50 protein-coding genes (2 of these 50 cut by a window edge) are annotated in these 56,838 nt (G+C 67.2%); 28 read left to right on the plus strand and 22 right to left on the minus strand.

From position 1 onward, the window contains the following. The 3 genes from MUB46_RS12880 to MUB46_RS12890 form a co-directional block, all read right to left on the minus strand. Nucleotides 1-434, minus strand: partial view of an ABC transporter ATP-binding protein gene (locus tag MUB46_RS12880; RefSeq protein WP_261616324.1) — the 5' portion only. The gene continues 289 nt to the left of window position 1, outside the view; only the first 434 of its 723 coding nucleotides appear in the window; it begins with the start codon at nucleotides 432-434; its stop codon lies off the left edge, out of view. Next, nucleotides 427-1,194 carry an ABC transporter ATP-binding protein gene (locus tag MUB46_RS12885; protein WP_261616325.1) on the minus strand — a complete coding sequence of 256 codons (768 nt, stop codon included), beginning with the start codon at nucleotides 1,192-1,194 and terminating at the stop codon, nucleotides 427-429. Before MUB46_RS12885 ends, MUB46_RS12880 begins: the two co-directional genes overlap by 8 nt. Nucleotides 1,195-1,368: 174 nt before the next feature. Continuing rightward, a complete protein-coding gene (locus MUB46_RS12890) occupies nucleotides 1,369-2,577 on the minus strand; it encodes a substrate-binding domain-containing protein (RefSeq protein ID WP_261616326.1) in 1,209 nt (402 codons plus the stop codon). A gap of 302 nt (nucleotides 2,578-2,879) precedes the next feature. Here MUB46_RS12890 and MUB46_RS12895 point away from each other — a divergent pair, with 302 nt between their 5' ends. Next, on the plus strand, nucleotides 2,880-3,512 hold the full coding sequence (locus MUB46_RS12895) for a LysE family translocator (protein ID WP_261616327.1): 633 nt from the start codon (nucleotides 2,880-2,882) through the stop codon (nucleotides 3,510-3,512). 29 nt (nucleotides 3,513-3,541) lie between these two features. On the opposite strand, the gene MUB46_RS12900 is transcribed toward MUB46_RS12895, so the two are convergent. From MUB46_RS12900 to MUB46_RS12925, 6 genes are all read right to left on the minus strand, one after another. After that, nucleotides 3,542-4,360 (minus strand): ATP-binding cassette domain-containing protein, encoded by an 819-nt coding sequence (locus MUB46_RS12900; RefSeq protein WP_261616328.1) that lies wholly within the window; start codon nucleotides 4,358-4,360, stop codon nucleotides 3,542-3,544. Continuing rightward, nucleotides 4,357-5,256 (minus strand): ABC transporter ATP-binding protein, encoded by a 900-nt coding sequence (locus MUB46_RS12905; RefSeq protein WP_261616329.1) that lies wholly within the window; start codon nucleotides 5,254-5,256, stop codon nucleotides 4,357-4,359. The genes MUB46_RS12900 and MUB46_RS12905 overlap by 4 nt, the downstream gene beginning before the upstream one ends. Further along, a complete protein-coding gene (locus tag MUB46_RS12910) occupies nucleotides 5,253-6,104 on the minus strand; it encodes an ABC transporter permease (RefSeq protein ID WP_261616330.1) in 852 nt (283 codons plus the stop codon). The genes MUB46_RS12905 and MUB46_RS12910 overlap by 4 nt, the downstream gene beginning before the upstream one ends. Next, nucleotides 6,097-7,071, minus strand: coding sequence for an ABC transporter permease (locus MUB46_RS12915; protein ID WP_425256259.1), 975 nt, complete (start codon nucleotides 7,069-7,071; stop codon nucleotides 6,097-6,099). Before MUB46_RS12915 ends, MUB46_RS12910 begins: the two co-directional genes overlap by 8 nt. 80 nt (nucleotides 7,072-7,151) lie before the next feature. After that, on the minus strand, nucleotides 7,152-8,687 hold the full coding sequence (locus MUB46_RS12920; protein ID WP_261616332.1) for an ABC transporter substrate-binding protein: 1,536 nt from the start codon (nucleotides 8,685-8,687) through the stop codon (nucleotides 7,152-7,154). Nucleotides 8,688-8,832: 145 nt separating this feature from the next. Then, complete coding sequence (locus MUB46_RS12925; protein ID WP_261616333.1) at nucleotides 8,833-10,404, minus strand: phytoene desaturase family protein; 1,572 nt, start codon at nucleotides 10,402-10,404, stop codon at nucleotides 8,833-8,835. Nucleotides 10,405-10,618: 214 nt separating this feature from the next. Between MUB46_RS12925 and MUB46_RS12930 the strand changes: the two genes are divergently transcribed. From MUB46_RS12930 to amaB, 6 genes are read left to right on the plus strand one after another with little or no spacing between them, the layout of a single operon-like run. Then, nucleotides 10,619-11,407, plus strand: a complete 789-nt coding sequence (locus tag MUB46_RS12930; RefSeq protein ID WP_261616334.1) for a cyclase family protein — start codon at nucleotides 10,619-10,621, stop codon at nucleotides 11,405-11,407. A 24-nt stretch (nucleotides 11,408-11,431) separates the two neighbouring features. Then, on the plus strand, nucleotides 11,432-13,012 hold the full coding sequence (locus tag MUB46_RS12935) for a phytoene desaturase family protein (protein WP_261616335.1): 1,581 nt from the start codon (nucleotides 11,432-11,434) through the stop codon (nucleotides 13,010-13,012). 8 nt (nucleotides 13,013-13,020) lie between these two features. After that, nucleotides 13,021-13,530, plus strand: a complete 510-nt coding sequence (locus tag MUB46_RS12940; protein WP_261616336.1) for a MarR family winged helix-turn-helix transcriptional regulator — start codon at nucleotides 13,021-13,023, stop codon at nucleotides 13,528-13,530. A 45-nt stretch (nucleotides 13,531-13,575) separates the two neighbouring features. Beyond that, complete coding sequence (locus MUB46_RS12945) at nucleotides 13,576-15,741, plus strand: thiamine pyrophosphate-dependent enzyme (protein ID WP_261616337.1); 2,166 nt, start codon at nucleotides 13,576-13,578, stop codon at nucleotides 15,739-15,741. A 3-nt stretch (nucleotides 15,742-15,744) separates the two neighbouring features. After that, nucleotides 15,745-17,304 carry an indolepyruvate oxidoreductase subunit beta family protein gene (locus tag MUB46_RS12950; protein WP_261616338.1) on the plus strand — a complete coding sequence of 520 codons (1,560 nt, stop codon included), beginning with the start codon at nucleotides 15,745-15,747 and terminating at the stop codon, nucleotides 17,302-17,304. A gap of 41 nt (nucleotides 17,305-17,345) precedes the next feature. Next, entirely contained in the window at nucleotides 17,346-18,878 is a 1,533-nt protein-coding gene (gene amaB / locus MUB46_RS12955; protein ID WP_261616339.1) for an L-piperidine-6-carboxylate dehydrogenase, read from the plus strand. A 24-nt stretch (nucleotides 18,879-18,902) separates the two neighbouring features. On the opposite strand, the gene MUB46_RS12960 is transcribed toward amaB, so the two are convergent. Together MUB46_RS12960 and MUB46_RS12965 are read right to left on the minus strand one after the other, a co-directional pair. After that, nucleotides 18,903-20,288, minus strand: a complete 1,386-nt coding sequence (locus tag MUB46_RS12960; protein ID WP_315902737.1) for a protoglobin domain-containing protein — start codon at nucleotides 20,286-20,288, stop codon at nucleotides 18,903-18,905. Between the two features lie 724 nt (nucleotides 20,289-21,012). Further along, nucleotides 21,013-26,328 carry an apolipoprotein A-IV repeat region-like domain-containing protein gene (locus MUB46_RS12965; RefSeq protein WP_261616341.1) on the minus strand — a complete coding sequence of 1,772 codons (5,316 nt, stop codon included), beginning with the start codon at nucleotides 26,326-26,328 and terminating at the stop codon, nucleotides 21,013-21,015. Between the two features lie 279 nt (nucleotides 26,329-26,607). Between MUB46_RS12965 and MUB46_RS12970 the strand changes: the two genes are divergently transcribed. The 11 genes from MUB46_RS12970 (at nucleotide 26,608) to MUB46_RS13020 (ending at nucleotide 35,326) form a co-directional block, all read left to right on the plus strand. Further along, on the plus strand, nucleotides 26,608-26,883 hold the full coding sequence (locus MUB46_RS12970; protein WP_261616342.1) for a hypothetical protein: 276 nt from the start codon (nucleotides 26,608-26,610) through the stop codon (nucleotides 26,881-26,883). Nucleotides 26,884-26,992: 109 nt separating this feature from the next. Then, nucleotides 26,993-27,376: an Hpt domain-containing protein gene (locus MUB46_RS12975; RefSeq protein ID WP_261616343.1), complete on the plus strand. Its 384-nt coding sequence runs from the start codon at nucleotides 26,993-26,995 to the stop codon at nucleotides 27,374-27,376. A 159-nt stretch (nucleotides 27,377-27,535) separates the two neighbouring features. Further along, nucleotides 27,536-27,856, plus strand: a complete 321-nt coding sequence (locus MUB46_RS12980; protein WP_261616344.1) for a 2Fe-2S iron-sulfur cluster-binding protein — start codon at nucleotides 27,536-27,538, stop codon at nucleotides 27,854-27,856. A 140-nt stretch (nucleotides 27,857-27,996) separates the two neighbouring features. After that, nucleotides 27,997-28,347 (plus strand): 2Fe-2S iron-sulfur cluster-binding protein, encoded by a 351-nt coding sequence (locus MUB46_RS12985; protein ID WP_261616345.1) that lies wholly within the window; start codon nucleotides 27,997-27,999, stop codon nucleotides 28,345-28,347. 220 nt (nucleotides 28,348-28,567) lie between these two features. Continuing rightward, nucleotides 28,568-29,986 carry a siroheme synthase CysG gene (gene cysG / locus MUB46_RS12990; protein ID WP_261616346.1) on the plus strand — a complete coding sequence of 473 codons (1,419 nt, stop codon included), beginning with the start codon at nucleotides 28,568-28,570 and terminating at the stop codon, nucleotides 29,984-29,986. Between the two features lie 22 nt (nucleotides 29,987-30,008). After that, nucleotides 30,009-30,335, plus strand: a complete 327-nt coding sequence (locus tag MUB46_RS12995) for a DUF2849 domain-containing protein (protein WP_261616347.1) — start codon at nucleotides 30,009-30,011, stop codon at nucleotides 30,333-30,335. A gap of 91 nt (nucleotides 30,336-30,426) precedes the next feature. After that, the gene (locus MUB46_RS13000; RefSeq protein ID WP_261616348.1) at nucleotides 30,427-32,148 is read left to right on the plus strand and encodes a nitrite/sulfite reductase; all 1,722 of its coding nucleotides are present in this window, start codon (nucleotides 30,427-30,429) and stop codon (nucleotides 32,146-32,148) included. Next, on the plus strand, nucleotides 32,132-32,974 hold the full coding sequence (locus MUB46_RS13005; RefSeq protein ID WP_261616349.1) for a phosphoadenylyl-sulfate reductase: 843 nt from the start codon (nucleotides 32,132-32,134) through the stop codon (nucleotides 32,972-32,974). Before MUB46_RS13000 ends, MUB46_RS13005 begins: the two co-directional genes overlap by 17 nt. 32 nt (nucleotides 32,975-33,006) lie before the next feature. After that, the gene (locus MUB46_RS13010; protein ID WP_261616350.1) at nucleotides 33,007-33,480 is read left to right on the plus strand and encodes a DUF934 domain-containing protein; all 474 of its coding nucleotides are present in this window, start codon (nucleotides 33,007-33,009) and stop codon (nucleotides 33,478-33,480) included. 182 nt (nucleotides 33,481-33,662) lie between these two features. After that, nucleotides 33,663-34,694, plus strand: a complete 1,032-nt coding sequence (locus tag MUB46_RS13015; RefSeq protein WP_261616351.1) for an NAD(P)/FAD-dependent oxidoreductase — start codon at nucleotides 33,663-33,665, stop codon at nucleotides 34,692-34,694. A 320-nt stretch (nucleotides 34,695-35,014) separates the two neighbouring features. Next, entirely contained in the window at nucleotides 35,015-35,326 is a 312-nt protein-coding gene (locus MUB46_RS13020; RefSeq protein WP_261616352.1) for a DUF4031 domain-containing protein, read from the plus strand. A 7-nt stretch (nucleotides 35,327-35,333) separates the two neighbouring features. Here MUB46_RS13020 and MUB46_RS13025 read toward each other — a convergent pair whose 3' ends face one another. Next, nucleotides 35,334-35,894, minus strand: coding sequence for a hypothetical protein (locus MUB46_RS13025; protein ID WP_261616353.1), 561 nt, complete (start codon nucleotides 35,892-35,894; stop codon nucleotides 35,334-35,336). A 254-nt stretch (nucleotides 35,895-36,148) separates the two neighbouring features. On the opposite strand from MUB46_RS13025, the gene MUB46_RS13030 reads away from it, so the two are divergent. Further along, nucleotides 36,149-36,922 carry a hypothetical protein gene (locus MUB46_RS13030; RefSeq protein WP_261616354.1) on the plus strand — a complete coding sequence of 258 codons (774 nt, stop codon included), beginning with the start codon at nucleotides 36,149-36,151 and terminating at the stop codon, nucleotides 36,920-36,922. A gap of 43 nt (nucleotides 36,923-36,965) precedes the next feature. Here the strand turns inward: MUB46_RS13030 and MUB46_RS13035 are convergent, their stop codons facing one another. Beyond that, nucleotides 36,966-38,339, minus strand: a complete 1,374-nt coding sequence (locus MUB46_RS13035) for a glutamine synthetase family protein (RefSeq protein ID WP_261616355.1) — start codon at nucleotides 38,337-38,339, stop codon at nucleotides 36,966-36,968. 107 nt (nucleotides 38,340-38,446) lie between these two features. Between MUB46_RS13035 and MUB46_RS13040 the strand changes: the two genes are divergently transcribed. Both MUB46_RS13040 and MUB46_RS13045 read left to right on the plus strand, forming a co-directional pair. Beyond that, a complete protein-coding gene (locus MUB46_RS13040) occupies nucleotides 38,447-39,067 on the plus strand; it encodes a class I SAM-dependent methyltransferase (protein WP_261616356.1) in 621 nt (206 codons plus the stop codon). A gap of 315 nt (nucleotides 39,068-39,382) precedes the next feature. Beyond that, a complete protein-coding gene (locus MUB46_RS13045; protein WP_261616357.1) occupies nucleotides 39,383-39,859 on the plus strand; it encodes an Lrp/AsnC family transcriptional regulator in 477 nt (158 codons plus the stop codon). Between the two features lie 340 nt (nucleotides 39,860-40,199). On the opposite strand, the gene MUB46_RS13050 is transcribed toward MUB46_RS13045, so the two are convergent. Then, nucleotides 40,200-41,069, minus strand: coding sequence for an NAD(P)-dependent oxidoreductase (locus tag MUB46_RS13050; protein ID WP_261616358.1), 870 nt, complete (start codon nucleotides 41,067-41,069; stop codon nucleotides 40,200-40,202). Nucleotides 41,070-41,230: 161 nt separating this feature from the next. Here MUB46_RS13050 and ade point away from each other — a divergent pair, with 161 nt between their 5' ends. Beyond that, nucleotides 41,231-43,024, plus strand: a complete 1,794-nt coding sequence (gene ade / locus MUB46_RS13055; protein WP_425256260.1) for an adenine deaminase — start codon at nucleotides 41,231-41,233, stop codon at nucleotides 43,022-43,024. A 104-nt stretch (nucleotides 43,025-43,128) separates the two neighbouring features. Here ade and MUB46_RS13060 read toward each other — a convergent pair whose 3' ends face one another. From MUB46_RS13060 to MUB46_RS13070, 3 genes are all read right to left on the minus strand, one after another. Beyond that, nucleotides 43,129-43,821, minus strand: a complete 693-nt coding sequence (locus MUB46_RS13060; RefSeq protein WP_261616359.1) for an ABC transporter permease — start codon at nucleotides 43,819-43,821, stop codon at nucleotides 43,129-43,131. Next, complete coding sequence (locus tag MUB46_RS13065; RefSeq protein ID WP_261616360.1) at nucleotides 43,818-44,531, minus strand: ABC transporter permease; 714 nt, start codon at nucleotides 44,529-44,531, stop codon at nucleotides 43,818-43,820. Before MUB46_RS13065 ends, MUB46_RS13060 begins: the two co-directional genes overlap by 4 nt. 97 nt (nucleotides 44,532-44,628) lie before the next feature. After that, entirely contained in the window at nucleotides 44,629-45,402 is a 774-nt protein-coding gene (locus tag MUB46_RS13070; protein WP_261616361.1) for an ABC transporter substrate-binding protein, read from the minus strand. Between the two features lie 232 nt (nucleotides 45,403-45,634). Here MUB46_RS13070 and MUB46_RS13075 point away from each other — a divergent pair, with 232 nt between their 5' ends. From MUB46_RS13075 to MUB46_RS13095, 5 genes are all read left to right on the plus strand, one after another. After that, entirely contained in the window at nucleotides 45,635-46,618 is a 984-nt protein-coding gene (locus MUB46_RS13075; protein ID WP_261616362.1) for an MBL fold metallo-hydrolase, read from the plus strand. A gap of 273 nt (nucleotides 46,619-46,891) precedes the next feature. Next, nucleotides 46,892-47,356, plus strand: a complete 465-nt coding sequence (locus MUB46_RS13080; protein WP_261616363.1) for an Lrp/AsnC family transcriptional regulator — start codon at nucleotides 46,892-46,894, stop codon at nucleotides 47,354-47,356. Nucleotides 47,357-47,360: 4 nt separating this feature from the next. Then, a complete protein-coding gene (locus MUB46_RS13085; RefSeq protein WP_261616364.1) occupies nucleotides 47,361-47,978 on the plus strand; it encodes a LysE family translocator in 618 nt (205 codons plus the stop codon). After that, nucleotides 47,975-49,558 carry an FAD/NAD(P)-binding protein gene (locus MUB46_RS13090; RefSeq protein ID WP_261616365.1) on the plus strand — a complete coding sequence of 528 codons (1,584 nt, stop codon included), beginning with the start codon at nucleotides 47,975-47,977 and terminating at the stop codon, nucleotides 49,556-49,558. Before MUB46_RS13085 ends, MUB46_RS13090 begins: the two co-directional genes overlap by 4 nt. A gap of 133 nt (nucleotides 49,559-49,691) precedes the next feature. Continuing rightward, nucleotides 49,692-50,567 carry a DUF6159 family protein gene (locus MUB46_RS13095; protein WP_261616366.1) on the plus strand — a complete coding sequence of 292 codons (876 nt, stop codon included), beginning with the start codon at nucleotides 49,692-49,694 and terminating at the stop codon, nucleotides 50,565-50,567. A gap of 12 nt (nucleotides 50,568-50,579) precedes the next feature. Here MUB46_RS13095 and MUB46_RS13100 read toward each other — a convergent pair whose 3' ends face one another. The 4 genes from MUB46_RS13100 to MUB46_RS13115 form a co-directional block, all read right to left on the minus strand. Next, nucleotides 50,580-51,899, minus strand: coding sequence for a molybdopterin molybdotransferase MoeA (locus MUB46_RS13100; protein WP_261616367.1), 1,320 nt, complete (start codon nucleotides 51,897-51,899; stop codon nucleotides 50,580-50,582). Then, nucleotides 51,877-52,437 carry a molybdopterin-guanine dinucleotide biosynthesis protein B gene (mobB, locus tag MUB46_RS13105; protein WP_261616368.1) on the minus strand — a complete coding sequence of 187 codons (561 nt, stop codon included), beginning with the start codon at nucleotides 52,435-52,437 and terminating at the stop codon, nucleotides 51,877-51,879. Before mobB ends, MUB46_RS13100 begins: the two co-directional genes overlap by 23 nt. Beyond that, on the minus strand, nucleotides 52,434-53,144 hold the full coding sequence (gene mobA, locus MUB46_RS13110; RefSeq protein ID WP_261616369.1) for a molybdenum cofactor guanylyltransferase MobA: 711 nt from the start codon (nucleotides 53,142-53,144) through the stop codon (nucleotides 52,434-52,436). The genes mobB and mobA overlap by 4 nt, the downstream gene beginning before the upstream one ends. Before the next feature lie 163 nt (nucleotides 53,145-53,307). Continuing rightward, the gene (locus MUB46_RS13115) at nucleotides 53,308-54,192 is read right to left on the minus strand and encodes a formate dehydrogenase accessory sulfurtransferase FdhD (protein ID WP_261616370.1); all 885 of its coding nucleotides are present in this window, start codon (nucleotides 54,190-54,192) and stop codon (nucleotides 53,308-53,310) included. Between the two features lie 185 nt (nucleotides 54,193-54,377). Between MUB46_RS13115 and apbC the strand changes: the two genes are divergently transcribed. Further along, nucleotides 54,378-55,613, plus strand: coding sequence for an iron-sulfur cluster carrier protein ApbC (gene apbC, locus MUB46_RS13120; RefSeq protein WP_261616371.1), 1,236 nt, complete (start codon nucleotides 54,378-54,380; stop codon nucleotides 55,611-55,613). Nucleotides 55,614-55,715: 102 nt separating this feature from the next. Here apbC and MUB46_RS13125 read toward each other — a convergent pair whose 3' ends face one another. Further along, on the minus strand, nucleotides 55,716-56,838 hold the 3' portion of the coding sequence (locus tag MUB46_RS13125; protein ID WP_261616372.1) for a hypothetical protein. 68 nt of this gene lie beyond the right edge of the window; only the last 1,123 of its 1,191 coding nucleotides appear in the window; the start codon falls outside the window, past its right edge — the gene reads right to left on this strand; its stop codon occupies nucleotides 55,716-55,718.

The following is a 56,838-nucleotide window of genomic DNA, read 5'->3' on the forward strand; positions in this document are numbered from 1 at the left end:
ACCGACAACATCTGCTTCTGCCCGCCGGAGAGGTTGCCGGCCTGCTTGTCCCAGAAGGTCTTGAGCGGCGGAAACAGTGCGAAGATCCAGTCGAGGCGGGCGGACTCCATTGCCCCGCCGGTCGCCGCCAGGATCATGTTCTCGCGCACCGTCAGATCGGTGAAAATGCCCATGTTCTCGGGCACGTAGGCGATGCCGAGGCGGGCGATCGCCGGGGTGTCGAGCCTGGTGATATCGGTTCCGTCGAAGCGGATCGTGCCGGCGGAGGCGCCCCACAGGCCCATGATCGTGCGCAGCGTCGTCGTCTTGCCGGCGCCGTTGCGGCCGAGCATGACCGCGACCCCGCCTTCGGGGACGGTCAGGTCGACGCCCTGCAGGATGTGATACTGGGCGATGTGGGTGTGGACGCCTTCGAGCGTCAGCAGGTCACGCATCGGCCGGCTCCATGCCCAGATAGGCTTCCTGCACGATCGGCGAGGCGATCACCGCCTGCGGATCGCCGTCGGCGACGAGCGCGCCGTTGTGCAGGACGACGATGCGGTCGGCCAGCGACCGGATGACGTCCATCTTGTGCTCGACCAGCAATATGGTGCGGTCGTGATCGGCCTTGAGGCCCTGGATCAGGTCGAGGATCGCGGGAACCTCATCGACACTCATGCCGGCGGTCGGTTCGTCGAACATCAGAACCTGCGGCTTCAAGGCGATCAGCAGGGCGACCTCGAGCTTGCGCTGGTCGCCGTGGGGGAGGGCGGCGACGGTGCGGTCGGCGCTGTCCAGCAGCTTTACCTCGGCCAGGACATGTTCCGCGCGTTCGATCAGCTCGACATGGCTGCCGGCGCGGGAGAAGAGATCGTAGCGACGCCCCGAGACGGCCTGAACGACCAGCCGGACGTTCTCGCGGACGGTCAGGTTCGGAAACAGGTTGGTGAGCTGGAAGGCACGGCCGATGCCGCGCTCGGTGCGCTCGGGCACGGACAAGCGGGTGATGTCCTCGCCGTTCAGCGTCACCCGGCCGGCGCTCGCCCTCAACTGGCCCGAGATCAGGTTGAAATAGGTGGTCTTTCCCGCCCCGTTCGGCCCGACGATCGCGGTCAGGGTGCCGCGCTGGAAGGCGCAGGACACCGAGTCCACCGCGACATGGCCGCCGAAGCGGATCGTCAGGTCCGTCGTTTCGAGTACCGGATGTTCGGTCATGGCCGTTCGTCTGTCGGCATAGTGCCGATCGCTTCCCGATCCCCGCTTTCGCGGGGATGAGCGGGCTAAGGACAGGTTCGCTACTCGCCGCTCGTTCCCGCTAAAGCGGGGATCGGCCTGCCGGACAAATGCGCCGGGCGGTGGGTATTTGGCAGCCGCCCGGCCGGTTTCAGGTCACTGGTTGCGGACCGGTATGTCCATGTCCTCGATCGTCAGCTCCTTGACGAGCTCGGGGATACCCCACTCGACGTCCGGGTCGACCTTGATCTTGAAGTGATACATGGACTGGAGTGCCTGATGGTCCTCCGGGCGGAACATCATCTTGCCCTTCGGAGTCGCGAACTCCATGCCTTCCATGGTCGCGATCAGGTCTTCAGTGTCGGTCGAGCCGGCCTTCTTGATGGCCTCGACGACCGCGATGCCCGCCGCCATGCCACCGGCGGTGAAGAAGTCCGGGGGCTCGTTGAAACGGGCCTGATGCTCCTTGACCAGCCAGTCGTTGATCTGGTTCTTCGGGATCTCGTAGTAGTAGTAGGTCGCGCCTTCCATGCCGGGCAGCGCCTTGAACGCCTTCATGGCCGCCAGGATGTTGCCGCCCGTCGCGATCTCCACTCCGAAGCGGGAGGGATCCATCGCCTGGATCTTGCCGATGGGGTTGTTGCCGCCGGCCCAGATCACGAACAGGAACTTGCGCCCGTCCTGGTCCTTCATGGCATCGAAGATGCGCTGGGCGCTCGCCGTGAAGTCCTGGGTATCGGTCGGCACGTATTCCTCGAAGACGAGTTCGGCGCCCGTGCTCTTGAGCGCTTCCTTGAAGGCGGCGACGCCGTCGCGCCCGAAGGCGTAGTCCTGGGCGAGCGTCGCGATCTTCACGCCGGGCTTGCCGAGTGCCACCGCGTTGGAGATCGCGTCCTGCGAGGAGTTGCGGCCGGTGCGGAAGATGTAGCGGTTCCAGTTCTCGCCGGTGATGGAATCGGCGACCGCCGGCTCGACCAGCAGGATCTTTTCGTATTCCTCGGCGACCGGGGCCATGGCGAGCGCGACGCCGGAGGAAACCGGGCCGACCGCAAGCACCGCGTCGTCGTCGCCGAAGGCCTCGGCGAGTGCGGCCTTGCCGATGTCCGGCTTCAGCTGCGTGTCCTTCTCGATGACGACGATCTTTTTGCCGTCGATCTCCATGGTGCCGTTCGTCGCGTATTCGAGGCCCATCATCAGGCCGGTATGCGACTGCTTCGCATAGGCCTCGAGCGGACCGGTCTTGCCGTAGACGTGGGCGATGACGATGTCGTCGGCGGCTTGAGCGGTGAAGAGTCCGCCGCCGATCGTCAGCCCGCCGATTGTCAGGGTTAGTGCCGCAAGCGCGGCGGATCTGAAGGTCCCCATAGTGTCCTCCCGGTTGAAGCGGCCGTCCGGGGCACGGGCGGGCCGCCATGGTTCGCGTCCGGATCGCCTATCGAGTAAGGGCCGGATCGAAGGTTTTGCACGCTTTCTTGACAGTATTATGAGACATGAATCAGTCGTCATGTCAACGCGCCGCAGTTCCTTTTCCGTGCGGCCGATCGGTTGGGCGAAAATCCGATAAAAGGGCGTCCTTTTGACGCCCGGGCAGCGGCTGTTGGGCCTTGAAGGCCCGGCGTACGATCGTCGGAGGGCCTACAGGTCGGAGGGCCTACAGGACGATCGTGATGCCTTCGCTTGAGTTGCTCTTGCCCTTCTTCGTCGCATCGGCGGTTTTTGCCTGCGTGCCCGGTCCGGGCATGTTCTATGCCGCTGCTCAAACGGTCGCTGGAGGTCGTCGCGCGGGCTGGCTTTCGGCGCTTGGGTTCCATATCGGCGGCTACGTTCACATCCTGGCGGCGGCCTTCGGGCTGGCAATCGTGCTGAAGACTGTTCCGGCGCTTTATCTGGCGGTGAAGCTTGCGGGAGCGGCGTACCTGATCTGGATCGGCATCCGGTATTTCAGAGGTGCCGGACAGCATTCGGCCCGACCGGTCGCAGAGGCGCTCCCGGCGGCGCGAAAGGCGTTTCGGGACAGTATCCTGGTGGAAGTCCTGAATCCGAAGACCGCGCTGTTCTATCTGGCCTTTCTGCCGCAGTTCACGGATGGTTCGGCGTCGCTTCCCCTCTGGGCGCAGATCGTCGCCCTGGGGGCGGTGGTCAACGTCCTGTTTTCGCTGACCGACGCGGTTTGCATCGTGCTGTCGGATACCGTGACCAGGTGTCTGACCGAAGTCGGACACGCACGGCGTTGGGCGGAGCGCGTCGGCGGCGGCGTTCTTATCGCTTTCGGGATCAACCTGGCGATTTCGCGCCAGTGAGCGGGAAATGCATGGGACACGCCGTCCCGTCAGGCGCCGAGCCAGTCGCCGTCGACCTCGGGCAGCGGGATCGCGGCTTTCAGTTCCGCCGTGTAGGGATGCTCGGGGTGCTCGAACAGCGGGCCGGTCGGACGGTTTTCAAGCACCTCGCCATGGCGCAGCACCACCACGCGGTCGCAGAGACGGCGGACGACCGAAAGGTCGTGGCTGATGAAGACGATGGTCAGCTTCATCTCGGCCTTGAGCTGGGCCAGCAGGGTCAGGATCTGGGCCTGGCTGGACACGTCGAGGCCCGAGACGATCTCATCGGCCAGGACGAAGCGCGGCTTGGTCGCGATTGCGCGGGCGATGCCGACGCGCTGGCGCTGGCCGCCCGAAAGTTCATGCGGGTAGCGTGTGGCGAAGGCCGTCGGCAGGCCGACGTGATCGAGCGCTTCCTCGGCCAATCTCCGCGCCTCGCGACGGCCCTTGGCGAGGCCGTGCAGCATCAGCGGCCGGCCGATGATGGTGCCGATCGTCAGGCGCGGATTGAGCGCCGACAGAGGATCCTGGAAGATCACCTGCAGGTCGCGCCGGTAGGGGCGCAGCGCCGCGTCGTCGAGATGGGTGATGTCTGTCCCGGCGAAACGGATCGAACCGGCGACGGGTTCGAGCAGGCGCACCAGTGCGCGCCCGAGCGTCGACTTGCCGGAGCCGGATTCGCCGACGAGGCCGACCACCGTGCCTTCCTCTATCGTCAGATCGATGCCGTGCAGGATCTCGACCATCGGCATCTGGCCCAGCAGCGTCTTCCGGTTCGGGTCGGGGAGGGCGATCTTGACGCCTTCCACCTCGAACAGCGCCGTCATCGGCCCGCCCTCCAGGCCGTATCCGCGGCGGCGATCTCGGCGCGTGTCGCCTCGATCACGGCGACGGGCACCGGCACCAGCGACTCTTCGGGACAGTCGTAGCGTGGGGTCGCGGCGATGAGTGCCCTGGTGTAGGCGTGCCGTGGGTTGGCGAACAGGGCCTTTACGTCGGTATCTTCAACCACCATGCCGCCGTAGAGCACCGTGACGTTCTGGCAGATCTTGGCGACGACGCCGAGATCGTGGGTGACGAACAGGAGCGCGGTCTGGTGGCGGGCCTGCATCTCGGCGATCAGCCGCAGGATCTGCTTCTGCACCGTCACGTCGAGGGCGGTCGTCGGCTCGTCGGCGACGATCAGCTTGGGTTCGGCAGCGAATGCGGCGGCGATCAGCACGCGCTGGCGCATGCCGCCCGAGAGCTGGTGCGGATAAGCCTTCAGCACCCGTTCGGGGTCGCGGATATGCACCTCGTCGAGCAGTGTGCGGGCGCGCTCGCGGGCATCGGCTTTCGAGAACCCCAGGATCTTGGTCAGCCGGTCGGTGATCTGGCTTTCGATGCGGCGCACCGGATTGAGCGCGGTCAGCGGATCCTGCGGGATCAGCGCCGAGGTGCGGGCGATCACCCTGCGCCGCGCGGATTCCGGCAGCGCGAGCAGGTCCTCGCCGCCGAGCGTCACCTTGCCTTCGACGATTTCGACGGCGCGCGGAAGGATGTCGAAGATCGTCTTGCCGATCATCGACTTGCCGGCGCCGCTCTCGCCGACCAGGCCGCGCACCTCGCCCGGCTTGACGTGCAATCCGACGGATCGCAGCAGCCGCTGTGACGGCAGATGCTTCAGGACGATGCTCAGATCGTCGATGTCGAGATAGGCGTTCCCGTCCGTTGCTGGGTTCATCGCAGCACCGGATCGAAGCGGTCCTTGAGGCCTTCGCCGAACTGGGAGAAGGCAAGGACGGTGAGGAACAGGGCGATCAGCGGGAAGACCAGCACCCACCAGGCGAAATGGATGATGGTGCGGCCTTCCGCGATCATGCCGCCCCAGGTCGGGTCGTCGGTCGAGATCGACAGGTTCACGAAGGACAGGATCGCCTCGACGATGACGGCGATGCCCATCTCCAGCGACAGGAGCGCGACGATGGTCGGCAGCACGTTCGGGAACACCTCGCGCACCAGGATGGAAAGGCGCGAGAAGCCGGCCGCCCGGGCGCTGTCGATATAGTCCATGCGCGTCTGCACCAGGGTCTCGGCGCGCACGACGCGGCAGAAGCGGATCCAGTCGATGACGGCGATCGCGATGATCACCGAATGGAGGCCGGTGCCGAGCACCGCGACCAGCAGGATCGAGAACAGGACCGGCGGAAAGGACATCCAGATGTCGACGATACGCGAGACGACCTGGTCGACCCAGCCGCGGTAGTAGCCGGCGATCAGGCCCATGAACGAGCCGAACACGCAGGCCGCCGTGGCGGCGACGAAGGCGACGGTCAGCGCGATGCGTGCGCCGTAGATGATGCGCGAGAGCACGTCGCGGCCGAGGCCGTCCGTGCCGAGGATAAAGCCGGGCTCCGAACCCGAGACCCAGATCGGCGGCAGCCGTTCCAGCAACAGGTCCTGGGCGAGCGGATCGTGCGGGGCGATCAGCGGCGCGAAGACAGCGCAGATGATGACGATCGCGAGCCAGCCGCCCGACAGGATCAGCCGCCACGACAGGGGCCTGCGATGCCGGATCGCCGCCTCAGCCATGACGCAGCCTCGGATTGAGCAGGGTGTAGAGCAGGTCCACCGCGAGATTGATACCGACGAAGATGACGGCGAACAGCAGCACGATGCCCTGGATCAGCGGCAGGTCGCGGTTGATGACCGCGTCGATGGCGAGATTGCCGAGCCCTTCGTAGGAGAACAGGCGCTCGATGATGACGGTGCCGCCGATCAGGAAGGTGAGCTGGACGCCGGTCAGCGTCAGCGTCGGCAGCAGCGCGTTGCGGAACGCCTCGTGGGTGATGACGTGGCCCTCGGTGAAGCCCTTCGTGCGCGCCAGCATCACGTAGTCCTGGTTCATGGTCTCCTTGAGCGAGACCTTGAGAAGCTGGGCGATGACGGCCGCCAGCGGCAGCGCCAGCGCGAGGGCCGGCATGAACATGTGATCGATGAGGTCGAGCGTGATGTCGAGCCGCAGCCGGACGATGCTCTCGATCAGATAGAACTGGGTGGCGAAGGGCAGGTCGAGCGAGGGCGACACGCGGCCGGAGATCTCGAAGACCGGCCAGGCTACGCCAAGCAGCAGGATCAGCGCCAGGCCCCACAGGAAATCCGGCACCGACAGGGCTATGCCGTTGATGAGGTCGATCCCCGTCTCGAGCGGGCTTTCGCGATACCGGGTGGCGGTGAATGCCAGGAAGCCGCCGAACACGATGGCGAACGTCATCGCCAGGAAGCTCAGCTCCAGCGTCGCGGGAAGGCGGTTCAGAACGATCCTGGCGACGGGCTGGCGGATCGAGATCGACGTGCCGAAGTCGCCGTGCAGCACGTTGCCGAGCCAGATGAAGAACTGCTCGACGATGGATTTGTCGAGACCGTAGAGCGCTCTGAGCCGGGCAATGTCCTCATCGCTGGCGCCGGGCGGCAGCATCATGGCGATGGGATCGCCGGGGGCGACGCGGATGACGACGAAGACGATGACAGCGACCCCGAACAGGGTGATCGCCGTCATCAAAGCTCGCGTCAGTATGGCGCGGAGGGCGGTCATGCGGCGTCGCAGTGCTCCATGTCCGCCCTCGCAATCCTACCCGGTCAGCCGGCCGGCTTCATCAGATAGGGCAGCACGGCGCCGGACACGTTGGGCGTGACCGACAGCTTGTCGGAGAAGACGATCGGCTGGACGTACTGCAGAAGCGGAATGGCCAGACCTTCCTCGGCGATCTTCTTGTCGACCAGCCTGTAGCCGGCGATCCGCTTCTCCTCGTCGGGCTCGCCCCAGAGCGGGCCGATCATGTCGATCATCTCCTGGCCGTCCCAGACCGAGTGGGGCGAGGGGCCGAACATGGCGAAGCCGGTCGAGGTGGCCGGATCGCCGATCGCGTTGCCCCAGTTGTAGAAGGCGGCCGGGGCGAGGGTGTCGGCGGCGCGCAGCTCGTAGTGCTTGGCGATCTCGTAGACCTCGATCTCGGCCTCGATGCCGACCTTGCGCCACATGCCGACGATCGCCTGGATCATCTCGTAGTCCTTCGGCTTGAAGCCGCGCGTGGTCTGGATCTTGAACTTGACCGGGTTGTCGGTCGAGTAGCCGCTCGCCTTGAGCAGTTCCTTGGCCTTCTCGGGATCGTACGGCACCGTCGTCGTGGGATCGAAAGCGGCGTATTCCGGCGTCTGCAGGGTGTCTATCCTCACGCCGTAGCCGTTCAGCAGGCGGTCGATCAGTAGCTGCTTGTCGATGGCGTAGCTCGCCGCGAGGCGGACGTTCCTGTCGGTCATCGGCTCGACGTCGTTGATGAAGATCATCGCGATGTCGGAGGTCGGGGTGGTGACGCCCGTCAGCCCCGGTTTCGCCTTCAGGCGGTCGAACTCGTCATAGGTGATGTCGAAGACGACCTGGCTCTTGCCGGAATCGATTTCGGCGACACGGCTGGAGGCGTCGGGCACGAACTTGATGATCACCGACTTGAACGCCGCCGGCCCGCCCCAGTAGCCTTCGTGGGCCTTCAGGGCGAGGTAGGCGTTGCGCTCGAATCGCTCGATCATGTAGGGGCCCGAGCCGACCGGCTTCTCCTCGAAACCGTCCGCGCCGACCTTCTCGTAATAGGCCTTGGGCATGACGTAGCCGGTCAGGAACGCCATCCACTTGAACAGGGTCGGCTCGAACTCCTTGACGTCGGCGGTTACGACGTTGCCGTCGATCGAGAAGCCGCCGATCTTGCTCCAGACGAACTGGATCGGGTTGCCGGTCTCGGGATTGCCGGCCCGCTCCAGCGACCACACGACGTCCTCCGGCGTGACCGGCGAGCCGTCGTGCCAGGTGGCGTCCGAACGCACGGTCATGTTGATCTTGGTGCGGTCGTCGTTCCAGCCCCAGTCGGTCAGGATGCCCGGCTGGAAGGACAGGTCGGGCTTTTGGCCGATATACATGTCGAAGATCGACTGGTAGATGCCCTGGATCGTCGGGTTCACCGCCGACGGGCCGACGGTCGGGTCGAAGGACGGCAGGTTGACGTTGAAGGCGATCGTCAGGTCGCTCGTCTGTGCGAGCGCGCGCGACAGATATGGCGCGGTGGACAGCAAGGCGGCGCCGGCGGCGCCGCGTTTCATCAGATCACGTCTTGTAAGCGGCATTCCTCTCTCCCTTGTCGGCGCGGCGCTGGCCGCCCCTTGAATTCCGCATCTTTGTCCCGGAGTCCGGTGACGGTTACTGTTCCCCAATTGTTTCAAGATTAGAGATATGCAAGTGCATAGGTCAAGCGGCTACCTATCCCAATTCTCAGCCGCCGCCGAGCATTTTCGCAAGCATAAATCCGGATCCCGCACCGGCACCCCCGCCGGGCCATGTGGCGGCGCCGACCATGTAGAGATTGTCGACCGGCGTCCGGTACTTCGCCCAGCCGGGAACCGGTCTGAACACGAAGTTCTGGCTCAGATGGTGGCTGCCGCCGCCGCTGTCGCCGCCGACGAGGTTGGGGTTGCGGCGCTCGAGATCGGCCGGCGTTTCGACATGGCGGCCAAGGATCTTGCCCTTGGTGCAGGGCGCGTAACGTTCGATGATGTCGATGACGCGGTCGGCATAGGGCTCGGCGACGGCGCTCCAGTCCCGATCCGTGATGGTGCCCCCCGCGTCGCCGCGAATTTCCGCGGGCAGGGCGCGCACCTGCACCCAGAGGGTATGCTTTCCCTCCGGTGCGCGGCTGGGGTCGATGGCCGTCTGCTGTCCGACAACGAGCAGCGGTTCGGCCGGCAGATCGCCGGCAAGAGCAGCGGAATAGGCCCGTCCCATCATGTCCAGGTCGGGGGCCAGATGGATGTAGAGAAACCGCCGCAGTTCCTCGCTCGCCGACCAGTCCGGAAGATCGGACATGGCAAGATGCACCATCATGGTTCCGGGGCCGTGGCGGAATTTGCGTGCGGATGCATCGAATGCCGCATTGCCCGTGCCGCCGTCGAGGAGCGTCCCGACGAGCGCCCGAGGCATGACGCCGGCAACGATTGCCTTGCGGGCGCGGATGACCTCGCCGTCGGCGAGAACGATCGCGTCGGCGCGGCCGGAAGTTTTCTTTATTTCAGTGACTTCGGCGTCGGTCCGGACGGTGCCGCCGAGCGATTCCAGCAGCGAGACCATCGCCTTGATCATGGTGTCGGCGCCGCCCTGGCCGATGACCATGCCAAAGCTCTGGTCGGCCATGCTTTCCAGATAGGGGAAGAGTGCGCCGCCGGCCACGTCCGGGCCGAAGTCGAGATGCATGCCCCATGCGGCCATCGCGGCACGGATTTCCTCGGATTCGAAGTTCGCTTCCAGGAATTCGCGCGGCGAGGAGCTGAGCATCTTGGCGGTGTCCAGCATCCAGCCCAGGCCTTTGCCGCGCCACGCCTTCCAGCCCGTCTTGAGCAGGGAAGATGCCGTCATTGGTGAACCGAGCAGGGAAAACAGGTGTGGTGCGTCGCCACCGAACTCGGCGAACATGGCGCGCCAGCGCGCCGCATCCGTCTTCGACAGCCGTTCGGCGCGCGCGACCGTCTGTTCCAGATCCTTGGAGACGCCGAACCAGGTGCCCGACGGTGTCGGGCTCGCGAAACAATGCTCAGCCGGGGCGTAGGCGAGGCCGTGCTTTGCCAGTTGTTCCCCGTAGTGGCCGTGAAATGCTGACCCGGCGAACAGCCCGAGATTGGTGGCGTACAGGTCGTGCCGGAAGCCGGGAAGGGTAGCCTCGTCGGTGCGAATCGCGCCGCCCGCCCTGTCGCCTTTCTCGAATATGCCGACGGACCATCCGCGGGTCGCCAGGTGTATGGCGGCGGCGAGCGCGTTATGGCCCGCGCCGATGAATACGGCGTCGAATTCCATGCGCCTTTTCAACTCCCTCTGGCCGGCGATTTCGCTCTTGTTCGTGGCGTTCGTGTCGGTCGCCATCTGTTGTGGAGGAGTTTATTTCAACGTTAGACATTTGCAAATGCATAATTCCGGACTAATCTGGCCACGACATATCGAGCGGGGCGCGGCCCCGCGAGACTGTAAACCAGGCGCAAATGGGGCGCAGACCCCGGGAGGATTTGCAATCATGTCATCTACCGACACACTCGCCAAACTGGGTTCCATGCTCGTGTCCGGCGACGTCGACGTCGTCGACCTCGCCGTGCCGCTCGGTCCCGATACGCCGCTGATCCAGCTGCCGGACATTTTCCAGCAGACGCCGCAGGTGAAGGTGCACGAGATCTCGCACTACGACGACGCCGGCCCGTTCTGGGCGTGGAGCTGGTACGAGCTGGGCGAGCATTCGGGCACGCATTTCGACGCCCCGATCCACTGGGTCACCGGCAAGGACCACGCAGACGGCAAGACCGACACCATCCCGGTGAAGAATTTCGTCGCCCCGGTGAATGTCATCGACTGCTCCAAGCAGACGGCCGAGAACGTGGACTTTCTGCTGACCGCCGACATGGTCAAGGAATGGGAAGCCGAGCACGGCGAGATCGAGGCGGGCAGCTGGGTGCTGATGCGCACCGACTGGTGGCCGCGCAACCGCAGCCGGGCCGAGTTCCTCAACGCCGACGAGAACGGCCCGCATTCGCCCGGTCCGTCGGTCGACTGCGTCGAGTACATCATTTCGAAGGGCATCGTCGGCTGGGGCACCGAGACGGTCGGCACCGATGCCGGCGCGGCCGGCGGGTTCGAGCCGCCCTATCCGGCGCACAACCTGCTGCACAAGAACAACCGCTACGGGCTCGCCAGCCTTGCCCACCTCGACAAGCTGCCGCCGAAGGGGGCCGTCCTGATTGCGGCGCCGCTGAAGTTCGTCGGCGGCACGGGCAGCCCGATCCGGGCGCTGGCGCTCGTCCCGAAGGGCTGAGTTCGCGGAAGCGGGAGCGGCAAGATGGCCGTCGCACCGGACTATATCGTCGTCGGGTCGGGGATTAACGGCCTCGTCTGTGCCGCGCTGCTCGGTCAGCGCGGCAAGACAGTCCTTGTCCTGGAACGCGAGGATGTGGCCGGCGGCTGCATCAAGTCGGGCGAGATCACCGCGCCCGGCTATACCCACGACATGATGGCGGCGACCTTCGTGCTTTTCATCACGTCGCCGGCGTTCGGCAAGCTCGGAGCCGACCTTGCCCGACACGGGCTCGACTTCGCCCATACGCCTCACCCGACCGGGGTAGTCACCCCGGACGGGCGCAGTCTGGTACTGACCACGGATCGGGCGGCGAACGTCGCCCGGTTCAACGACCTCAGCCCCGGCGACGGCGACCGCTACCGCGCCGAGGTGGAAGCCGTCGAGCGCGACGCCGCGCTGGTGTTCGGTCTGCTCGGCGGGGCGCTGTGGTCGTGGGGTACGTTCAAGCTCCTGTTCCGCGAGATGCGGCGGCGCGGACTTCGCGGGCTGGCGGCGCGACTCGGCGAAGGACTTCGCCCCGGCCGCGGCTGGCTGGAGACGCGGTTCAAGTCCGATCTGCTCAGAGACATGCTGGCGCCGTGGGTGCTGCATGCGGGCCTGGGGCCGGAAAGCGCCTTTTCCGGCGAGATGGCCCGGGTCGTCGCCTTCGCGCTGGAAGCCGCCGGCGCGCCGATCGCCAAGGGCGGGGCGGCGAACGCGGTGAAGGCATTCGAGGGATTGATCAGGGAGCGGCAGGGAGAGGTGCGCACCGGCGCCGACGTCGCCGAAATCCTCGTCACCGGTGGGCGCGCGAGCGGCGTGAAGCTTGCCAGTGGCGAGACGATCGAGGCCAGGCAGGGCGTCATCTGCTCGGTGACACCGACACAGCTCTACGGCCGACTTATCCCGAGCGCGGCCATCGATCCCGCCGCCAAGAGCCATGCGGACGACTATCGCTACGGCAAGGGCGACATGCAGATGCACTACGCCCTCAAGAGCCCGCCGAAATGGAAGAGCCAGGGCCTGGACCAGGTCGCGCTCATCCATCTGACGCCGGGCCTGGACGGCGTGTCGAAGGCGGTCAACGAATGTGAGCGCGGTATGTTGCCGGAAGTGCCGACGATCTGCGTCGGGCAGCCGCATGCGCTCGATCCCTCGCGTTGCCCGGACGGGGCGGGGATCATCTGGATCCAGCTTCCCGAGGCCCCGCGCCACATCAAGGGAGATGCGGCGGGCCAGATCGAGGTTCCGGCCGACGGCGGTTGGAGTGAGGCCGTGCGCGAGGCCTATGCCGACCGGGTCGAGGCGATCCTGAAGACCCACATCGACGGGTTCGAGGAGAACGTCGTCGCGCGAACATGCTACTCGCCGGCCGACCTCGAAGCGATGAACATGAACCTCGTCGGCGGCGATCCGTATGGCGGCTCCTGCGCGATCGACCAGTTCTTCATCTGGCGGCCGTTCGCCGACACGGTGAACCACAAGACGCCAATCGCGGGGCTCTACCAGATCGGCGCGTCCACGCATCCGGGGCCGGGTCTCGGCGGCGGCTCGGGCTTTGCGCTGGCCGAACGTCTCGGCTGAGGGCGACGATGGAAACGAAGCCCATGGATTTCCCCGTGGAGACCCAGCCGACCGAACGGTTCGACCGGGTCCCTTCGATCGGCGAGATCGGCCTCGACCACTTCGCGCCCTATCTGATCAACCGGATATCGGCGCGCTGGAACATCGATCTGCAGGGGCAGATCAAGGAGCACGGTCTGACGACCCTGCAGATGCGCGTGCTGGCCATCCTCACCGTGATGGCGGGCAGCACGGTCAACGAGGTGGCGGTGTTCGCCGTCACCGAGCAGTCGACCATGAGCCGCACGCTCGACGGCATGGAGCGCGATGGCCTGGTTCGGCGCAAGAACAGGCGCGGCGACGCGCGCGTGCGTGAACTGCACCTGACCGAGAAGGGACGCGAGTCATTCCGCGAGGTCTGGCCCGTCATGTACGCGTCGCTGAAGCGCATGTTCGCCGGGTTTACGGATGCCGAGTACGAGACGCTGATCGGCCTTTTGACGCGGGTCCTGCGCAACGTACGGCGGCACGATTTCTGAGCGCAGCCGCGCGCAATCGGCAGCGACAATCAAGGAGGAGAGCTCATGGCCGAGCGGTCATTTGCAAAAGAAGTTCAGCAGTTGCGCATTGGCGAGGGCCAGGAGTTCCGCGGCGAGGGCATTCTCGCCGTCACCAAGGCGCTGCTGGAGTGCGGCGTCGGCTATGTGGGCGGGTATCAGGGCGCGCCGATTTCGCACCTGATGGACGTTCTGGCCGACGCGCAGGACATTCTCGCCGAGCTGGGCGTGCATTTCGAGGCGAGTGCGTCGGAGGCGACCGCCGCGGCGACGCTGGCGGCCTCGGTCCACTATCCCATCCGCGGCGCCGTCACCTTCAAATCGACGGTCGGCACCAATGTCGCCTCCGACGCGCTCGCCAATCTGGCGTCCGGCGGGGTCACCGGCGGCGCCCTGATCATCGTCGGCGAGGACTACGGCGAGGGCGCCTCCATCATGCAGGAGCGCAGCCATGCGTTCGCGATGAAGTCGCAGATATGGCTGCTCGACCCCCGGCCGAACCTCGAGATGATCGTGAAGTCGGTGCGCGAGGGCTTCGACCTGTCGGAGGCCTCCAACACGCCGGTGATGCTGGAGATGCGCATCCGCGCCTGCCATGTGCACGGCCGGTTCCAGGCACGCGATAACCGCAAGCCCGAGATGGCGCTCGCCGAGGCGCTGGAGAATCCGCAGCGCGACCTCAGCCGCATCGTGCTGCCGCCCGCTTCCTTCCAGCACGAGAAGGAAAAGATCGACAAACGCTGGCCGGCGGCGGTGAAGTTCATCCGCGAGCGCGGCCTGAACGAGTTCTTCGGGCCGAAGGAGGCCAAGAAGGGCGGCAATGTCGGCATCGTCCTGCAGGGCGGCATGTACAACGGCGTCATCCGCGCGCTGCAGCGGCTGGGCCTTGCCGACATCCGCGGCAATACCGACGTGCCGCTGTACGTGCTCAACGTCACCTATCCGCTGATCGACGAGGAATTCCTGGCGTTCGCCAAGGACAAGGACGCCGTGCTCGTCATCGAGGAGGGCCAGCCGAACCATATCGAGCAGGCGTTCGGGGCGATGCTGCACAAGGCCGGCATCGAGACGAAACTGCGCGGCAAGGACCCGTTCCCGATGGCCGGAGAATATACCGGCGCGGTGATGCTGAGCTCGATCCGCGAGTTCCTGCGCGACCATGCCGGCAGCCTGCTCGGGGACAAGGATCGCGCGCCCAACGAGCCCGAGGCCCCGCTCGTGCCCGATCTGTCCAAGGCGGTGCCACCGCGCCCGCCGGGATTCTGCACCGGGTGCCCGGAACGGCCGATCTTCGCGGCGATGAAGATGGTTCAGGAGGAGCTCGGCGAGCATCACGTCGCCGCCGATATCGGCTGCCACCTGTTCTCGATCATGCCGCCCTTCGACATCGGCTCGAGCACGATGGGATACGGCCTTGGACCCGCGTCCGCCTCGGCTTTCAACGTGGAGGCCAAGAAGCGGCCGATCGCGGTGATGGGCGACGGCGGCTTCTGGCACAACGGCCTCAGCAGCGGCGTCACCAACGCCGTCTTCAACAAGCATGACGGCGTCATCCTGATCGTCGACAACTACTATTCGGCGGCGACCGGCGGGCAGGACATCCCGTCTTCGCGGGCGTTCAACCGGTCCCGATCGACCAAGCATCCGATCACCGATGCGGTGAAGGGTGTCGGCGCCACCTGGGTGCGCCACATCGATCGGACCTATGACGTCACCAAGATGCGCGACACCTTCCGCGAGGCGCTGACGACGTCGGAGAAGGGCCCGAAGATCATCGTCGCATCGTCGGAATGTATGCTGAACCGGCAGCGCCGCGAGCGGCCGAAACTGGCCAAGGCGATCGCCGGGGGCGAGCGGTCGGTCAAGCCGCGCTTCGGCGTCGACGAGGATGTGTGCACGGGCGATCACGCCTGCATGCGCCTGTCAGGTTGCCCGTCCTTGTCGGTGAAGCGGCTGGACGATCCCCTGCGCGACGATCCGGTGGCCTCGATCGACCAGTCCTGTGTCGCCTGCGGCAACTGCGGCGAGGTGGCCGATGCGGCCATTCTCTGCCCGTCCTTCTACCGCGCCGACGTCATTCACAATCCGCGCCGGTGGGACCGCTTCATCGGCCGCCTGCGCGCCAATTTCAGGAAACGGCTGCAGCGTCGCCGCGATGCGGGCCGGCTCTCATTCGGATTCAAGGTGGCCTGACAAATGCCTGCAGCGGTTTCGGAAAAAGACGAGATCATCAAAATCGCCGTGCTCGCGGTCGGCGGGCAGGGTGGTGGCGTGGTCACGGACTGGATCGTCCATGTGGCCGAGGACAACGGCTGGTATGCGCAGGCGACCTCCGTTCCCGGCGTCGCCCAGCGCACCGGTGCGACGATCTATTATGTCGAGATGGTCCGGGAAGGCGAGGGCACGCCGGTGCTGGCGCTGATGCCTTCGCCGGGTGACGTCGACATCGTGCTTGCCGCGGAATTGATGGAGGCGGGCCGGGCGATGCAGCGCGGCTTCGTCTCGCCGGATCGCACGACGCTGATCGCATCGACCGATCGCACGCTGGCGGTGATGGAGAAGATCGTGCCGGGCTCGGGTATCGGCGATTCCGCGCCGGTCATCGAAGCGGCCCGCGCCGCCTCGAAGCGCTTCCTCGGCACCGATCTCGACAGGGTCGCGGTCGCGAACGGCAGCGTGATCTCGGCGAGCCTGTTCGGCGCGCTCGCCGGCTCCGAGGTTCTGCCGTTCCCGAAGGAGAGTTTCGAGAAGACCGTCTCGGCCGACGGCGGCAAGCGCGGCGAGGCGAGCCTGAAGGCGTTCCGCGCCGGCTACGATGCGGTTCGCGAGACGGGGGCCGACGGGGCGAAGGACTTCGGCAAGGAACCGGCGCCGGTGGCGAAAGCGGCGTCCGGGGACGCCATTGCCGGTCCGGCGCAGGATCTGAAGACCTGGTCCGGCTTCATGGAAAGCCTGGACCTCGATTTCCCGCGCGACGCCCGTGACATGATGCGGGCGGGGCTCGAAAAGGTCGTCGACTATCAGGATATCGACTACGGGCGGGAATATCTCGACCGGATGAAGGGGATCTACGGGTTCGACGCTGCCAATGGCGGGGCGCCGAAAAGCTTCCGGTTCACCGTCGAGGCCGCGAAATATCTCGCCAACGCCATGACCTATGACGACGTTATCCGCGTCGCCGACCTGAAGACGCGGGCCACGCGCTTCGAGCGTGTCGAGACCGAGATGGGCGTTCGCGACGCTCAGGTGATGCAGGTCACCGAGTTCATGCATCCGCGCATCGAGGAGATTGCCGGCACCTTGCCCGCCGGCGTTGGCCGTTTCATCCTGAATCGGTCTCGTCTCAGGTCCACGCTCGACTACTTCGTCAACAGGGGACGGCGCGTGCGCACGGACACGATGCGCGGCTTCCTGACGCTCTACTTCCTCGGCGGCTTGCGCCGGATGCGGCGGCGGTCGCTGCGTCATGGGACCGAAATGGCCCATATCGAGGAATGGCTCGATCTCGCCAAGGAGACGGTCGCCACGAACTACGATCTCGGCGTCGAGGTGCTGCGCTGCCGCCGTCTGATGAAAGGCTACAGCGACACCCACGAACGCGGGATCTCCAAGTTCGACCGCGTACTGTCGGCCTTGCCCGACCTGACCGGCCGCGACGACGGCGCCGACTGGCTGCGCCGGCTGATCGAGGCCGCGCTCAAGGATGAGAAGGGCGAGATGCTCGACGGGGCGCTGAAGACGATCAAGACGCTGTAGCGGTCGTTTCGCCGCGCTTCCCCCGACTGCCGCGATCGGTTATGCCGTCGTCGATAAAGACGAGGGAGGTAATCGTGAGCCAGTATTCCGACATCATTTCCCGCAATGGCCTGGGGCCGGCGGACATCTCCGGCGGGACGATCGCCGTTCATACCCCGATCGACGGGGCGCTGATCGCCGAGGTGCACGAAACCTCTCCCGACCAGATGGTGGAGGTGATCGCCGCGGCCAACGAGGCGTTCCGCGCCTGGCGCACCGTGCCGCCGCCGGTGCGTGGCGAACTCGTGCGCCTGCTCGGCGAGGAATTGCGCGCGGCCAAGGAGGCGCTTGGCGCGCTCGTCTCGCTGGAAGCGGGCAAGATCGTTTCGGAGGGCCTCGGCGAGGTCCAGGAGATGATCGATATCTGCGACTTCGCCGTCGGCCTGTCGCGCCAGCTCTACGGCCTCACCATCGCCTCGGAGCGTCCCGGTCACCGGATGATGGAAACCTGGCATCCGCTCGGGGTCGCCGGCGTCATCTCTGCCTTCAACTTCCCCGTCGCCGTATGGTCGTGGAACACGGCGTTGGCGCTCGTCTGCGGCGACGCGGTGATCTGGAAACCGTCGGAGAAGACCCCGCTCACGGCCCTGGCCTGCCAGAAGATCCTGCAGAAGGCGATGGCGCGTTTCGGCGATGCGCCGAAGGCCCTGCATCAGGTCGTGATCGGCGGCGCTGAGGTCGGCGAGGCGCTGGTGACGTCGCCGGATGTGGCGCTCATCTCGGCAACCGGCTCCACGCGCATGGGCAAGGCGGTGGCGCCGAAGGTCGCCGGCCGTTTCGGCAAGCTGATCCTGGAGCTCGGCGGCAACAACGCGATGATCGTCGGCCCGACCGCGGACCTCGATCTCGCCGTGCGTGCCATCACCTTCTCGGCGATCGGCACCTGCGGCCAGCGCTGCACGTCGCTGCGCCGCGTGATCGCGCACGAGAGCATCAAGGACGAGCTGGTCGGGCGGCTCGTGAAGGCCTATGCCACGGCGCCGATCGGCAATCCGCTCGATGCGGGAACGCTGGTGGGCCCGTTGATCGACCAGGCCGCGCGCGACCGCATGCAGAACGCGATTGCCCGCGCGGCCAAGAGCGGCGGCACGGTGCATGGCGGCGAGCCGGTGAACGACGCGGTGGCCGGCGGTGCCTATGTTCGCCCGGCCATCGTCGAGATGCCGGGCCAGACGGACGTGGTGCGCGAGGAGACCTTCGCGCCGATCCTCTACGTCATGACCTACGATGCTCTGGACGAGGCGATCGCCATGCAGAACGACGTGCCGCAGGGCCTGTCGTCGTGCATCTTCACCAATGACGTCCGCGAGGCCGAGACATTCGTGTCGGCGCTCGGATCGGATTGCGGCATAGCCAACGTCAATATCGGCCCGTCCGGCGCCGAGATCGGCGGTGCCTTCGGCGGCGAGAAGGAGACCGGCGGCGGCCGGGAATCCGGGGCCGACGCGTGGAGGGGCTACATGCGCCGGCAGACGAATACGATCAACTATTCGCGCGAGCTGCCGCTGGCACAGGGCGTGAAGTTCGACATCTGAGAAATGCCCGAGACGGGCCGCCGATCAGGCGGCCCGTACGGTTGAGAAGAACTTGTCGACCTCGGTCTGCAGGGAGTCCGCTTGCGCGGTCAGATCCCGGACCGCCTCGAGGACCATCTGGGCGCCGTTTCCGGTTTCCTCGGCGGCCTGCGAGACACCGCCGATATTCGCCGAGACCTCGCCCGTGCCGCTTGCGGCTTCCTGCACGTTGCGGGCGATCTCCTGGGTCGCCATTCCCTGTTCCTCGACTGCGGAGGCGATCGTGGTGGCGATCTCGTTCACGTTGGTAATCGTCGAGCGGATCTTGCCGATCGCCGCTTCAGCGGCCCTGGTGGCGTCCTGAATGCCGGCGATCTGTCCGGTGATCTCGCCGGTGGCGCTGGCAGTCTGGCCGGCGAGCGTCTTTACCTCTGCAGCGACCACGGCGAACCCGCGTCCGGCCTCGCCGGCGCGGGCGGCCTCGATCGTGGCGTTCAGGGCCAGGAGGTTGGTCTGCGCGGCGATGTCGTTGATGAGGTTGACGACGTTGCCGATCTTTTCCGCGGCCTGGATCAGGTCCCCGATCTGCCGGGCGGCGAGCTCGGATTCCGAAACGGCCTGACCCGCGGTCTCGGTCGACTGGGATACCTGGCGGGCGATCTCGGCGATGGAGGTGGCGAGCTCCTCGGATGCGGCGGCGACGGTCTGCACGTTGCTCGTCGCTTCCTCGGCTGCGGTGGCGACCGCGGCGGCCTGGGTATTGGTCTGGCTGGCCCCGCTCGCCAGTGTCGAGGCGGTCGACTGCATCTGGTCGGCCGCGCCGCGGACGGTTGCGATGACACCGTGCATGGTCTGATCGAAATCCGAGATGGCAGCGTCCAGCTTGCGCTGCCTGGCGCCGCGCTCCTCTATCATTGCTTCCTGATAGATGGAGATGGCGAAGTCCATGTCGAGCATCACCGCCGCGTTCAGTGCGGTGAGGACGGCCTCGAGCCTTGCCGGGTTCCGCCGATAGGTCTTCACGGCGAGGGCGGATAGCTTGGCCAGCACGAAGTTGTAGCCGCCGATATACCAGCGCGGCTCCAGGTCGATCTTGTTGTGGATCATGCCGATGACGCGTACGCCTTCCACATAGGCGTGGTCGAACCGGCCGGAAAACAGGCGCCCCCAATGGGCGGTTTGCGCCAGCTTTAGCCGCGGCTCGTCAGTGCCGACCTTTCGGGCAAGTTTCGGCACGGAGCAGACATGGGCGTAGAAACCGTCCAGGATCGACGGCAACGCCGGCTCGACATGCTTCCAGAATTCGGCCAGCAGCGTGCCGGTCTCCGGGGTGATCTGCATGAAGTTCAGTCGACGATCACGATCGGTCGAATCGCCGCCATGATCCGCTTGGTTAATCCGAGTGCCTGACATCGCGCTTTCCTCTTCCATATTTTTACTTGTTTGCCGCCGAAGCGGGGTTCCGTTAGGGCAATTGCGCGCATTCGAGAACAGAATAGTTAAACCGGCGTAAAGGGAGCGGATTGGAATAGCTGGGCGTTTTTTGGCCGAAAGATGCCGTTAGTTATAAATAAAAGGCAAATCCGAACGCAAAATCCATCAAGTATCGACTAGCAATTTCCGGAATCCCGTGATTACGCAACGAATAATTTACGGTTTCGCCACCTCCGCCAGTGCGGAGCGGTTAACGGACCGAAAGACATTTTAGCCGATTTCTTAACCTGGCGGGGTCCGAGCCCGTTGTCGGAGACCGCTTGAGACCGAACGGTGGCGGCTCGTTGCCGCGACATGGGCGGTACGGTCAGGCGGGCCGTGTCGATGGACGGTTTCCCCCTTCCGCCGGCACCTCATTCCCGCGGGCCGACGGCTTGATCCGGATCAATGTGACGTCAGCGGATTTGCCTTTCCGTTGCGACAAGCCGGGCCGTCCGGAAACAGGAAAAAAGGGGAAATGCCGTGTCGGGTGGAGAGCAATTGGTTTTGGCCATCATCCTGGCTGTCTTCGCGCTGTTCATGATGGTTCTGGCATGGGGCGACATGTCTTCGCGCGACTCCCGCAAGCATTGGGATTGATCGCCGCGCCGCCTCCGAGACATGAAAAAAGGCCGGTCCCGAGGGACCGGCCTTTCGTTTTGCAGGCGCTTGTGTCGGGCGATCAGGACGTCCGGCCCGATGCATCCGACAGGATCGCGTAGACCTTGCTCGGCTCCGACGTCAGGTACATCTGGCGCATGACGCCGTCGCGGTCGGTCCGGGAGATCTCGTCGATCAACTGCTCGAAGCCGTCGAGATAGCGGTCGATCGCGTCGCGCAGCTCCGGGTCGCGCCGATACTTGCGCCGGACTTCGTCGATCACGCCGCGGTCTCGCTGGGCGAACAGGCGACGGATGAAGATGTCGCGTTCGCCCCGGCGATAGCGCTCGTAGAGCTCCATGAAGGCGTTGTCGTCGATCGAACGGACGATATCGACCGCGATCGCGTTGAGCGACTCCATCATGTGGGCAGGCGACCGCTCGGTTCGTTCCTCGGTGCGCGGGGCGGCCGGTTCTGCCTCTTCCGCGCGTTCCGCTCTCGCCAGGACATCCGACAGGGACCAGCGGTCGGACCCAGCCTTACCGCCGCGCTGCTCAGCGGCGGCCGCCGGGGCGGCCTTCTTCGGCTGGCTGGCGGGAGCCGGCCTGGCTGGCTCCTGCCGTTGGGCAGGGGCCGGGGCAGGGGCCGGGGCTGGGGCTGTCTCGGCGGGCTGCCGGGCCGCGGCCGCCGGCTGGGCTAGCGTCGTACCGCCACCGCCGGCGGCGGCGTGACGGCGCTCCGGCACCGCGACGTCCAGGGTGTTGCCATGCCGGGAGACGATCTCCGAAAGCTCGTTCAGAGCCTTGATCTGATCGGCGACCGCGCGGCGCATGGCGGCGGCGTTCTCCTGGGTCTCGCGCGGCAGTTCGAAGACGCCGCGCTTGAGTTCCGTGCGCGTCGCCTCCAGCTCCTCGGCAATCGACTTTGCGGCCGTCCGCATGTCCTGCGAGGCTTCGGAGAAGCGGCTTGTCGCCGCCTGCAGCATATCGGCGATCTCCTTGGTGGCGCCTTCGAAGCCCGACCGGACCGCGCCTGCCGCACGCTCGCCTTCCTCGCCCGCCGACAGCCGCATGTATTCGAGCTGCTCGGCGATGGTGCGCGACGAGGTGGACGCCGTGTCGGAGAGCATCTGCCGGATCTCTTCGGCGGACTTACGCAGGGAATCGAACTGCTCGTTGACAGCGCGGGCAGTAAGCTGCGCCCGGTCGGAAATACCGGCGCTCGCGGCTTCGGCGATGTCCTGAATGCCCTGGATTTCCTCGGCTACCGAACGGGTCGAGCTGATCGCCCGGTTCGACATCGCCACGGAGATATCGTCGGCCGTCGACTGGATCCGCTCGATCTCGGACAGCAGCGTCTGGGCCGAGCTGGAGGTGCGATCCGTGACCGTGGCGGCGACATCGTCGGCGGCACGGCGAACGGCGTCGAGCTGCTCGTAGATCGCCTTGGTGGATGCCATGGCGCGCTGGCCCATGGCTCCGGCAAGGTCCTCTACCGAGCCGTTGAGGCGCTCGAACTCGGACAGGAGCCGTTCCGACGCATCGCGGGTCGACGACTGCAGCATCTCGCCGAGCGAATTGGCGCGCGCCTCGGCGGACACCAGGGTCCGCTCGATCGCCTGGGTGTAGCCGGTGATGAGCCCATCGATTTCCTGTGCCCGCGCCGTCAGGCTGGAGGCGAGATCGTCGAGGCGCGAGCGGCGGGCTTCGATCGCCTCGTCGATTTCGGCGTTGGTGCGGTCGAGGCGGTCGGCGGTGATCGCCAGGTCCTTGCCCTGCGCGTCGAAGCGCTCGGCCATGCTGCCGATATCGGCGAGCACCTTCGTGGACATGTCCTCGAGCAGCCTGACCTGAGCGCCGATGCGGTCGCTGGTCTCGCCGGCGTCCGCGGAAACGGCGGCGACGGCGGAGCGGAACTCGCCGACACGATCGCTGAGCGTCGCCTCGATCGCCGACAGGTTGTCGCTGGCACCGGTGAGGACGGAGCGGAGCAGGGTGTTGGAGTCGCCCAGACGCTCGAGGATCGCCTCGATATTGGTGGTCAGCGACGCGTTGGTCTCGGAAATCTCCTCGACGATCTTGCGGCCGCGCGATTCCAGCGCGTCGTAGGCGTGCTGGCCGCTCTCGGAGATCGCCCTGGTCACCTCCAGGCCTTCCTGGGCGATCTGCTTGGTGATCTCGCCACCCTTGGCGGACAGGACGCGCGTCACCGTCTCGCTCGCCGAGCCGATGACCTCCTCGATGTCGCCGGAGCGGCTGGTGATCTCGTTGATCAGGCGACCGCCACGCACGACAAGGGTTTCCTCGATCTCGCCGACCCGGGCGGCCAGCTGATCGTTGATCTCGCCGGAGCGGCTGCTCAACGTCTCGTTGATGCTTTCCGCACGGCTTGAAAGCATCCGCTCGATCTCGGCTGCCTTGGTGGACAACTGCTCGCTGATCTCACTGGTGCGGCTGCCCAGCGTCTCGTTGATGCTTTCGGCGCGGGTCGAGAGGGTCTGCTCGATCTCATTGGCCCGGCTGCCGAGCATCGCGTTGATTTCGCTGGACCGACTCCCCAGCGTCTCGTTGAGGCTTTCGTAGCCGGTCGAGAGGGTCTGCTTGATCTCGTTGGCCCGGTTGCTGAGCATCGCGTTGATTTCGCTGTAGCGGCTGCCCAGTGCCTCGTTGATGCTGACCGCGCGCGTGGAGAGCGTCTCCTCGATCTGGTTGGCGCGGGCGCCGAGCGAAGCGTCGATTTCGCTGACGCGGCTGCCCAGTGTCTCGTTGATGCTTTCGGCGCGGGTCGAGAGCGTCTGCTCGATCTCGCTAGCGCGGGCGCCAAGCGAGGCATTGATCTCGCTGGAGCGGCTGCCCAGCACCTCGTTGATGCTGTCCGCGCGGGTCGAAAGCGTGTCCTCGATCTCTTTAGCCCGTTCGCCCAGCACCGAATTGATCTCGTCTGTGCGGCTGCCCAGCGCTTCGGTGATGCGCGCCGCCCGGATCGTAAGCGTGCGCTCGATCTCGTTGACGCGGTCGCCGAGCATGGTGTTGATCTCGCTGGAGCGGCTGCCCAGCACCTCGTTGATGCTGTCCGCGCGGGTCGCGAGCGTCTGCTCGATCTCGTTGGCGCGGTCGCCAAGCATGGCGTTGATTTCGCTGGACCGGCTGCCCAACGCCGCGCTGATGCTTTCGGCGCGGGTCGAGAGCGTCTGCTCGATCTCGTTGCCCCGGGCGCCAAGCGTGATGTTGATATCGTTGGCGCGCGTCTCGAGCGTCTCGCCGAGCTGACGTGTCTGGCGATCGAAGGCGGATTCGACCGTTTCGACGCTTCTTTCCAGCGTCTTCTCCAGGACGTCGCTCTTTTCGACGAGCGTAGTGGAGATGTCGCCGAGGCGCTTGCCGAGCATGCCGTCGATGTCCGAGGCGCGGTCGGCGACGGAGCGGACGAAGGCGTCGGCTCGGTTCGACAGGGTCTGCTCGATGGCGCTGCTGCGTTCTTCCAGCACGGACCCGAAGGTTTCCAGACGGCTGTCGAGGGCCGATGTCAGGGCTTCGCCGCGCGTCATCAGGGTCTCGGTGATCTCGGCGGAGCGGTTGGAGAGAATCTCGTTGAGGTCCGCCGAGCGGTGATCGAGCAGCTCGGAAATCTCCGTGGAGCGGAACGCCAGCTTGTCGACGAGCTCGCTGCCCTTGACGGACAGCGTGTGATCGACGTCGGCGACCGTGCGCCGCAAGCTCTCCTCGACCTCCTCGGTCCGGCTACCCATCGCCTCCAGAAGCTTCTGCGAGGACGTATTGAGGTTCTCGGTGACCTGCGCGCTGCGCTGGGCGATGGCGCGGGCGACTTCGGCGCCGGCGGTGCCCAGCTGCTCGGAATAATCGGCCGTGCGTCGCACGATTTCCTCGGTGAACGTTGTGCCGGCAGCGGCCAGGCGTTCGGTCAGTTCGGCGCCACGGTTGTTGACCGTGTCTTCGATGGTCTTGCTGGTTTCGTCGAGGCGCGAGGTCAGGGCGTTGCCGCTCGAGGCGATGGTCTCGGAGATCTGCTCGCCGACCGTCGACAGGCGATCGGTGACCTCGGTGCCGCGCTGCACCAGCGTGTGCGAGAGCTGATTGCCGGTCTCGCTGAGACGATGCGTGACCTCGGCGCTGCGGTCGGTCAGCGACTGGATCAGCGAATGGCCGGTGGAGGCCAACGTCTCGTTGATGGCGTTGCCGCGGTCCGACAGGTCCTGGACGATCTCGATGCCGGTGCGTCCGAACGCCTCGTTCACCTCGCGGCCGCGCTGGTCGAGGGTGACCGTGACCATTTCGCTGGCTTCGGTGAGCGTCTGGGCGACGTCGGTGCCGGTCTGCGACAGGCGGCGGACGAATTCGTCGCCATGGGTGGTGAGCGTCGAAATGAGGTTGTCGCCGGAGGCGGTCAGCGCGTCCGTCATCTCGTCGCCGCGGCGGGTCAGGGCTTCGGTGACACGGTCGCCGGCGGCCGACACGGAGCCGGTGATGCGATCGCCGGCGCTCGCCAGGTCCTGGGACAGGTTCTCGTGTGCCCCGGCAATGGCGGCGCGCAGCCGGTCGGCGTTGTTGAGAAGCGCTTCGCGCTCGTTCGACATCTGGTCGATGAGGGAGCGGATGCGGATCTCGTTTTCGTGGTAGGCGCGCTCTAGCGACGACACTTCGCCGTGGATCAGCGCCTCCAGTTCGCCGGCGCGGGCCAGCGCCCGTTCGACGCCGTCGCCCATGGCGGCGACTTCGCGGCGAATGGCCTGGCCGACGGTCAGAACGGCTTCCTTGGCGACGCCTTCGGGCTCAGCGAGCTTGATGGCGGCTTCGGTGAGCGACTGGCTGGCGAGGCGTAGGTCCTGGGCCCGCCAGATCATGGCGGCGGAGGCGAAGAACATCAGCACCGGGACCGCGATCGCGGCCCAGACCAGGGCTATGCCGGGATCGGAGCGGACAAGGTCGGGATCGGTCAGCGAGAAGAGCGAGGAACCGTAAAGGCCGTACCCGACGGCGCCGCAGACGGCGATCCACAACAGCGAGACAATACCGGCGACCCAGAACGGCGTGCGCGGGGCCTTGCGCTGCATCGAGTAGACGATGTGGCCGAGGGTCGGACGATCGTCATTGGCAGGGCGTCGGGAGTCGTTGGCCGCCGCGTCGGCAGGGCGTGCCGAGCCGCGCTTGCGGCCGTCGGGGGCGTCCTTGGCGCCTTTGCGGGCCGGCTGCTCGCGCGCGGCCTCGACAACGCGTTCAACGGCGCGGTTGACCGACTCGGTCGCCTTTTCCGCGCCGTCAGCGTCTTTCGAGAGCGCATCCGCCAGCGCCTGTTCGTCGCCGTTGAGCGAAAGCGCTTCTTCGACGGCCGAAAGGGCCGCTTCTGCCGCGTCGCGTGTCTTCGGGGATTGTTTTGCCATGGTCCAACTGCCTCACGTCCGTACTCAATACCATTCGGGCGCCCGCCCGCCGCATCTTCGAGCCACCGCCCGAACCGGCGTCCGGTCTGACTTGAGGATACACCCCCCAATACCAAACCGCGGCATTGCCATACCCCCGTCTTCCGGGCGTCGCCAATACCGACCGCTCGGTCCGTGTCCGCTGACACTTGCCGCAGACGACAGTCTAGTGCCAAATGCAAGCGGGGAAAACACCCGTGAAACGGCGTGTTAATACATCGTTAACGATGGAGGCTGAGCGTGGCGCGGGCTGGCGCTGGAAGGGCGGTTTCGCCGCAACTCACTCGGGCGCAACGGAGCTATCTCAAGCGCGGTATCGGCCAGCCGGGCGGCAAGTTGCCGTTGTTCGGTCCGGACGGGCGCCAGATCAACCATCAGACGATCCGCGCGTGCATCGATAGCGGCTGGGCCGAACCCTGGTTCAACAACCCGATCAAACCCGATTGGCTCGTCTGCCGCCTGACCGATGCCGGATACAGGATTCTCGGAGAAAATCCCCCCGAAAGCGCCCTATGAGCCGATAGGTCCGAGTCTATACGATCAGATTAACCCATCCTTATCAGGCGGCGGGCATTCTGCAATGCAGCAATGCGGGCGTTCAGGCGCCCGGGAGAAGGAGCCGTCCATGGGCCAGTTCGTCGACCCCTATCTTGTCAACGAGACGCCGGCTACGCACGAAGCCCCCGTCGATCTCGTCCATCTGGCCCGCCACACCTTTGGCGATGCCGACCTCGAGCGCGAGGTGCTGCAGCTTTTCATGACCCAGTCGCGCATCTATCTCAATCGTCTCAAGGAAGCGCGCGATGTCGAGAACTGGCGTCGGGCCGCCCACACCATCAAGGGCTCGGCACGCGGTATCGGGGCATGGGGCGTTGCCGAAAGGGCCCAGACGGCCGAGCTTCTTGGCCACAATGTCGACGACGACCGCAGTCGCAACGCCATCGCCGCGCTGGAACGGGAAGTCGACGCCGTCAACGGCTACATCCGGAGTCTCTTCGTCGAGCACTGAGGGGCATCGCCCACGCAGGGCCGATCCGGCCTGCGACCTCGCGGGGGCTGGCGTGGACGGCTGTCTTCGCCTATAGGGGCCTATGGTGCCGCGTTTTCCGCCGGCGCATCGAGTTGTCCCCCGTAGGAAACCCGCTTTCAGGCCGATCAGACCGTACCCATGCCCAAAATCACCTATATCGAGCACAACGGAACCGTCCACGACGTCGAGGGCGAAGTCGGATCGACGGTCATGGAGACGGCGATCCGCAACGCGGTGCCCGGCATCGAAGCCGAATGCGGCGGCGCGCTCGCCTGCGCGACCTGCCACGTCTATGTGCGCGAGGACTGGTTCGATAAGACCGGCGGCCCCTCCGAGATGGAGGAGGACATGCTCGATTTCGCCTATGAAGTCCGCCCGACCAGCCGGCTGTCCTGCCAGATCAAGGTCACCGACGAGCTCGATGGCCTTATCGTCGACGTTCCCGAGCGGCAGGGCTGAGCGTCCAGACAGATTGATTTCGGGCGGTTTTTCCGTCGATTTCCGGCGTTTTTGACAGATCGCAAGGCAATCTGTAACAAGCACCGGCTTAACGTCCCCTGTCGGCTTCGAGACGGCCATCCAATCGAGAGGGAGACGACATGAAGCTTATCGTCCGCGACTGTGAAGGTCGTGAACACGTCCTCGAGGCGCTCGAGGGCTGGCGGGTCATGGAAGTGATCCGCGACTGGGGCATTCCGATCAAGGCGGAATGCGGCGGCGCCGGTATCTGCGGCACCTGCCATGTGGAGGTCGAGTCCGAATGGCTCGACCGGCTTCCCGAACCCAATGACGAGGAGCTGGACGCCCTCGACAAATTGGCCACGGCGAAGGAAAACTCCCGGCTTTCCTGCCAGATCCTGATGAACGAGGACCTCGACGGCCTGCGCGTCAGCCTGACGGCCGAGGCCGGCTGCGAGTCCGAGGAGTCGGCGGCGACCGCGGCCGCCTGACGCCATCCGCCTGACCCCATCAACCGGGGCGGCCATGCTGCCGCGGCGGGCAACCGGGAAACACAGTCCCCGCATCCCGCCGCGTTGCAGCATCAGGTTCCAAAATTTCCTAATACATTGAATTTGCTTGGTTTTTCTTGAGTTCTCCGGTTGCCCGGCGAGGGGCGGCCGCGCCATATTCGGCGCGGTCAGTCTCGAGGTCCGACACGGGCAAACGCACATGGGCAAACTCAAAACCTTTCCCGTCTCGGCGGTCGTAGACGGTCGCCGGGTCATCATAGCCGGCAACGGCGAGGCGGCGGCGGCGAAGCTGCGGCTGCTCGCCAAGACGAGCGCCGAGATCGAGGTCCATGCACCCCGGCCGGAGCCCGCCCTGGCGTCGCTTCTCGCGTCGGTTCCGTCGTCGCATCGTCGGGTCTGGCCCGACAAAAATCGGTTCGCGACCGCGGCGCTCGCCTTCATCGCCACCGAGGACGAAATCCACGACCGCGCGCTGGCCGATCTGGCACGGGCGGCCGGCGTTCCCGTCAACGTCGTCGACCGGCCGGAGCTGTGCGACGTGCTGACGCCGGCGATCGTCGACCGCGCGCCGGTGACGGTCGCGATCTCGACCGAGGGCGCCGCGCCGGTGCTGGCCGGTCTCCTCAGGGCGAAGATCGAGGACATGCTGACTCCGGGCACCGGCCGTCTGGCGACACTTGCCGGAGAGCTGCGCGGCCGGGTGGCGGCGCTGCTGCCGCCGGGCCGGGCGCGGCTTGACTTCTGGCGGGCTTATTTCACCGGCGAAGAGATGGCGGTCGCCGCCACGAATGGCGCCGCGGCGCTGCGCCGGAGCGTGGCGAAACTTCTGGAGTCCCGGCGTCCTGGCGACCCCGGGCAGGGCTTCGTCTGGCTCGTCGGCGCCGGGCCGGGGGCGGCCGACCTTTTGACGCTGCGGGCCCGACGGGTGCTGGCGCAGGCCGACGTGGTGGTCCATGACGGCCTGATCGAGCCGGAGGTGCTGGATGTCGTGCGCCGCGACGCGCGGCGGATCGACGTGGGCAAGCGCAAGGGCAGGGCCAACGCCTCGCAGGCCGAGATCAACGCGATCCTGATCGCCGAGGCGAAGGCCGGGCACAGGACGGTGCGGCTGAAGGCCGGCGATCCGATGGTCTACGGCCGGGCCGGGGAAGAGCTCGCCGCGTTGCGGCAGGCGGACATCGCGCACGCGGTGGTGCCTGGCATCACGGCGGCGCTGGGGGCGGCGGCCGATACGGCCACCCCACTGACCCATCGCGCGCATGCGTCCGCGCTCGTCTTCGCCACAGGACACGCGGCACCGGGCGCGGACGGGCTCGACTGGGCGGAACTGGCCCGATCCGACGCGACGATCAGCCTCTACATGGCGCGCAGCGTCGCCGACGAGGTCGCCAACGCCCTGATATCACACGGCCTTTCACCCGATACCCCGGTCGCCGCGGTCGAGAACGCTTGCCGGCCACACCAGCGGCGGTTCTTCGGGCGCCTGGACCGGCTGCCGGCGCTGGCGGGGCGGGGCGACGTCACCGGGCCGGTGGTCATCTTCGTCGGCCGCGCGGTGGCCGAAGGCGACTGGGCCGACGCCGAAAGCTTCGCGGCAAAGGCCGCCCTGGCGGCGTAGAACGGATACGAGGAGGACGATAATGGCATATGCAAGCAATTTTCGCGTCCTGACCGCAAACCGCCTGGCCGACGGCCGCGTCGTCTATCTCGGCGATCGCGACTGGACCGTCGATCTCGGCGCGGCGCGGCTGGTGCAGACCAACGCCGATGCCGAGGTCGCCGAGCGGGCCGGCCGCGAGGCTGTGGCGGCGCGGCTGGTGGTAGAGCCCTACCTGATCGACGTCGAGGCGGAGGATCGCGGCGTCCAGCCGGTGCGGCTGCGCGAGCGCATCCGCGCCGGCGGCCCGACGACGGGCAATGCGGTGGCAGGCAACGCGGCGACGGGTGCCGCGCGGGAAACGGCCTGAGGGCCACCACGATACCGGACCGGACGGCCGCGGTGGCGGTGTCCCGATCGGCATCGGTGCAAACGGCAGACCTCCAAGAGCGAAGAAAACCATGTACCGCTACGACGAATTCGACCACGCCTTCGTGCGCGACCGGCTGGAGCAGTTCCGCGACCAGGTTAACCGGCGTCTCGCCGGGGACCTCACCGAGGAGCAGTTCAAGCCGCTGCGGCTGATGAACGGCGTCTATCTACAGCTCCACGCCTACATGCTCAGGATCGCCATTCCCTATGGCACCCTGTCGGCCCGTCAGCTGCGCAAGCTCGCCCATGTCGCGCGTACCTACGACAAGGGCTACGGCCACTTCACCACGCGCCAGAACCTGCAGCTCCATTGGCCGAGGCTCGAGGACATCCCGACGATCCTGGAGGAGCTGGCGGAGGTCGAGATGCATGCGATCCAGACCTCGGGCAACTGCATCCGCAACGTCACCACCGATCACTTCGCCGGTGCGGCCGCCGACGAGGTCGCCGATCCGCGCCCGTGGGCCGAGATCGTGCGGCAATGGTCGTCGCTGCATCCGGAATTCTCGTTCCTGCCGCGCAAGTTCAAGGTGGCGGTGACGGCGGCGGCGCGCGACCGCGCGGCGATCCGCGTCCACGACATCGGGCTGGAGCTGCGGCGCGGACCGGACGGAGGCATCGGGTTTCGCGTCTTCGTCGGCGGCGGCCTGGGCCGCACGCCGATGGTCGGCCGGGAAATCCGCGATTTCGTGCCGGAGAACGCGCTGCTCGCCTATCTCGAGGCGATATTGCGCGTCTACAACCGCTATGGCCGGCGCGACAACAAGTTCAAGGCGCGGATCAAGATCCTCGTGCACGAGCGCGGCATCGAGGAGATCCGCGCGGGCGTGGAGGCCGAGTTCGAGACCCTGCGCGGCGGCGCCCTCGACGTGCCGGCGGAGGCGCGCGAGCGGATCGCGGCCTATTTCGCCCCGCCGGCCTTCGCCGACCTGCCGGCCAGGAGCGCGGCGCTGGAAGCGGCCTGGAAGGCCGATCCGACGTTCGGGCGCTGGATCGCGCGCAACACCCATCCGCACAAGGTGCCCGGCTACGTCTCGGCGACGATCTCGCTGAAGCCCGTCGGCGGCGTGCCGGGGGACGCGACCGCGGCGCAGATGGACGCCGTCGCCGACCTCGCCGAACGGTACGGGTTCGACGAGATCCGGGTGAGCCACGAGCAGAACCTGATCCTGCCGCATGTCCGCAAGGACGACCTGCGCGCGGTCTATGACGGCCTCGTCGCGGCGGGACTGGCCACCGGCAACGCCGGGTTCGCCACTGACATCATCGCGTGCCCCGGCCTCGACTATTGCGCGCTCGCCAACGCCCGGTCGATCCCCATCGCCCAGCGGCTGTCCGAACGCTTCGCCGACGCCGACCGGCAGGCGGAGATCGGCGACCTCAGCCTGAAGATCTCGGGCTGCATCAACGCCTGCGGCCACCATCACGTCGGCCACATCGGCATTCTCGGTGTCGACCGGAAAGGCGAGGAATTCTACCAGATCACGCTGGGCGGCGCCCCCGGGGGCGAGATTGCCGGTGCCGGGAGCGGGGTTGGCGAGAGCGGGGGTGCCGAGATCGGGGGGGCGGACGCCGCCATAGGCGAGATCGTCGGCAAGGGCTTTTCCGCCGACGATGTCGTCGATGCCGTGGAGACCATCGTCGACACCTATCTGACGCTGCGCGAGGGCCGCGAGGAAACCTTCCTGGCCGCCTGGCGCCGCCTCGGCAACGCACCGTTCCAGGAGGCGCTCTATGGTGGACGATCCTAACCCCGAGCAGGCGTCGGGCGGGCGTAATGGGGCCACACCTGGCCGCGCCGCCTGGCCCGAGGCGGCGTCGCTCGAAGCGGCAGCGCTCGATCGGCTTTTCGCCGGCGCCAGCGCCGAGGACCTGATCGCCTATGCCGTCAGGGACCTGGCGCCGGGGCGGGCGGCGGTGGTGTCGTCGTTCGGCGCGGATTCGGTGGTGCTCCTGCACCTCGTCTCCAGGGTGGCACCGGACACGCCGGTGCTCTTCATCGATACGGCCAAGCATTTTGCCGAAACGCTCGCCTATCGCGACACGCTCGCCGAACGGCTGGGCCTCGTCGACATTCGCTCGGTGACGCCGCAGCCCGGGCGGCTCGCGGCCCTCGATCCCGATGGCGATCTCCACCGCCGCGACGCCGACCTGTGCTGCCGTATCCGCAAGCAGGAACCGCTGGAGACCGCGCTTGCCGGCTTCGACCTCTGGATCAACGGACGCCGGCGCGATCAGACCGCCGATCGCGAGGCGATGCCCCTGGTGGAGCGCGACGGCGACCGGCTGAAGATCAATCCGCTGGCGGGCTGGGCGGCGTCCGAGATCGCCGCCTATCGCACGATCCACGCGCTGCCGCGGCATCCGCTTTCTGCCAAAGGATACTTGTCGGTCGGCTGCGCGCCGTGCACCAGCCCGGTCGCCGACGACGAGGACGCCCGGGCCGGGCGCTGGCGCGGGCGGGACAAGACGGAGTGCGGCATCCATATCGCCCGCAACGGCGAGACGGTGCGCGTGCTGCGGCCGGTGCGAGGCAGAGGACAGGACGGAGACGGAGTGCCGGGGCACAAATCATGACGACAATCGAAATCTGGACCCGAGAGGGATTTGTGGCGGACCGCTTTCGCCGCCTGGGCGACGACGAGGCGCTGCCGGAGACCGGCTCCGTACTGGTTCCGGCGTCGCGCTGGCAAGGCCTCGAGGGGGGCGAACATCGCGATGGCTGCGAGATCGGCGTCGAGCTGTTGCCCGAGGATCCGGTGGAGGACCTTGTGCCGCACCGGGAGCGGATCGCGATGATCGCGCTCAATTTTCCTGCCTTTACGGACGGTCGGGCCTATTCGAGTGCCCGTTTGCTGCGCGAACGCTTCGGTTTCACCCGGGAAATCCGGGCGACGGGCGACATCTTGCTCGACCAGATTCCGTTCATGCTGCGTTGCGGATTTTCCGCCTTTGCCATAAGTCACGGTCCGACTCGCCGCGCACTCGCGGACGGGCATTGGCCCGAAGTGCCGATCTACCTGCAGCCCGTCGGGCGGCAGGAGGCGCCGGGCACCCGGCCGTGGATGCGTCTCAGCCGCTAGTGCTCCGTATCCGAAGTTCGACACAATGTTCAGCAGCTTCCGTACGAACGCCGGTTTAGACAAGGACACCAGCCAGTTTGTGTTTCTGGTGTGGTTTTCGGGTCTGACGTCCGTCGCCTGGTCCGCTGAACGCGATGTGACGACCGTCAAATCCACCACTCGACCGAAGGCAAATTGATTTCATGACGGACACCATTTCCACCGACGTCGCCATCATCGGGGCCGGGCCGGTCGGCCTGTTCGCCGTGTTCGAGCTCGGCCTGCTCGACATGAAGTGCCACTTGATCGACATCCTCGACAAGCCGGGCGGCCAGTGCGCCGAGCTGTATCCGGAAAAGCCGATCTACGATATTCCCGCCTGGCCGGTGATCTCCGGGCAGGAACTGACGGACAAGCTTATGGAGCAGATCGAGCCGTTCGGCCCGACCTTCCATTACGGCCACATGGTGGAGAGGCTGGAGCGGCTGCCGGACGGCGGCTTCCGCGTCGGCACCGACCAGGGACTGGTCATCGAGGCGAAGGTGGTGGTGATCGCCGCCGGCGGCGGCAGCTTCCAGCCCAAGCGCCCGCCGATCGGCGGCATTGAGGCCTACGAGGGCACCTCGGTGTTCTACTCGGTGCGGCAGATGGAGGCGTTCCGCGACGCCAACCTGGTGATCGTCGGCGGCGGCGACTCCGCCCTCGACTGGACGCTGAGCCTGCAGCCGATCGCCAGGCGCGTCACCCTGATCCACCGCCGCGACGCCTTCCGGGCGGCGCCGGACTCGGTCAACAAGATGCGCGCGCTGGTGGAGGCCGGCGAGATGGACCTGGTGCTCGGCCAGGTGACGGACCTGAAGGGCGAGAGCGGCCAGCTCCGCGAGATCACCGTCACCGACCTGGAAAAGGCCGAACGGGTGATCGCCTGCGACCGGATGCTGCCGTTCTTCGGCCTGACCATGAAGCTCGGGCCGGTGGCCGACTGGGGCATCAATCTGCACGAGAACCTGATCCCGGTGGACACCGAGAAGTTCGAGACCTCGGAGCCGGGCATCTTCGCCATCGGCGACATCAACTGGTATCCGGGCAAGCTGAAGCTGATCCTGTCGGGCTTCCACGAGGGGGCGCTAATGGCGCAGGCCGCCTACCGGATCGTCTATCCGGACAAGCGGCTGGTGTTCCAGTACACCACGTCGTCGACCAGCCTGCAGAAGAAGCTGGGCGTCGCGGGCTGAGTCCGGCCGCGGTTCCGGCCCCCCCTCCATCCGGCACGCGTTGCCCGGGGCACGCCCGGGCATGACGCGGGACTGGTGAGGCAGGGCGATGCGGCCTGTGGAGTCCCGCCTTCGCGGGACTGCGCGGAGGGGGAGAAGCCGGTGATGCGCCCTTCGCAGCCCTCATCCTGAGGAGCGGCGAAGCCGCGTCTCGAAGGACGAGGGCGAAGCTCGCGGCCGCTGCTCGCAACCCTGCACGTCATTACCAGGCTTGACCTGGCAATGAGGGGCGTATGGCATGAGGGTAGTATGTCAGGGGGGCGAGGGAGCGCGAGGACGCGATGGCCGTCTATGTCGACGAGGCGATCTGGCACTGGCACGGCCGCAAGTGGTGCCACCTGCTCGCCGACAGCGAGGCGGAGCTGCATCGCTTCGCCTTTTCCCTCGGCGTCCAGCGCTCGTCGTATCAGGGGCCGCCGCGTACGGGAAAACCGCATTACGACCTGACCGCCTGGGAACGCAGCCGCGCGATCAGCCGCGGCGCCATCCCCTGCGACCGCCAGCAGATCATAGCCGTTCTGCGGCAGGTGCGGGGGCAGGTGCGGGGGCGGGCGCGCCCACTCGTCGCGGCAGCCGAAATGGCGGCCGGCTGATCCGGCGTCAGTAGCTCGCCGGCACGAACAGAGCGATGAGGTTGATGTTGTCGATCTCGACGTTTCCGCCCGCTTCCGTGCACATCAGGTTGACGGCGACGGGCCCGGCCGCCGCGACCGGCAGTGGACGCGTCAGGCTTGCCGTCACGTAGCCGGTGCCTTCGTTCAGGCTCGTGTTCAGTCCCGCCGTGGTGCCGTCGACGATGGTGCAGCCGTGGACGCTGCCCGGGTTGATGTGATGGGCATTGAAGCTGGCCGTTGCGACGACGGTTCCCGGCCCGGGCGCCGTGAGCGAGACCGAGAAGACGGTCTCGTAGGTGCCGGTGAGAGGGACCGGCGTGAGGGAGGAGGCCGAGGCGACGCCGGCCGGCTTCGCCGATCTGTGCAGGTGTTTCGCCCTGACGGTGTTCTTCCTGATCTTGGCGCCAGTCACCGCGTTCTTGCCGATGTCCCTCTTGCCGACACAGCCCTTGCAGGCGAGGTCGGTGGCGGTCTGGGCCACGGCGGGAGACCCGAGCCCGGCCAGGGCGACGGCGGCGGCGAACGCGATCCGGTGTCGTGCAGTCACGGGCATGGCTCGTATCGATCCCTCGATGGGACCGGATCCCCCTGGCGGTGGACGCATTGGAAATCCGGTCGGTTTCCCTAAAAAGCCGAGCGGTGATATGCGCGTCCGGTTTCATCGCGATGTCCGGCCTGTTTCGGTCCGGTTTCGGTCGGTAAACCTGCGGCCTCCGGTGCGGAGGCGTCTCATTTGCGCTCGCGCGCGGGGGCCGGCAGCGCTATCGTCCGCAGCCTGTTCGGCCAGTGCGGATCACCGGCATGATGCGTTTCCTGATCGCGATCCTCGCCGGCATCCTCGGCGCGGGCCTCGGGCTGGTCGCCGGCTGGTTCGTTGGCGAGTTCCTGGCATGGCTTTTCGAGGTCTCCTGCTTCGAGGGGGCCTGCGGCTATTTCGTCGGACTGATCGCCATCATCGGCGGGCTGGTCGGCCTTGTCGCCGGGCCCCTGATCGCGCTGGTCGCGGGGCGGCGACGCGCGGGCCGGGAGGCACCCGCGGATGCGGTGCCGGGCCGGGCAAGGGCGAAGACGGCGGGCCAGTTCGTCGGCGCGATCGCCGTGATCGTTGCCCTGGGGGCGGGGGGAACCTGGCTTTACGCCTGGCTCGCCGACGACAGCCTGGGCGGGCCGAACCGGGCGCCGCCGCAGCTGCACTACGAGATACGGTTTCCGGCCGGGACCGCATTGCCGGATACGGCGGCGGGCGTCGATGTCCAGCTCGACACCGAGAAGAACCAGGCATGGGGCGACCTGTTCGACGACTGGACCCGGCGGGACGGCGACCGGCCGATGATCGCCGGTTTCTTCGAGCTCTATTTCCGGGCAAGTTCCCGCGTGCTGTCGGTCAAGCTGCCCGAGGGGCCGCGCTACATCTTCGTGCTCAAGCTGCCGCGCGCGCCGGGGCAAATGGCGGCCTACACCGACTGGCATCCGGCCGATGCCGTCGACGAGGACGGCAGCGCGCAGCCGCGCGCGGCAAGCGGCCAGGAGGGTGTCGAGATCCGCTACCGTGTCGTCTACGCGGGCGAGGATTAGCGCGTTTCCGGTCGGAACGGCCGCCTGCAAGCCGGGCGGGTGCCTAGACGTTCAGCAGCAGGTATTCGCGTTCCCAGCTCGAGATGACGCGGTTGTAGAGCTGCCATTCGAGCCGCTTCACCTCCAGGAAGGCGTCGACGAAGCGGCTGCCGAGCACTTCGCGCAGGGCCTCGCTGGCCGACAGCATCACCAGCGCGTCGTGGTGGTGCAGCGGCAGGCCGAAGGGCAGGGTGTGGGCGTCGATGGTGACCACGGGGTCCGGATCGATCGTCTCGCGCAGCCCCAGCAGGCCACAGGCCAGCGTGGCGGCGAAGGCGATGTAGGGATTGGAATCGACGCCCGGCACCCGGTTCTCGACGCGGCGGGCGGATGGCGGCGAATCCGGCACGCGCAGGCCGCAGGTGCGGTTGTCGCGGCCCCAGTGGACGTTGATCGGGGCGTCGGATTCCAGCCGTATGCGCCGGAACGAGTTCACGTTCGGACAGAACAGCGGCATCGCCGAAGGCACGTAGCGCTGCAGGCCGGAAATGTAGTGGAACAGCGTCGGGGCGTCGTTGCCGTCGTCGTCGACGAAGATGTTGCGGCCGTTGTCCGCGCGCACGATCGACTGGTGCACGTGCATCGCCGAGCCCGGCTCGTTCTCGTGCGGCATCGCCATGAAGGTGGCGTACATGTCGTGCTTCAGCGCGGCCTTGCGCGCGGCGCGCTTGAACAGGAACACCTGGTCGGCCAGCTCCAGCGGGTCGCCGTGCAGGAAGTTCATCTCGAGCTGCGCCGGGCCGGCCTCGTGCGCCATCGTGCCGATCTCGATCCGCGACTCCTCGCAGTAGGCGTAGATTTCCTCGACGACGGGATCGAACTCGTTGGCCGCCTCGATGCCATAGGCCTGGCGGCCGGATTCCTTGCGCCCCGAGATGCCGACTGGCGTCGTCAGCGGAATGTCCGGATCGGTGGATTTCTCGACCAGATAGTATTCGAGCTCGGGGGCGACGATGGGCGTCAGGCCCTGGTCGGCATAGAGCTGCAGCACGCGCTTGAGCACCGAGCGCGGCGCGAAATCGACCAGCGTGCCGTCGTTGTAGGTCGTGTCGCAGATCACCTGCGCCGTCGGCTCCTGGTACCAGGGGACGATGCGGACCGTGCCGACATCGGGGATCGTGCGGATGTCCTGGTCGGTTTCCGACTGGATGCCGCCTTCCTCGGCCGGATCGCCGGTCACCGCCTGCAGCAGGATCGTCTCGGGCAGGCGCAGCCCCGAGTCCAGGTTGCGGATGAAATCCTCGCGCGGGACGATCTTGCCGCGCATCATGCCGGTCATGTCCGGCACCAGGCATTCGACCTCGTCGATATTGCGGCCGCGCAGCCAGCGCACGATATCGTCCTTGGTCTTCGGTGTTTCGCTTGGGTCGCTATCCATGGGAACTCCGGACGATTGATGACGCAGGCGGAAGGTTGCCCGCTCCGTCTTAGCCATGCCTCGGGGGAGCGGGCAAAGGAAATCTGCAGGCAAACGGATCAAAGGCCATGGGTTTCTATGTCGACAGGTTCGCGCCGCGGCTGACGCATCTGTGCTGCGGCAGCCGCCGGATCGCCGAGCAGCGCGGGCTGATCGTGCCGCAGGCCGAGGGCGTCGTCGTCGAGATCGGCTTCGGCTCCGGCCACAATCTCGGCTTCTATCGCAAGGGCAAGGTGACGCAGGTCGTCGGCGTGGAGCCGAATGCCGGCATGCTGCGGCTGGCCGACAGGAACCTGGCCGCCGCGCCCGTACCCGTCGAGTTTCACCAGGGGGTCGCCGAGGACCTGCCGCTGGAGACCCATTCGGCCGACACCGCCGTGCTGACCTACACGCTGTGCTCCGTCGCCGAGCCGGCGCGGGCGCTGTCCGAACTGAGGCGCGTGCTGAAGCCGTCGGGAAAGCTGCTGTTGCTGGAGCACGGTCGCTCGGACGAGCCCGGCGTGGCGCGCTGGCAAGACCGGCTCGATCCGTTCTGGACCGTCTGCGCCGCGGGCTGCCACCTCAACCGGCCGACCCGCCAGGCGGTGGAGGCGGCGGGCTTTTCGATCGAACAGCTCGACACCTTCTACCTGCGCGGCGCCCCGCACGTCCTCGGCTTCCATTCCCGCGGGATCGCCGTGCCGCGCTGAGGCGGGTGGCCGGGCTGTGGCGCTGGCCGGCCCCGCTTGCCGCATCGCGGGCTGCCCGCGCCGAAGGGCCGAATGGGTCCCGGATCAGGTCCGGGAACGGGGCTGTTCGCGGGGCACGCCCGCGCGCCCGATCACAGGCCGCGTGCTCCGGGCTTGACCCGGAGCCCAGGGGCGGGTGCCGACGGTGTACCCGGTCTGCACCCGTCCTCTGGACAAGAGCGATGGAAATCTACTATTAGGCTCGCACTGAAATAAGTTTCCAATAATTCGCATCGCTGAATGTGATATTGGAAAATAATTCCAAAGGCGCCGCCCATGCTCGACCGTATCGACCGCAAGATCCTGGCCGTCCTGCAGGAGGACTGCACCATGCCCGTCGCCGAGATCGGCAAGCGGGTGGGCCTGTCGACGACGCCATGCTGGCGGCGCATCCAGAAGCTGGAGGAGGAGGGCGTCATCCAGAAGCGGGTGGCGCTGGTCGATCCCAAAAAGGTGCGCGCCGGCGTCACCGTTTTCGTGGCGATCCGCACCAACCAGCACGCCGAGGAGTGGCTGGGGACGTTCGCCGACGCCGTCACCGACCTGCCGGAGGTGGTCGAGTTCTACCGGATGAGCGGCGACGTCGACTATCTGCTGCGCGTCGTCGTGCCCGACATCGAGCACTACGACATCTTCTACAAGAAGCTGATTTCGCGCGTGGCGCTGACCGACGTGTCGTCGAGCTTCGCCATGGAGCAGATCAAGTTTACCACCGCGCTGCCGCTGGAGTTCGCCGCCGAGGACGGGCGGTAGCGCGCGCCGGGATTCCGGAGACGCTCGGTCCGGCGGCACGGCCGTGGCTGATAGCAAGGCCGCATGGGTCCCGGATCACGTCCGGGACACGCGTTTGTTAGATTGGCACGGCCGTGCCCTAAACCAAGTCCGCGTGCTCCGGGCTCGACCCGGAGCCCATTTCGCGGTTCCCGGATCGCACCGCCGTTCCGTTCTGTACGTCATGCCCGGGCGTGACCCGGGCATCTGGTGCCACACGCCTGAGATTGCCGGGTCAGGCCCGGCAATGACGTAAAGAGGGGCTGCCGGAGCGGGTTGCCGTATTGGTCGCAATGCCGCGCCGGATCGAGGCGGCGTCCGGCTATTTCTGCAGGCGGGCGATCAGGCTCGAGGTGTCCCAGCGGTTGCCGTCCATGGCCTGGACGTCGGAATAGAACTGGTCGACCAGCGCGGTGACGGGCAGGTGGGCGCCGTTGCCGCGGGCCTCCTCGAGGCAGATCGACAGGTCCTTGCGCATCCAGTCGACGGCGAAGCCGAAATCGAACTTGCCGGCGGCCATGGTCGACCAGCGGTTCTCCATCTGCCACGACTGGGCCGCGCCCTTGGAGATCACCGCGATCACCTTGGCGACGTCGAGGCCGGACACCATCGCCATGTGGATGCCCTCGGACAGGCCCTGCACGAGGCCGGCGATGCAGATCTGGTTGACCATCTTGGTGAGCTGGCCGGCGCCGGCCTCGCCCATCAGGCCGACCATCTTGGCGTAGGCCTGGATCACCGGCTCGGCCTTGTCGAACACCGCCTGGTCGCCGCCGACCATCACGGTGAGCTGGCCGTTCTCGGCGCCGGCCTGGCCGCCGGAGACCGGTGCGTCGAGGAAGCCGAAGCCCTTCGATACGGCGATCTCGTAGAGCTCGCGGGCGACGGTGGCGGAGGCGGTGGTGTTGTCGATGAAGACCGCGCCGTCCTTCATGCCGTGGAAGGCGCCGTCGGGGCCGGTGGTGACGGCGCGCAGGTCGTCGTCGTTGCCGACGCAGCAGAAGACGAAGTCGCAGCCCTCGGCGGCCGCCTTCGGGGTCGGGGCGGCGGTGCCGCCATGCTCCGCGACCCATTGCTCGGCCTTGGCGGCGGTGCGGTTGTAGACGGTCACGTCGTGGCCGCCCTTGGCCTTCAGGTGTCCGGCCATCGGATAGCCCATCACGCCCAGGCCGATGAATGCCACTTTCGCCATGTCGTTGCTCCCTGTCCCCGTGCGATGCATACGTTGCGCCGCGTTGTAGCCGATCGGCGCCTTGGTGTCAGCGATAGCCGAACTGGTTATCGCATCGCGCGCAATTCGACTAGGATCGGACCGGCAAAACAATTGTGAGGGAACCGGATGCGGAGGCCGACATGACGGGAATTAGGCCCTGGAGCGCGGTTGCGGCGCGGCTCGTCGATGTGGCGACCGGCAAGACGCCGGCCGACCTGGTGGTGCGCGGCGGGCGTTGGGTGAACGTGCATTCGCGCGAGGTGATCGCGGCAACGGACGTCGCCATCGCCGCTGGCCGCTTCGCCTATGTCGGTCCGGACGCGCGCCACACGGTGGGCGAGGGGACGCGGGTGATCGAGGCGGACGGGGCCTACATGGTGCCCGGCCTGTGCGACGGGCACATGCATGTGGAAAGCGGCATGGTGACGGTCACCGAGTTCGTCCGCGCCGTGCTGCCGCACGGCACCACCTCGATGTTCGTCGATCCGCACGAGATCGCCAACGTGCTCGGCCTCAAGGGCGTCAAGCTGATGCATGACGAGGCGATGGCGATGCCGTCGAACGTGTTCGTGCAGATGCCGAGCTGCGTGCCGAGCGCGCCGGGCCTGGAGACGGCCGGGGCGGAGCTGGGGCCTGAGGACGTCGCCGAGGCGATGGCGTGGCCGAACATCATCGGGCTCGGCGAGGTGATGAACTTTCCCGGTGTCGCCAGCGGCGACGAGACCATGCTGGGCGAGATCGCCGCGACCATGGGCGCGGGCAAGACGGTGGGCGGCCATTTCGCCTCGCCGGACCTGGGCGCGCTGTTCCACGGCTATGTCGCCGGCGGGCCGGCCGACGACCACGAGGGCACCCGGCTGGAGGACGCGGTCGCGCGCGTGCGCCAGGGCATGCGGGCGATGCTGCGGCTCGGCTCGGCCTGGTACGACGTCGCCGCGCAGATCAAGGCGGTGACCGAGATGGGCCTCGATCCGCGCAACTTCATCCTGTGCACCGACGACAGCCATTCCGGCACGATCGTCAACGAGGGACACATGAACCGGGTGGTGCGGCACGCGATCGCGCAGGGCTGCAACCCGCTGGTGGCGATCCAGATGGCGACCATCAACACCGCCAGCCATTTCGGCCTGGAACGCGAACTCGGCGCGATCGCGCCGGGCCGGCGCGCCGACATGATCCTGACCTCGGACCTGCCGAGCCTGCCGGTGGAGACCGTCATCGCGCGCGGCCAGGTGGTGGCGGAGGGCGGTTCGCTGACGATCGACATTCCGGCCTACGACTATCCGGATTTCGCCCGCGACACGGTGAAGCTCGGCCGTACGCTGACGGCGGCGGACTTCGACATCCCGGCACCGGAGGGGGCGTCGGAGGTGACGGCGCGGGTCATCGGCGTGATCGAGAACCAGGCGCCGACAAAGGCGCTGGAACGGACGCTGAAGGTCGAGAACGGTCTGGTCATCGGCGATGGGGCGCAGGACGTCTGCCAGATCGCGCTGGTCGAGCGGCACCGGAGGACCGGGGCGGTCACCAACGGCTTCGTCTCCGGCTTCGGCTATACCGTGCCCTGCGCCGTGGCGAGCACGGTGGCGCACGACAGCCACCACATGATCGTGGTCGGCACCGACAAGGCCGACATGGCGCTGGCGGCCAATCGCGCGGCGGAGGTCGGCGGCGGCATCGTCGTCGTCGCCGGCGGCAGGGAGCTGGCGCTGGTCGAGCTGCCGATCGCCGGCCTGATGTCGAACGAGCGCGCCGAGGTCGTCGCGGCCAAGGCCGAGGCCATGGTCGCGGCGATGCGGGCGTGCGGCTGCACCCTCAACAACGCCTACATGCAGCACTCGCTGCTGGCGCTGGTGGTGATCCCCGAGCTCCGGATCTCCGACAAGGGGCTGGTCGATGTCACCGCGTTCGAGATGACCGACCTGTTCGTGTGAGGTCGTTTCGGAAAGGCGAAACCCGAGGCGGCGGAATCGCTTGCGGCGCGGCCCTGGTGCGTTGAATCAAGCGCTGACCACGTGTGGGCCGCGGCGCCGCCGCCTCAGGACGCCATCCGCAGATGGCGCGTCAGGCGGCGTTCCAGCCTGTCCCAGACCCGGCGCAGCGTCTCGACGATGATGAGATAAAGGATCGCCGCCCACAGGTAGACCTGGAAGTCGAAGGAGCGGGCGAAGGCGAGGCGGGTGGTGCCCATCAGGTCGAAGACGGTGATGACGCTGGCGATCGCCGATCCCTTGATCATCAGGATGATCTCGTTGCCCAGCGGGCGCAGCGCGACGATGTAGGCCTGCGGCAGGATCACCTTCCAGTAGATGGCTGGCATCCGCATGCCCATGGTCAGCGCCGCCTCGCTCTGGCCGCGCGGCACCGACAGGATGGCGCCGCGCAGGATCTCGGCCTGATAGGCGGCGGTGTTCAGCGTGAAGGTGAAGATCGCGCAGTTGAAGGCATCGCGGAAGAACCACCACAGACCGACCGATTCCAGCGACGGGCGGAACTGGCCGGCGCCGTAGTAGACCAGGAACACCTGGGCGAGCAGCGGCGTGCCGCGGAAGAAGTAGACGTAGCAGAAGCTGGCCGCGTTGAGGGCGCGGGATTTCGCGATGCGGGCGAGCGCGACGGGAAAGGCGAGGAGGCCGCCGAGCACGATCGAGATGACGACCAGCTCGATCGTGACGAGGAGGCCGTCGAGCATGCGCGGGCCGTAGCGGGCCATGAGGTCGAAGTCGATCATGCCGCTCTCGTCTCCCCGCGCGCGGCGCGGCGCTCGATCCAGGTGATGCCGAAGCTCGAGATGATCGAGAACAGCAGGTAGATGGAGCAGGCGACCGCGTAGAAGAAGAACGGCTCCTTGGTCGCGCCGACGACGACGTTGGTCATGCGCAGCAGGTCGTTGAGCGCGATCACGGAGACGAGCGAGGTGTCCTTGAGGAGCACCAGCCACAGATTGGCGATGCCGGGTAGGGCATAGCGCCACAACTGCGGGAAAATGACGAGGCGGAGCGTCTGGAACCGGTTGAGCCCGAGCGCATGGGCGCCCTCGATCTGGCCCTTGGAGATCGCCCGGAGGGCGGCGAGGAAGACCTCGCTGGAAAAGGCGGCGAAGACGACGCCGAGCGCCACCATGCCGGCGACGAAGCCGTTCACCTCGACATAGGCGTCGGTGAACAGGCCGATGACCTTCTGCAGCAGGATCTGGCCGCCGTAATAGATGATGAACAGCGTCAGCAGCTCGGGCAGGCCGCGGAACACGGTGGTGAAGGCGCCGCCGAGGGCCTGCAGCACGCGCGAGTCCGAGTTGCGCGCCAGCGCCACCAGGAACCCGATCACGAGGCCGAACGGCAAGGTGGCGACCGCCAGCCGGATCGTCAGCCAGGCGCCGGCCATGATCTCGTCGCCCCATCCCTCGGGGCCCGGCTGAAGAAGCTGGAAAAGGTCCGTCATCACCCCCCGTCCAAACGCCTGGTCCCCAGGACGAACAAGCCCCGGCGACGCTGGGCGCCGCCGGGGGCGGACTGGTTGTCAGGCGATCATCATGGCCCTAGTAGATCGAGAACGGGAAATACTTCTCGTTGATCTTCTCGTAGGTGCCGTCGGCGATGATCGCGGCCAGGGCCTCGTTCATCATCTTCTTGAGGTCCTGGTCCTCCTTGCGCAGCGCGATGCCGGCGCCGTCGCCGAAGTACCTCGGATCGGTCTCGGGCTCACCGACGAATTCGCAGCACTTGCCTTCCTCGGTGTTCTCCAGCCACTCGTACAGGACCACAGAGTCGGCCAGCACCGCGTCGAGGCGGCCGTTGGCGAGGTCCATGTTGGCCTCGTCCTGGGTGCCGTAGAGCTTCAGATCCGAGTCCGGACGCTCGCCCTCGAGGAAGTTGGCGTGGATGGTGGCGGACTGGGCGCCAAGGGCCTTGCCCTTCAGGGCCTCGGCCGAGGTGTCGGTGACCGCCGACTCCTTGCGGGCGATAAAGCGGGCCGGGGTGTTGTAGTACTTGTCGGTGAACTCGACCTGCTTCTTGCGCTCCTCGGTGATCGACATCGAGGCGACGATGGCGTCGTACTTGTTGGCGAGCAGGGCGGGAATGATGCCGTCCCAGTCCTGTGCGACGAATTCGCACTTCACCGCCATCTTGTCGCAGAGCGCCTGGGCGATCTCGATGTCGAAGCCCTGAAGCTGGTTGTTCGTGTCGTAGAAGTTGAACGGAGGATAGGCGCCCTCGGTGCCGATACGGACCGTGCTCCAATCCTTCGCTGCCGCTCCGCCGGCAAAGACAAGTGCCGTGGCTGCAACGGCCAGACGCAGGAATTGACGCATAGTGTTCCCCTGTTGGTTGTTGGTGCGTTTCCAGTATGTCCATCCGCCCGGTCGGGCGGTTACTGTCATCTTCCCACTATTCTTCCCGCCCGCGCAACAGGCTTGGGTCCGACAGGGCCTGTCCGTCTAAACCCTTCGATGGAACATCGAAAGTAACGGTTCAACACGGCGTCGCCGCCGTGCTAATGTCGCTTCGCACCTGCAAAAAATGCGGATTCTTGGGGATTCCGGAATGGATTTTCGCCGTCGACAGCTCTTGAAGGCCGGTTTCGCCGCGGGCGCGGCCTTGGCCGGCTCCGCGCTCGGAGCCGGCAGGAGCGAGGCCGCCCAGCCGAAGGCGGCCCGGCAGGTGCCCGGAATCTACCGCATCGCCGTTGGCGATATCATCGTCACCGCGATCCTGGACGGCTATGTGAACCTGGGGACGAACATGTTCCCCGACGCCACGCCCGACGAGGTGGAGCGGCTGCAGCGCGCGAGTTTCGCGCCGACCGGCGACACCGTGCGCGCCTCGGTCAACTGCTTCGTGGTCAATACCGGCGACAAGCTGGCGATCATCGATGCCGGCGGCCGCGATTTCCTTGGCCCGACCATGGGCGACATGCCGCGCGGACTGGCCGCCGCCGGCATCGATCCCGCCAATGTCGACGTGGTGATCGCCACGCACATGCATCCCGACCATATCGGCGGGATCGCCACGAAAAACGGGGCGGCGGCGTTCGCCAACGCGCAGCTCGTCGTCTGCGGCGACGACTGGGATTTCTGGATGAGCCCGGACAATCTCAACAACGCCGCCGAGGTGGCGAAGCCGTTCTTCCACGCCGCGCAGGCGGCCGCCACGCCCTATGCCAAGACCGTTCGCAAGATCGGCCCGGACGAGGAAGTGATCCCCGGCATCCGCTCGGTGCCGCTGCCCGGACACACGCCGGGCCACACCGGCTACATGGTGTCGTCGGGCAACGATACGCTGTTCGTCTGGGGCGACATCGTCCATTCGCCGATGCTGCAGTTCCCGCATCCCAACTGGTCGATCGCGCTGGATACCTCGCCGCAGAAGGCGATCATGACCCGGCGCAAGGCGTTCGACATGGCGGTGACCGACCGGTTGCTGGTCGCCGGCATGCATCTGCCCTATCCGGGCATCGGCCACGTGGTGCGCAGCAACGGGTTCCGTTTCGTTCCCGCCGACTGGGTCTACACGCTCCAGGCGCCCTGAGCCGGGTTCCTCTGAAGACTTATCTTTCGCGGCCGTTTGCAGCGGCTCCGGAGGCAGCGTCTCCGGGTCGCGGGCGGCCGTCCGGCGTTCACGCCGGCGTTTCTCGCCGGTGGCCGTGGTCCTGACCCCGCCCATCCTGTCCCGCTTGTCCTATCAATCGACGATCCGGCATTTTTCCGGAGCCTTACACGAGGTTTCGGTGGGTTTCCGAATTTTGCGATGTAATCGGGATATAATATTGATAAATGCGAATACAGCAGTATTATATCCGGCATGGATGAGATCGACCGCAAGATTGCCGACATACTCCAGACGGACGGGCGGGCCGCCAGCGTCGACATCGCGTCGGCGGTCGGCGTGTCCACGTCGACGGCCAACGAGCGCGTGCGCCGCCTCGTGGCGAACGGCACGATCACCGAGTGGCGCGGGGTTCTGGACCCCGAGAAAGTGGGCGCCGCGCTGTGCGTGTTCGTGTTCCTCGACCTGGCCTATGACGGCGAGGCCGAGGCCTGCCGCGCGCTCATGGCGTTTCCCGAGGTGCAGGAGCTGCACCACATCAGCGGCCAGCACTCGTACCTGATGAAGGTGCGCGTTGCCGACACGAACGCGCTTCAGCGGTTCCTGCAAAGCAGCGTGAAGCCGCTGCCCGCCGTCCAGAGGACGGAGACCCTCGTGTCCCTGGACGCGCTCAAGGAAACGACCGTGGTGAAGATCTCACCGGACGCACGCGAAAGCTGATCCCATGGAAATCCTGCTCAAGGGCATCGGCGTCGGCTTCGCCGTGGCGGCGCCGGTCGGTCCGATCGGACTGCTTTGCATCCGGCGCACGCTGACGGACGGCCGGGCGGCCGGTCTGGCGTCCGGCCTTGGCGCGGCGACCGCGGATGCCGTCTACGGGCTTCTGGTGGCGGCCGGGTTCGCGGCGACCGGCGTGCTGCTGAGCTACGCGACCCCGCTGCAACTCGGCGGTGGCCTGCTGATCGCCCTGCTCGGGGCGATGTCGATCCGAGGGTTCCTGAACGGCCCGGCGGAGGACAGCGCGCGGGAGATTGCCTCGCGCGCGTCCGTGATCCCCGCCTACAGCACCACGTTCGCGCTGACGCTTTCCAACCCGATGACCATTCTGGCCTTTGTCGGGCTGATCGCCGGCCTCGGCGCCTCGGCGGCGGACTCACCCTCGGCACCCTACTGGCTGGTGGCGGGCGTGTTCATCGGGTCGGCGCTGTGGTGGCTGTTTCTCGTCCACCTGGCGCTGGCCGCCAGGACGCGGATCACCCCGCGCGTCACGCGCTGGTTCGATCTGGTCTCCGGGCTCGTGCTGGTGGTCTGGGGGCTCTGGATCGCGAGGGGCGCACTATGACCACGCCGCGCCATATCGCGCTGGTCGGCTGCGGCTTTACCGGCACGAGCGCCTTCTACCAGCTGGTCGACCGGTATCCTGTCGAGAAGATCACGATCTTCGAGGCGACCGGGGACTTCGGGCCCGGCTATCCCTACCGAACGGACGAGAGCCGCGACTACCTGATCAACAACACCACGGACACCATGTGTCTCGTGGCATCGAACCGGCGCGCCTTCGTCGACTGGCTCAGGACGCGCCCCGATCTCGCGCCCGACCTCGACGAGAAAGGTCATCTGCCGCGCCCCGTCTACGGCGAATTCCTCAAAGACGCGGTCGCGGCGACCCGGGTGAATGCCGCGATCAAGGGCATCGCGGTGGACCTGATCCCCCATGCTGTGTCGGATATCACGGAGACCGACGGCGGCGTCACGCTCACCTGGGCGGGCGGGACCACGGTTGCCGACGTCGCCATCCTGACGACGGGCCGCGCGGTGGAATACCAGCCGTTTCCGGCCCCGCCCGCGGGTGGCGCGCGCTACCTCGCAAGCCATATCGGCACTGCCGACTTCGAGACCATCCCGCCGGACGCCACGGTGCACATCATGGGGGCGTCGCTGAGCGCCTATGACGTGCTGAACAGGCTGTTCGCGCCGTCGACCGGCTGCCGGTTCGCGCGCGGTGCGGATGGCGCGCTGACATTCGTGCCCGGAGCGAACCAGAGGCATGCGGTTTTGTGTTCGCGCAGCGGGCGCATCAAGGGCGCGCAGACCCGAAACGGCGGGGCCGTCACCCGAAACGCCTTCACGCCGGCGCGCATCCGGGCGCTGGCCGGGGCGGGGCAGTTCGATCTGGCGGCGCTGCGCGACCTGGTGATGGACGATGCCGCGGCCAACGGCGTGACGCTCGATGCCGACGGCCTGATGGATCCCTATCGCGACTGCGCCGACGCCGACGCGCTGAACGCGCGGGCGGCGGAGATCCTGGCGCACGCGATCGGGCTGGCGGATAGTTCCGATACAGTGAACTTCCTGGTCGATTTCCTCGGCGACGCGCAGGTCGATCTCTGGGACCTCTTTGCCGAGCGCCTGCTGTCGGCCGAGGCCGAACGGACCTATCGCGACGCCGTGGAGACCGCGGTGCTGTGCTATGCCGCGCCCTGTCCGGTTCCGACGGCGGAGAAGATCCTCGCGCTCATGAAGGCCGGGCGCCTCCGTATCCTCAAGGGCGCGCGCGATGTCGGGCTGGATGACACCGGCGCCTACACGATCCACCACGATTTCGGATCGGAGCGTGCCGACATCCTGGTCAACACGATCGGGGCGGTGAACCGCGACGTCGCCCACCCGGACCAGGACGGCCTGACCCGCGCGCTGGCGAAGAAGGGCTATTTGCGGCCCTATGCGCGCGACGGGATCGCCTTGCCCGGGGCGGATGTCGACATGGCGAGCTTTCGCGCGACGGGGGCGACCAACATCTATGTCGCCAATATGATGCTCTGGGGGCCGGGCTTCTTCACCAGCTCGGCGTTCATGATGGCGACTGTCGTCGAGCGATTGCTGGCGCGGATGTTCCAGGCCGGCGCAATGGGCAAGGGCTGACCGGCGCTCCCGCCGACAGGGCCGAAACGGGCGTTTCCCCGCCGATTGGCGTTTTCTTAAACGGCTTGCCCTAGGGTCGCCTGCCATCGCGCGGCGTCCGCGCTGCCTGCCATCGGGCCATGGGGAGACCGCCATGTTCGAACGCCTTTCCAGAAGCTGGGACCTCGTCCAGGCGAGCGCGGCGGTGTTGCGCGACGACAAGGAGCTTCTGATCCTGCCGGTGATCTCGGGCTTCTGCTCTCTGATGGTGATGGCGGCCTTCCTCGCACCCGCCTACCTGACCGGGGCGCTGGAGGCGATCGCCCGGGACAGCCAGGATGGCGGCATGCCCGGGGCCGGCATGACGGCCGAGATCTACGTCGCCGTCTTCCTGTTCTACATCGTCCAGTATTTCGTGGTCTTCTTCTTCAACACTGCGCTTGTCGGGGCGGCGCTGCTGCGGCTTGGCGGTCACAATCCGACGCTCGGCGACGCGCTGGCGATCGCGACTGCCCGGATCGGTCAGATCGCCGGCTACGCGGTGGTCTCGGCCACCGTCGGCCTGCTCCTGCGGATGATCGCGGAACGGTTCGGCTTCCTCGGCCGGATCGTCGAAGCCATGTTCGGCCTCGCCTGGTCGGTCTCGACCTTCCTGGTGGTGCCGATCATCGCGGCGCACGGCATCGGCCCCGTCCGGGCGGTGAAGGAAAGCGCCGCGCTGCTGCGCAAGACATGGGGAGAGAACCTCATCGGCAATGGCGGCATCGGGCTGGCGGTCACCGTCGTCGTGATGCCGATCGCGTTCATCGGTTTCGGCGCCATGCAGTACCTGTTCGCCCAGCCGGGCATGGCGCCCGCGGCCATCCTGGTCGCCGCGGCAACGGTGCTGGCGCTGGCCGCCATCGGCATCTTCGCGGCGGCACTCGGCGGGGTCTATTCGGCAGCCCTCTACCTCTACGCGGACGGCGGCACGACCATGCGTGGCTTTGACCGCTCGCTGCTCGAAGGTGCCTTCACCCGCAAGGCGTAAGGGGCGGACGGCTCAGCGCGGCGGCAGGCCGGCCTCGCCGAAGGGCAGGAAGCGGACGCGATCGCCGCGCCTGACGGCGGTGACGTCCTCGGGGATCTCGATCAGCCCGTCGGCCTCGCGCAGCGAGGTGATCAGGCCCGATCCGTCGCGGGGATACTTGGCCACGCGCCGGACACCGCCCGGGGCCCCGCCTGAGCCTCCGTTGGGGCTTCCGGCGGGATCGTCGATCATCAATCCACGCAGGAACTCGCGACGGTCCGGCTTCTTGTCGGCGATCTCGAAATCGGCTTCCAGCACGACCCGCCTGGGCTCGCGCCATGTCGCGCCGCCGAGCGCGAGTAGCGCCTGGCGTACATAGAGCACGAAGCAGACGAAGGCGGCGACCGGATTGCCCGGCAGGCCGAGCACCACGCAATCGCCGATCTGGCCCATCGCCATCGGCCGGCCCGGCTTGATGGCGAGCTGCCACATGTGGCGGTGGCCGAGGTCGCTCAGGGTGGCGATGACGTGATCCTCCTCGCCGCGGCTCGCGCCGCCGGTGGTCAGTATCACGTCATGGCCGGCGGCGGCGTCGGTCAGCGCCGTGCGCACGATCCCGGCCTTGTCGGGCAGGACGCCGAGATCGCTCACCGCGACCGGCAGGGTGGACAGCAGCGCCGATAGCAGCGGCCGGTTGGAATCGTAGACGGCCCCCTCGCGAAACGCCGCGCCGGCCTCCAGGATCTCGTCCCCGGTCGACAGGATCGCCACCTTCAGCGGCGCGAAACAGGAAACCGCGCCGGCGCCGGTGGAGGCGATCGCACCGATCTCCTGCGGCCTGAGGATGGTTCCGGCCTCGACCAGCACGTCGCCGGCCCGGAGGTCCTCGCCGGCCCTGCGGCGGTTGGCGCCGGGCTTCAGGCCGGGCGGGATCGCGACGAAACCCCGGCCGTCCTGCTCGTGCGGCTCGCAGTCCTCCTGCATGGCGATGGTATCGGCGCGCGGCGGCATCACCGCGCCCGTGAAGATGCGCGCGGCCGACCCGACGGGCAGGGGGCTGTCGGCGGGATGGCCGGCGGCGATGCGCGTCGATATTGGAAAGAAGCCGCCCGTCGCCTCGTAGTCGGAATGGGCGAAGGCATAGCCGTCGACCGCGGAATTGTCGGCGCCGGGGACAGGGCGCGGCGCGGCGACGGCCTCGGCGCAGATGCGGCCGAGCGCGCTGGCGAGCGAAACCGGTTCGGGGGCCGTGACCGGCCTCATGCGCTCGCGCAGGATCGACAGGGCCTCGTCGTGGCGCAGCCGGTCCCTGTCGTGCAGGAAGCAATCGTCAAGCAGTTTGCGCGGCGGCATCGGTTCTCGGCTTGGGCAGGGCGTGATAGGCGGCGATGAAGTCGGCGATCTCGGCGACCGCGTCGAGATCGAAGCGCGGCAGGTCGCCGGTTCCGCCCGCATGTTCGGCGGTATTGTCCGTGGCGATGGCGACGATCATCGGATCGGTCGGGGCGAGTGGGCCCTTGTCGTGGCTCTGCTGCCGGCGGCACTCGATCTTGGGGTGGCGCTCGCGCTTGTAGCCCTCGACCAGGATCAGGTCGGCGGGGGCGAGGCGGGCGACGATCTCGTCCAGGCTCGGCTCCCGGTCGGCCGTATCGTTCGGGCGCAGCTCGTGCATCAGCGCCCAGCGCGACGCGGAGACGATGGCGACCTCGGTGGCGCCGGCCTCGCGGTGGCGGAAGGAATCGGTGCCCGGCACGTCGATGTCGAAGGCGTGATGGGCGTGCTTGATCGAACTCACCCGGTAGCCGCGCCTCGCGAATTCCGCGATCAGCCGCGTCGTCAGCGTCGTCTTGCCGGAGTTCTTCCAGCCGGTCACGCCGAAGATCGGGGTCATGCGGCGGGCTCCCCGGCAACGCCCGCCTCGAGCCGGGCGGCGATCGCCTCGGCGGTCGCCATGTCCTCGGGCGTGTTGACGTTGAAGAACGGGTCGATCTCCATGTTGTCGATGGCGGTCCTGCCGAAGATCACCTCGACATTGGGATGGCGGTTCACCCAGACCAGCACCTTGCGCAGGTCCTCGTCGCGGACGGCCTTTTCCAGATCGTCCGCGAGCGCCACCGGCCACAGGCCGAAGACGGGATGCACCCGGTCGCCGGATTTCGCCAGCGCGATCATGCCGTCGCGGTGGCCCGCCGCGGCGACGAGGCGGGCGACCATATCCTCGGGGAAGAACGGCGTGTCGGTCGCCGCCGTCACCACCCAGCGCGCCTGCGGGCACTGTTTCGCGGCCCAGCGCATGCCGGCGAGGATGCCGGCCAGCGGCCCGGCTGAGCCTTCCACCGGATCGCGCGTCACCGGCAGGCCGAACCCGTCGAAGCGGGTGGGGTCGCCGTTGGCGTTGATGACCACGGTGCCGACCTGGGATCCAAGCCGCGCGATCACATGGGCGAGCATCGGCTTGCCGCCCAGCGTCTGCAGGCTCTTCTCGTCGCCGCCCATGCGCCGCGACAGCCCGCCCGCCAGGACGCAGCCGACGGTGAGCGCCGCCTGGCCCGGGTTGTCGTGCAGCCCGGTCTCGTCGTGGCGGGAAACGATGGTCATGCGGGAGCCCCTGAAATGGTCTTGCGATGTCGCTTCGGGCCCCGGATCCCCTCCGGGGCGCAAGTTCCATTGTATTTCGTCAGCCGGAACGCTCGACCAGCCGCGTGTCTCCAACGTGCGCCGGGACATGGTCCGGTCCATTTGCGCGATGAAACGGTTCGGTTCACTCGCCGGCCTCCGCGAAACTGCCCTTGCGGCGGTGCTTCGGCGCCTCGTCCTCGACGGTATCGGGATCGAGGTCGAAGTCGATGCGGTGGTCGCCGGACAGCGCGAGGAAGCGCTTGCCACGGGCGCGGCCGATCAGCGTCAGTCCCGCCTGCCGCGCCAGCTCGACACCCCAGGCGGTGAACCCGGAGCGCGACACGAGGATGGGGATGCCCATCATCACCGTCTTGATGACCATCTCAGAGGTCAGGCGGCCGGTGGTGTAGAAGATCTTGTCGGCGGCGGGCTCCTTGTTCAGGAACATCCAGCCGGCGATCTTGTCGACGGCGTTGTGGCGGCCGACGTCCTCCATGTAGACCAGCGGCCTGTCCTCGCGGCACAGCACGCAGCCGTGGATCGCGCCGGCGGCGAGATAGAGCGAGGGCGCGGTGTTGATCTTCTTCGTCAGGCCGTAGAGCCAGGATGTCTTCAAAACGGCGTCGGCGGGCAGGCTGACCGTCTCGAAGCTTTCCATGACATCGCCGAAGACGGTGCCCTGGGCGCAGCCCGAGGTGCGCACCTTCTTCTTCAGCTTGTCCTCGTAGTTGGTCTGCCGCTTCGTGCGCACCACCACGACGTCGAGGTCGTCGTCGTGCTCGATGGCGGTGATCTCGTCGTCGGGCACGAGCATGTTCTGGTTCAGGAGATAGCCGACGGCGAGCAGGTCGGGCCGGTCGCCGATCGTCATCATGGTGACGATCTCCTGGGCATTCAGGAACAGCGTCAGCGGGCGCTCGTTGACGACGCGCGTCTCCACGCGCGCGCCGGTCTGGTCGATCCCGGTCACCGGCGTGGTCAGTTTCGGGTCGTCCGGATCGGGCCGGACCAGAAACTCGTCGCTCAAGGCGTCGCTCCGCTGGTTGTTCCGCCTTCTGACATAGCCTCCGCGGCGCCTGTTTCAAAGCGTCGCGTCGCGCCCGGCCTTTCCGGCAATCTTTCGGGCACCATTTGACCCGTAACCCCGTCCGATTACATAAGGCGCACAGGGACGCCGGCGACATGCGGGCACAAAGACCAACGAAAGGAAGCATGATGGCGTTGACCAAGGACGCGGTTCTGGGCGAGCTCTCGCGGGTCAAGGGACCCGACAGGACCGGCGACATCGTCTCGCTCGGGCTCGTATCGGAGGTCGTCATCCAGAGCGGGCGGGTCTATTTCGCCATCTCCGTCGATCCGGCGCGGGCGCAGGAGCTCGAGCCGATGCGGGCGGCGGCCGAGAAGGTCGTCGCGGAAATCCCCGGCGTTGAGAAGGTGATGGTGACGCTGACGTCCGAGAAGCGCGGCGGCGCGTCCGGCCCCGCACCGGCTGGCGCACCTGCTGCCGGGCCGGCCGGTGGCGCGGGCGGTGCCCCGCGGGGTGGACCGGGTGCCGTGCCGCCGCCGATGGCGGGCCGCGCGGGCGGACACGGTGGCCCCGGCGGCGCGCCGGGCGGCCATCAGCCGAGACCCGCACAGGGCGTTCCCGGCGTGAAGAACATCATAGCGGTGGCCTCGGGCAAGGGGGGCGTCGGCAAGTCGACGACCACGGTCAACCTGGCGCTCGGCCTGCAGGCGATCGGGCTCAAGGTCGGCGTGCTCGACGCCGATATCTACGGGCCGTCGCAGCCGCGCCTGCTCGGTGTCTCCGGCCGGCCGGAGCCGGTGAACGGCAAGACGCTGAAGCCGCTCGAAGGCTACGGCATCAAGGTCATGTCGATGGGCTTCCTGGTCGAGGAAGACACGCCGATGATCTGGCGCGGGCCGATGGTGATCTCGGCGCTGACCCAGTTGCTGCGCGAGGTGCTCTGGGGCGAGCTCGACGTGCTCGTCGTCGACATGCCGCCGGGAACGGGCGACGCCCAGCTCACCATGGCCCAGCAGGTGCCGCTCGCCGGGTCGGTGATCGTGTCGACGCCGCAGGACCTCGCCCTGATCGACGCGCGCAAGGGCATCAACATGTTCCGCCGCGTCGACGTGCCGATCCTCGGCATCATCGAGAACATGAGCTATTTCATGTGCCCGAGCTGCGGCACGCGCTCCGACATCTTCGGCCACGGCGGCGCGCGCGAGGAGGCGGAGCGGCTCGGCGTCGAGTTCCTCGGCGAGGTGCCGCTGCACATGGACATTCGCGAGAAGTCGGACTCCGGCCGGCCTGTTGTGGTGTCCGACCCGGACGGCCCGCACGCGCGGATCTTCAAGGACATCGCGTCGAAGGTCTGGGCCGAGATCGAGCGGGCCAAGGGCACCGCCGGCCGCCCGGCGCCGCAGATCGTCATGGAGAGCTGAGGGCAGGGTGGCCCGAGATGCCCGGGTCAGGCCCGGGCATGAAGCGGAAAGCCTATCCCCTTTTCACCTCATCGCCGGGCTCGACCCGGCGATCCTGGCGGCTCAGCGCGGGGCGGCGGTGTAGACGCGAACCGGATAGGGGCTCAGCAGCGCGATCCGGCGGCGTATGGACGGGGGCATATCCAGCGCCCTGAAGGTCGGGCTTTCGCGGAACGCCATCGGGTTGCGCGGATCGACCAGGACGAGCGTCACGCGCGCCTCGCGTGCGTGCTCGGCAAGGCGGGCGGCCATGCGCGTCATCAGCCGCTCGGAGAACGGATCGAACATCCAGACCACCAGATCGCCCTCGGGCAACGGCGCGTCGAAGGCATCGTCCAGGACCAGGTCGACCTCGCGGCAGCGCATGTGCGCGCGCGGCCAGTGGCGCAGGTTCAACTCGGCATCCTCGTGCAGCTCGCGGGCGAACTCGACGCCGACGATGCGCTGGAACGGAAACCGGGCGGCTTCGAACAGCACGCGGCCGCGCCCCGAGCCGATGTCGAGGAACGTCGTGTGCTCGAACGGGCCGGGCAGGCACGCCTGTATTCCGGAGAGCACCCATTCGACCAGCCGGCGCGGCGTCGGGCGATAGTCGTTGCCGTGCGTGGCGTTCGGGCCGACGATGTGCAGGTCGCGCAGCGGCGTCTCGACCATGGTGTCGGCCTTGTCGAGTTTGTTGCCGCCGCGATCCAGAACCAGCCGGTGCAGGTGGCGCAGGGCCGCGCGATAGGGCGGCAGCGGCGGCGCGTCGATGCCCTGCGGCGCGGGAACGGGCGTCTGCTCGCGAATTTCCGGCCTCGGCGGCTCGGACCGCGCGGGCGCCTCGGTTCGCGTAGGTGGCGGCGGCGCAGGCGGTTTGGATTCCGCGACGGCGGGGGCGGCCGGGTCCCCCGGCTTGCCCCCTTGCGCCCGGGTGCTTGCGGTCTTGGCCGGTGTCCCGGCCCCGTCCTTCGATGCCGCGTCTTCGGCGCTCTTCGCGGCTGTCTTCGCCGGTTGCGCGCGTTTCCGCGTCGTGGCCTTGCGCTTGCGAACCGTCTTGGGCGCCTTCTCAGGCGCGGTGTCCGCAGCCTGATCCGGCGTCTCGGCCGGCGCGGCGGTGGTGGTTCCTGCGACCTCGGCCTTCGCGGGTTTGGCCTTCCCGGGTTTGGCTTGCGTGGCCTTGGTGCGCGATCGTTTGGCGACGGGC

The sequence above is a fragment of the Microbaculum marinisediminis genome (genome assembly GCF_025397915.1).
GTDB classification, from domain to species: Bacteria; Pseudomonadota; Alphaproteobacteria; order Rhizobiales; family Tepidamorphaceae; genus Microbaculum; species Microbaculum marinisediminis.

Coding starts and splice junctions, on each gene's coding strand:
- MUB46_RS12885 (WP_261616325.1), bottom strand. CDS start 1,194: ATGACCGAACATCCGGTACTCGAAACGACGGACCTGACGATCCGCTTC.
- MUB46_RS12890 (WP_261616326.1), bottom strand. CDS start 2,577: ATGGGGACCTTCAGATCCGCCGCGCTTGCGGCACTAACCCTGACAATC.
- MUB46_RS12895 (WP_261616327.1), top strand. CDS start 2,880: ATGCCTTCGCTTGAGTTGCTCTTGCCCTTCTTCGTCGCATCGGCGGTT.
- MUB46_RS12900 (WP_261616328.1), bottom strand. CDS start 4,360: ATGACGGCGCTGTTCGAGGTGGAAGGCGTCAAGATCGCCCTCCCCGAC.
- MUB46_RS12905 (WP_261616329.1), bottom strand. CDS start 5,256: ATGAACCCAGCAACGGACGGGAACGCCTATCTCGACATCGACGATCTG.
- MUB46_RS12910 (WP_261616330.1), bottom strand. CDS start 6,104: ATGGCTGAGGCGGCGATCCGGCATCGCAGGCCCCTGTCGTGGCGGCTG.
- MUB46_RS12915 (WP_425256259.1), bottom strand. CDS start 7,071: ATGACGGCGATCACCCTGTTCGGGGTCGCTGTCATCGTCTTCGTCGTC.
- MUB46_RS12920 (WP_261616332.1), bottom strand. CDS start 8,687: ATGCCGCTTACAAGACGTGATCTGATGAAACGCGGCGCCGCCGGCGCC.
- MUB46_RS12925 (WP_261616333.1), bottom strand. CDS start 10,404: ATGGAATTCGACGCCGTATTCATCGGCGCGGGCCATAACGCGCTCGCC.
- MUB46_RS12930 (WP_261616334.1), top strand. CDS start 10,619: ATGTCATCTACCGACACACTCGCCAAACTGGGTTCCATGCTCGTGTCC.
- MUB46_RS12935 (WP_261616335.1), top strand. CDS start 11,432: ATGGCCGTCGCACCGGACTATATCGTCGTCGGGTCGGGGATTAACGGC.
- MUB46_RS12940 (WP_261616336.1), top strand. CDS start 13,021: ATGGAAACGAAGCCCATGGATTTCCCCGTGGAGACCCAGCCGACCGAA.
- MUB46_RS12945 (WP_261616337.1), top strand. CDS start 13,576: ATGGCCGAGCGGTCATTTGCAAAAGAAGTTCAGCAGTTGCGCATTGGC.
- MUB46_RS12950 (WP_261616338.1), top strand. CDS start 15,745: ATGCCTGCAGCGGTTTCGGAAAAAGACGAGATCATCAAAATCGCCGTG.
- amaB (WP_261616339.1), top strand. CDS start 17,346: ATGCCGTCGTCGATAAAGACGAGGGAGGTAATCGTGAGCCAGTATTCC.
- MUB46_RS12960 (WP_315902737.1), bottom strand. CDS start 20,288: ATGGAAGAGGAAAGCGCGATGTCAGGCACTCGGATTAACCAAGCGGAT.
- MUB46_RS12965 (WP_261616341.1), bottom strand. CDS start 26,328: ATGGCAAAACAATCCCCGAAGACACGCGACGCGGCAGAAGCGGCCCTT.
- MUB46_RS12975 (WP_261616343.1), top strand. CDS start 26,993: ATGGGCCAGTTCGTCGACCCCTATCTTGTCAACGAGACGCCGGCTACG.
- MUB46_RS12980 (WP_261616344.1), top strand. CDS start 27,536: ATGCCCAAAATCACCTATATCGAGCACAACGGAACCGTCCACGACGTC.
- MUB46_RS12985 (WP_261616345.1), top strand. CDS start 27,997: ATGAAGCTTATCGTCCGCGACTGTGAAGGTCGTGAACACGTCCTCGAG.
- cysG (WP_261616346.1), top strand. CDS start 28,568: ATGGGCAAACTCAAAACCTTTCCCGTCTCGGCGGTCGTAGACGGTCGC.
- MUB46_RS12995 (WP_261616347.1), top strand. CDS start 30,009: ATGGCATATGCAAGCAATTTTCGCGTCCTGACCGCAAACCGCCTGGCC.
- MUB46_RS13000 (WP_261616348.1), top strand. CDS start 30,427: ATGTACCGCTACGACGAATTCGACCACGCCTTCGTGCGCGACCGGCTG.
- MUB46_RS13005 (WP_261616349.1), top strand. CDS start 32,132: ATGGTGGACGATCCTAACCCCGAGCAGGCGTCGGGCGGGCGTAATGGG.
- MUB46_RS13015 (WP_261616351.1), top strand. CDS start 33,663: ATGACGGACACCATTTCCACCGACGTCGCCATCATCGGGGCCGGGCCG.
- MUB46_RS13020 (WP_261616352.1), top strand. CDS start 35,015: ATGGCCGTCTATGTCGACGAGGCGATCTGGCACTGGCACGGCCGCAAG.
- MUB46_RS13030 (WP_261616354.1), top strand. CDS start 36,149: ATGATGCGTTTCCTGATCGCGATCCTCGCCGGCATCCTCGGCGCGGGC.
- MUB46_RS13035 (WP_261616355.1), bottom strand. CDS start 38,339: ATGGATAGCGACCCAAGCGAAACACCGAAGACCAAGGACGATATCGTG.
- MUB46_RS13040 (WP_261616356.1), top strand. CDS start 38,447: ATGGGTTTCTATGTCGACAGGTTCGCGCCGCGGCTGACGCATCTGTGC.
- MUB46_RS13045 (WP_261616357.1), top strand. CDS start 39,383: ATGCTCGACCGTATCGACCGCAAGATCCTGGCCGTCCTGCAGGAGGAC.
- MUB46_RS13050 (WP_261616358.1), bottom strand. CDS start 41,069: ATGGCGAAAGTGGCATTCATCGGCCTGGGCGTGATGGGCTATCCGATG.
- ade (WP_425256260.1), top strand. CDS start 41,231: ATGACGGGAATTAGGCCCTGGAGCGCGGTTGCGGCGCGGCTCGTCGAT.
- MUB46_RS13060 (WP_261616359.1), bottom strand. CDS start 43,821: ATGATCGACTTCGACCTCATGGCCCGCTACGGCCCGCGCATGCTCGAC.
- MUB46_RS13065 (WP_261616360.1), bottom strand. CDS start 44,531: ATGACGGACCTTTTCCAGCTTCTTCAGCCGGGCCCCGAGGGATGGGGC.
- MUB46_RS13070 (WP_261616361.1), bottom strand. CDS start 45,402: ATGCGTCAATTCCTGCGTCTGGCCGTTGCAGCCACGGCACTTGTCTTT.
- MUB46_RS13075 (WP_261616362.1), top strand. CDS start 45,635: ATGGATTTTCGCCGTCGACAGCTCTTGAAGGCCGGTTTCGCCGCGGGC.
- MUB46_RS13080 (WP_261616363.1), top strand. CDS start 46,892: ATGGATGAGATCGACCGCAAGATTGCCGACATACTCCAGACGGACGGG.
- MUB46_RS13085 (WP_261616364.1), top strand. CDS start 47,361: ATGGAAATCCTGCTCAAGGGCATCGGCGTCGGCTTCGCCGTGGCGGCG.
- MUB46_RS13090 (WP_261616365.1), top strand. CDS start 47,975: ATGACCACGCCGCGCCATATCGCGCTGGTCGGCTGCGGCTTTACCGGC.
- MUB46_RS13095 (WP_261616366.1), top strand. CDS start 49,692: ATGTTCGAACGCCTTTCCAGAAGCTGGGACCTCGTCCAGGCGAGCGCG.
- MUB46_RS13100 (WP_261616367.1), bottom strand. CDS start 51,899: ATGCCGCCGCGCAAACTGCTTGACGATTGCTTCCTGCACGACAGGGAC.
- mobB (WP_261616368.1), bottom strand. CDS start 52,437: ATGACCCCGATCTTCGGCGTGACCGGCTGGAAGAACTCCGGCAAGACG.
- mobA (WP_261616369.1), bottom strand. CDS start 53,144: ATGACCATCGTTTCCCGCCACGACGAGACCGGGCTGCACGACAACCCG.
- apbC (WP_261616371.1), top strand. CDS start 54,378: ATGATGGCGTTGACCAAGGACGCGGTTCTGGGCGAGCTCTCGCGGGTC.